This window comes from Mycobacterium sp. PSTR-4-N (assembly GCF_022348085.1).
GTDB lineage: Bacteria > Actinomycetota > Actinomycetes > Mycobacteriales > Mycobacteriaceae > Mycobacterium.
The window spans coordinates 1-57,671 of record NZ_JAKRFN010000029.1 but is presented as its reverse complement, the minus strand read 5'-3'; the positions used below and the strand labels follow the sequence as shown (position 1 = coordinate 57,671).

Below are 57,671 nucleotides of genomic sequence, written 5' to 3'. Positions count from 1 at the left end.
GGCTGCTGCGCCAGTGATGCAGCGCCATCGCCAGCGTCGCGAGCAGCGCGTCGTCGGATCTGCCGTGGAATGCCGCCGGTACGGAAGACAACACGGCGGCGCTGACGTCACGGGATAGCGAGAAGGTATGCGTCGCAACGGTGTCTGCCAGGTCGACCGACGGATCGAGGGGGCGTGCGCCCAGATCAGGGTCCGCCGTCGCCAGCACGTCCGCCCAGTACCGGGCTTGATCGCCGAAACTGGCGCACCTGCTCAGCGCTTCGGACCAGGTGCGGAACGGCGTGGGTTCCGCCTCGAGGCGGGGCTGCGTGCCGGATTCCACCTGCGTCCAGGCCCGACGCAGGTCGTCGGCCAGGATCCGCCACGAGACACCGTCGACGACGAGGTGGTGGATCACGACCAGGAGTTGGCCCGGTCCGTGCGGGGCGTTCCACCAGAGCGACTGCACCATCACGCCGTCGGCGGGGGACAGCCGGGACGCCGCCTCGGCGGTCGCCGCGTCGATCGTGGTCGCGTCTAGTTCGGCGGTTGCCACGGTGAGGATCGCGGCCGGGTCCGGCCCCCGCGCGGGAACGGTCAGCTGCCAGCCGTCGGTGCCGTCGCGGAGCCGTGCGCGCAACATGCCGTGCCCGTCGAGCAGTGCGGCGAGCATGTCGCGCAGACCTGTCGCGGTGAGGGCGGCGGGTGTGCTGAAGACCATCGACTGGTAGAAGTTCGTCAGCGGTGTCTGTGCTGCAGCGGTTTCCGCGAGCATCGGGGTCTGCGCCACATCGCCCGTGGCGGAGAGGTCGAGCCCACCGAGGGGGTCGGCTGTCGTCGGTGCGGCCTCGGCGAGCGCGGCGAGCGCGGCGACGGTGCGGCGCCGGAACACGTCGCGGGGGGTGATGTGCAGCCCCGCCGAACGGGCCCGGCCGCACAGCGCGATGGACGAGATGCTGTCGCCGCCGAGGGCGAAGAAGTCGTCGTCCGGTCCTATCCCGTCGAGATCCAGGACGGCAGAGATGATCTCGAGCAGCTGCGCCTCCCGCTCGCTGCGGGGACCCCTGGTCTGTTGCCGCGTCGGGGCGACGGGCTCCGGTAGAGCCGACACATCCAATTTGCCGTTGACCGTGAGCGGCAGCGCGTCGACCACGCCGTAGCGGGTCGGCACCATGTATGCGGGCAGCGTCGACGAGAGCTGCGCGTGCAACCGGCCCGCCAGCTCGGTGGCGGCAAGCGACCGGTCGACAGGGATCACGTACGCCGCCAGACTTTTCACCGGCGGATCACCGGCCCGGGTGCGGACCACGACCGCGCAGCGCGCGACGTCCGGCAATGTGGCAAGAGCCGCCTCGATCTCGCCCGGTTCGATGCGGTAACCACGGATCTTCACCTGGTCGTCGGCGCGGCCCAGGTAGTCGAGCAGTCCGCTGTCGGGGCGGCGTCGCACGAGGTCGCCGGTGCGGTACATCCGGCCGCCGGCCACGAACGGGTCGGCCGGCATGGTCGCGGCGGTGAGTGCGGCGCGGCGGTAATAGCCGCGCGCCAACCCAGTTCCGGCGATGTAGAGCTCACCGATGGTGCCGTCGGGCACCGGCCGCATCGCCTGGTCCAGGACGTAGGCCCGGGTGTTCCAGATGGGGCTGCCGACCGTCGGGGTCGGGCTGTCGTCGGTTCCGCCGCCGAGGGTGTTGATCGTGTACTCGGTCGGGCCGTAGAGGTTGTAGCCCGCGGTGATCGGATGCTCGCGCAGCACCGACCAGACGTGCTCGCTGACCGCCTCGCCGCCCAGCAGCACCAGCGCCGGGGGGCGGGTGTCCAGCAGCCCGGCATCGATCAGGTGGTGGGCGTAGGTGGGCGTGACGTTGATGACGTCGATGGCGTGTTCGCGGCAGTAGTCGACCAGTGCGGGCGCGTCACGGCGCAAATCCTCGTCGCAGATGTGCACGCGGTGTCCGTCGACGAGCCAGAACAGCTCCTCCCACGACATGTCGAACGAGAACGAGACGGTGTGGGCGACGTCGAGGCGGTCCCGGCCCGCGCGGCCCACGGTGGGCGCGAAGATCGCCTCGCGGTGGTTGAAGTACATGTTCGTCAACCCGGCGTACCCGGTGATGACGCCCTTGGGTGTGCCGGTGGACCCCGAGGTGTAGATCAGGTAGGCCGGATGCTGCAGACGCTCTGCCCCGCCGGCGAACTCGCCGAGCTCGGGGGCGGTCAGCGGGTCTGCGGCTGTGGCGGCGATGTCGGCGCGGGTGGCCGCGTCGTCGAGCACGATGACGTCTGCGCCGTGCTCGGCGCCGCAGTCGGCCAGCTCAGGCTGCGACGAGGTGGTGAGCAGCAGCGTGGGGCGGGCGTCGGCGATGATGGTGCGCAGCCGGCCCAGCGGCAGGTCGAGTTCCAGCGGCAGGTACGCCGCACCGGCGCGCAGCACGGCGAACAACGCGACCACCATGTCGATGGACCGCGGAAGCGCCAGCGCAACAGACCTTTCCGGTAGTGCGCCCTGTCGGCGCAGCACGCGGGCCAACTGGTTGACCCTCTCGTCGAACGCGCGGTAGGTCAGCTCTACATCGCCGAACACGAGCGCGACGTCGTCGGGGCGCCGGCGCGCCTGCTGCGAGAGCAGTTCGGCGATCGTGACCGGCTCGACGGTCCGTGGCTCGGCATGGCGCTGCGGCGCGTTCGCGACCGGCACGGCGCCGAGCATCGTGTTGGGTGCCGACGCGAGTGCATCGAGGACGGCGAGCAGGGTGTCCACCATCTCGCGGGCGCGCTCGTCGCCGACCACGCGGTGCTCGAGCTTCACGGTCAGGCGACGTCCCGGCGTCACCACCCAGGTCAGCGGGAAGTGGGTGGTGTCGTGATAGTCGACATCGACGATGCCGTGCGCGGCATCCAGATCGGTGAAGGTGCCATCGGCGAGGAAGTTCTGCAGCACCACCAGCGAATCGAACAGCGCCGCAACGGATTGCCCGGCGGCCCGCTGGATCTGCCCGAGCCCGAGATGGTCGTGGGCCATCATGGTCAGCCGCTGCTCGGCGATCGCGGCGACCACGTCGGCCAGCGTCATCGCCGGCGCCAACGCGACGCGCACAGGCACCGTGTTGAGGAACAACCCGATCGTCTCGTCGATCCCGGCGAGCTCGCCCGGGCGTCCCGCCACGGTGGTTCCGACGACGGTGTCGGTGGTGCCGGCGTACCACCCGGTCACGACGGCCACGGCAGTGGTGACGACCGCGTTGAGCGTGACGCCGAGCGCCGAAGCGGTGTCGTCGAGCCGCGCGGTGACGGCTTCGTCGACCGCGACGACGATGCGACCGGGTTCGGTGTCGACGGGTGCGTCGGTGGGCCGGTGTCCGCTTGCCGAGGTGGGCTCGTCGAGCCCGGCGAGCAGGTTCGTCCAGGCGGCGAGCGCGTCGGTCTCGCCGGTGCGTTCGAGCCAGCGCAGGTAGTCGGTGACCACCCCGGGACGCGGCGTGATGGCACCGTGTCGGCCACGAGACTCGTAGAGAGCGAAGAGCTCTCGCAGCACCAGTTCACGGGACCAGCCGTCGAACAGCAGGAAGTGGTAGGTGAGCAACATCCGGTCCTGGCCGCCCGGGAGCCGGACCACGGTGAGGCGCAGCAGCGGCGGGGCACCGAGATCGAAGGGCGTGGTGCGGTCCGCGTCGATCACGGAGTGCAGCGCGGTGGCGGCATCGTGCGCCGGATGGTCTGCGAGATCCACCACGCTCACCCACGCCGGCGGTGCGGTCAGCACGACCTGGACGACCGCGCTGGCGTCGGGGGCAGGGTCGGGCTCGGCATGCTCGACACTGCGGAACCCGGTACGCAGCTGGGGGTGGCGGGCCAGCAGGGCGGTGAACGCCGCCTGCAGCGCCGCGACGTCGATACGGCGATCGACGGTGAACACGTTCTGCGCGATGTAGGTGATCGCGGGGGTGTCGCCGAGCGTGCACTGGTAGTACACACCGTGCTGCAGCGGTGAGAGGCCCCAGATGTCGTCGAGCGACTCCGCCGCGGTGAGCTGCTGCAGTGTCGACTGCGACAGCCGGACCGTGCCGAACCGCCGCACGGAATCCTGTTGTGCCGCGGTCACCTCCGCTGCCAGTGCGGCGATCCCGATCGCCGTGCGGCCCCGGAAGACGTCCTCGGCGGTGACCGAGACACCCTGTCGGGCCAGTCTGCTCGTCAGCCGGATCGCTCCGATGCTGTCACCGCCGGCGGCGAAGAAGTCCATGTCCGCTCCGATGGGCTCCGCCACGGCACCGAGTACGGCGGCAATGGTCTCGGCGATCACCTGCTGCCGATGGTCGGCAGGAGCCACATTCGCTGTCGCCTGCTGCGGCCGCACCGCGGCGCGAATCGCCGTGTGGTCACGTTTGCCGTTGGGCAGCAACGGGATCGACGGTACGGCGGTGATCGTCGCCGGAACCAGGTAGGAGGGCAGCTCGCGGCTCAGCGCCGCCCGCAGGTCGTCCGGGCTCGGGCCCTGCGCTGCCGTCACGACCACCGCCGCCACGGTGGCGTCGATGCCGATCACCGCCGCGTCGGTCACACCGGTCTGGCGCAGCAGCGCGGTCTCGATCTCGCCGGGTTCGACGCGGTGGCCGTTGACCGTCAGCTGGTCGTCCGAGCGGCCGGCGAAGACGACGGTGCCGTCGGGCTGCCAGGAGCCCAGGTCGCCGGTGCGGTACATCCGACCGCCACCCGGGACGGCGACGAACCGGGCCGCGGTCTGCGCCGGCCGGTGCAGGTATCCACGCGCCAATTGCGCTCCGCTGACGTAGATCTCGCCGATCGCTCCGGCAGGCAGGTCACCCAGGTGCCGGTCGAGGATGCGGATATGCGCGCCGGGGACCGTCGCGCCGAGGGTGACGGTGGCGTTGTGCTGCTCGCCGGCGAGCACATCGCCGGTCACCTCCGACGATCCATAGGAGTTCACGACGATCGCACCGGTGTCACCGAGCGCGGCGAGGTCGGCCGGGGTCAGCGGCTCACCGCTGACGATCCACCGGCGCACCCCGGCCACGTCGTCGCGGTACTCGTCGGCGAGCGCGGCGGCCAGGGACGGCACGGCGAGCACCTGCTCCACGTCGTGGTCGGCGATCAGGGCCGCGAGGGCACGTCCGTCGCGGGCGGCGCGGTCGTCGGCGAGCACGGTGCAGGCACCGGCGGCCAGCCCTGCCAGCAACTCGGTGGTGCCGTCGATGAACGACAGCGAGCTCTTGGCCAGCCGGCGTTGCGCCGGCCATGCGATCAGCGCCCACCGGAGCCGATTCGCCAGCGCCCGATGGGTGCCGACGACAGCCTTGGGTTCTCCGGTGGACCCCGAGGTGTAGAGCACGGACACCGCATCGTTCGGGCCGACAGGCGCGGGGGTGATGTCCTGTTCGGCTGCACCGATGTTGCCGGCTTCGACCAGCGCGGTCTGTTCGGGCAGCACGGGTACGACGACGTCTCGGCCGGCGTCATCGACGAGCGCGACGCTGGGCCCGGCGTGGCCGAGCATGAACGCGATGCGTGCGGCGGGGTAGCCGAGGTCGACGGGCAGGTAGGCCGCGCCGGTGAGCGTGATCGCCCACAGCCCCGCGACGAGGTCGGCGGATCGGGACATGGCCAGGGCCACGACGTCACCGCGCCGGACGCCGGCATCGAGCAAGTCGGCGGCGATGGCGCCGGCGCGCTCGCGCAGGGCGCCGAAGGTCACTGACGCGTGCGCGGTCTGCAGCGCGATGTCGTCGTGGTGGGCGCGGGCAGCGGCTTCGAGCATCTCCGTGAGGGTGCCGCCGTCGACTTCGGCCGGGAGCTCGGCCTGCCGCGCGATGGGGATGCGGGCACACGGCACGTCGAGATCGGCCGCCATCGCCGCCAGCACGTCGGCGAACACGCCCGCGACGGTGTCGGCGAAGGCATCGGAGATGTGGCTGCGCGCGTTGGTGATCGTGAGCGAGAGCCGATCGCGGACGGTGATCATGACGGTCAGCGCGTAGTGCGGGGCTTCGACGACCCGGATGTCGCCCATCCGGAGATCACCGACGGAAATGTCTGCGGCGCCGAGATTCTCGATGACGACGAGGGAGTCGAAGAGTTCGTCGACGCCGGCGATGCGGTGCGCCTCGGTCAGGGGGAGATGATGGTGTCCCAGAAGCTCCGTCTCGCGCCGGCCGAGTCGCGCGGCGACGGTGCGCGCCGGCTCGTCAGGCGCCCACGGCACCCGGACGGTGACGGTGTTGACCAGCAGTCCCACCATCTGTTCGATCCCGGGTACGTCCCCGTCGCGCCCCGACACCACCGACCCGAAGGTCACGTCGGTGCGCCCGGTCAGCCGCCCGACGGCTAGCGCCCATGCCGTGTGCAGCAGCGTGCTGACGGTCACGCCCGCGGCGGCAGCGGCCGCCGCGGCAGACTGCCGATCACCCAGCGTGCGGTCGCGGCGGCCGAACCCGGCGGCGGTGTCGGCCACGGTGCCGTCGGCCGCGGCGAGTCGGGTCGGAGCGTCGATCCCGGCGAGCTCGGGCGCCCACGCGGCGCGATCGGCGACGGCGTCACGATCACCGAGCCAGGTGACGAAGTCGGCGAAAGACAGTGCAGGCGAATCGAACCCATCGTCGCGATAGGCGGTCAGCAGGTCGTTGAGCACCACGGGCACCGACCAGCCGTCGGCCACCAGGTGGTGCACGGTCTGCACCATCGTGGTGCAATCTCCGTCGCGGCGTACCAGCGTGTACCGGGTCAATGGCGGGCGGGTCAGGTCGAAGCCGTGGTGCCGGTCTTCGGCCGCGCAGCGTTCGACGACAGCGTCGGCCTCGGCGGCGTCGGTGGCGTGGACGACGCGGAAATCGGGTCCGGCAGTGGGTGCGTGGACGGCGACGGGCGAGCCGTCGGCCAGGGTGACGAACGCCGCGGACAGCGCGAGGTGGCGCGCGGTGACGATGTCGGTGGCCCGCTGGAAGCGTTCGACGTCGAGGGGACCGTGGATGTCGACGATCTGCGTCACGATGTAGGGGTCGGCATGCCGGCGGAACGTCGAATGGAAGTAGATGCCCTGCTGCACGGGCGTGAGCGGCAGCACCTCGTGGACACCGGGATAGCGGTGCTCGAGCTCGACGACATCGCGGTCACCGAGGGCGACCTTGTCGAAATCGGAAGCGCTGTGCCCGCGAACGTCGTCGCTGGCCGCGATCAACTCCAGCAGCCGGATCCACCGGTCGGCAAGAGCCTGCACGTCGGCCGTGTCGAGGAGGGCGCCCGGCCAGCTGAAGGTGGCGCGCAACACCGGCCCGCTTCCGGTGTCGGCGGCCTCGGCGTTGATCTCGAGCAGCCGCGGCAACGGCATCGCGGGGTCGCGGCCTTCCAACACCCCGTCGAACGCCCATGGCCGGTCGCCCGCGTCGAAGCGGCCGAGGTAGTTGAACAGCACCTGCGGAGCGGTGGCCAGGTCGGTGGCACCCCGGAGGTGACGCAGCACGCCGTAGCTCAGGCCATGCGAGGGAACGGCGCGCAGCTGGTCCTTGATCGTGCGCACGGCCGCTCCGAGCGCGGGCCCGCCGGCCAGCGCGCTGCGCCAGTCAGTTCCGTTGTCGCGCAGCAGCACCGGGTACAGTGTCGTGAACCAGCCGACGGTGTCGGAGAGGTCGATGTCGCCGATTCGGCCGGTCTCGCGGCCGTGCCCCTCCATCTCGATCGTGAGCGCCTCGGGGTCGTCGACGCCACGGTCGGCGAGCCAGGCGCGCACCGCGAGGTACAGCGCGGCCACCAAGGCGTCGTTGACATGGCCGTGGATGCGTTCGGGTACCGCGGACAGCACCGCCTCGGTGGCCGCAGACGACAGCGCGACCGTGAGGCTCGACTCGGTGGCCACGGTGTCGCGGACCGGATCGAGCGAGGCAGCCGACCACTGTGTCTCGGCGCGTACGGCATCGCGCCAGTACGCGCGATCGTCGTCGAACACCCCTTCGGCCGTGGCGTCGGCGAGGTGTGTGGCCCACGACCGGAACGCGGTACGGGTCGGCGGCAGGGTGGGCTCGTCGCCGGCGGCGAGTTGACGGTGGGCGGCGGCGAAGTCGTCGGCCAGAATGCGCAGCGAGATGCCGTCGACGACGACGTGGTGTGCGACCACGACGAGCCGACCCCGACCAGAGTCGGCGGCGAGCCAGCCGACCGCCACCACGATGCCGGCAGCGGGGTCGAGGCACTCGACCAGGCGGTCACGCATAGCCGGGACGCCATCGGCCAGTGCGCCGGTGAGAAGCGGGGTCTCGGGCGGCCCGCTCGGGATCTCCAGCTCCGCAGCCGGTCCCGGTGTCGAGGCCCACAGCACGGGGTGGCGGGCCACCACCGCGTCGACCAGCCGCCGCACCGTGGGTCCGTCCAGATCGGGCGGTGCGATCAACGACATGCCCTGATAGAAGCCATGCATCGTCGATCCACCGCCGGTCGCGGCCATCTCGTCGAGCCACCTCAGGATCGGCGTTGCCGGCACGGGCCCGGTCGTGTCGATCGGCTTCCGGTCCGCGGGCACCGGTGCGGCGTCGACGAGAAGGGGTGCGAGCGCGGCCACGGTGCGGTGGGCGAACATGTCGCGGGGTCGCAGCGAGAATCCCAGGGCCCGCACCCGCCCGACGACACGGATCGCGACGATGCTGTCACCGCCGAGACCGAAGAAGTCATCGTCGATGCCGATTCCAGCTTCCTCGAGTTCGAGGGCCTCGGCGAACGCCCGGCACAGCACCTCTTCCCGCGTGTTCCGGGGTGCCCGCCCCTGCTGAACGCCCTGGGGTACCGGCGGGGCCGGCAGCGCCGCACGGTCGGTTTTCCCGTTGGCAGTCAGCGGGATCGCATCGAGCGCGACGAAATCGGTGGGCACCATGTACTCGGGGAGCCGGGACAGCGCCCATCGCCGGATGTCGTCGTGCAGCGTCGGGTCGTTCGCCACCCCCGGTGCGGCGAGCAGATATCCGACGAGCCGGTCCGCGGTGCCCTGCCGGTGCACCGTGACGACGGCGCGTCGCACCGCGGGATGGTCGGCGAGGTGGGCCTCGATTTCCTCGAGTTCGATGCGGCGACCGCGGATCTTGACCTGGTTGTCGGCGCGGCCGAGGAATTCGAGAGTGCCGTCCTCGGTCCACCGCGCCAGGTCTCCGGTGCGGTACATGCGTGTCCCGTCGGCATCGAACGGGTTCGCGATGAAGCGGGATGCGGTCATCGCGGATGCGTTGACATAACCGCGGCCCAGCAGGAATCCCGCGGCGTAGAGCTCGCCGCCGACACCGGGCGGGACCGGTCGCAGCGCGTCGTCGAGGACGTAGAGCTGGGTGTGGGGGTTGGGCCGCCCGATCGAGGTCGCGATCCGCTCGGCGGTCTCGCGATAGATCACATGCGAGACACCGATGGTCGCCTCGGCCGGTCCGTACCCGTGATAGAGCGTGGTGTCGAGCTGGCGCCGGAACCGGGCGAACAGACCGGGTGTCAGAACCTCGCCGCCGCACCACACGTGCCGCAGCGATGCCAACGCGCCGGGAGCGCCGTCGGCGATGGCGATCCGGTCGAGTTCGAGCAGCGTGTCCAGCATTGAGGACACCAGGTACACGAACGTGACCCGCTCAGCGGCGATGAGCCCGAGCAGGTACTCCGGATCCTTCTCGGCGTCCGGCGCGGCGATCACGACACGGCCGCCACTGATCAGCGGCAGCAGGATCTCGTTGACCGAAATGTCGAACGACAGAGGGGCTTTGAACAGCGAGGCGTCGTCACGGCCGAAGCCGAGGACATGGTCGCGTTGCCAGAGCAGCCGCTCGGCGATCGCCTCGTGGCGGATCATCGCGCCCTTGGGTGTGCCCGTCGATCCTGACGTGAAGATCACGTAGGCGAGCGCTCCTGGCAGTATCTGCACCTCCGGCACGGTGGCCGGCTCAGTGGCCAGTCGCCACTCGTCGAGATCGACCGCGACGGTGTCGACGTCCCAGTCGCTTGCGTCGGTGGGCGTGATGAGGGCGCACCGCACGCCGGCGTCGGCCAGCACCTGCCGCCGGCGATGTGCCGGCCACGCGGGATCGACGGGGACGAACGCGGTACCGGCCACCATGGCAGCGAGCACGCCGACCACCATCTCCGCTGACCGCGGGAGGCCCACCGCGACAACGTCTTCGGTATTGAAGCCGCGAGTGATCAGCGTGCGCGCCAGCTGAGCGACCCGGGTTTCGAGCTCGCGGTACGTCAGCCGCCGGGTGCCGTCGACGATCGCCACGGCGTCGGGGGTCTGTCCCCACCGCGCCGCGAGCAGCGCGGGCACGGTCGTGCGCCGATCGGGCGTCGAGTGGTTGTTCCACCGGTCGAGCAGATCGACGACGTCCAGCGACTCGGCGGTCACGAGGCAAACCTCTTCTCGGTCGGGGGGTGGGCGGGAAATGGCCGCGGGGCGGGTGGGCGGTCTAGCTGTGCGCGCGCCAGGCGCGCCAGAGCCGGGCGTAGCGACCGTCGTGCTCCAGCAATGCGTCATGGGTGCCGCGTTCGACGATGCGCCCACCGTCCATCACCAAGATCTGGTCGGCGGTGGTGGCTTGGGAAAGACGATGAGCGACAACGAGAGTGGTGCGGCCTTCGGTGGCGGCCAATGCCGCCGCGTCCAGCTCGCCGGCGGCGGCACTGCCCGCTTCGGCGGTGGCCTCGTCGAGAACGACGACGCGCGGGTCGGCGAGGACGAGCCGCGCCAGCGCCAGATGCTGCGCCTGCGCCGCGGTCAGATCGATGCCGTGCTCGCCGACGAGGGTGTCCAAACCGTCGTCCAGGCTCTCAACCCAGTCCCGGGCGCCCACCCGGTCGAGGGCGTCGAGCAACCGTTCACGGGGTGCCTGCGGGTCGGCCAGGCGCAGGTCGTCTCCGATGGTTCCCGAGAACACGTGCACCTCCTGGGTGACCGTGGCCACCCAGTGGCGGAGTCGGTCCTCGGCGATCTCGGCGACGCTCACACCGCCGATCAGGGTCTGCCCTTCATTCGGCACGAACGACCCCGCGATCACCGCGGCCAGGGTGCTCTTACCTGCGCCGGTGGTGCCCACCAGCGCGCACCGGGTCCCGGCCGGGATCGAGAGCGATACGTCCTGCAGGACGATCGGACCGGAGCCGTACCGGAACGACACGTGGCGCACCTCCACGTCGGCCGAGGGGGGCTCGGCCGTCGGTGGCGGCGGCGCATCGGTGGCCATCGGCCGCAGGTCGAGCACGCCGACGAGACGGGCAAGGCATGCGGCACCCGCCTGGATCTCGTCGAAGTTGTACATCATCAGCCCGATCGGGTTGAACAGGCGGTGGAACAATAGCGCCGCGGCGGTGGTCTGTCCCACCGTGACGGCGCCGCTGCGGACCAGGAGAAAGCCGACCACCAAAGTGGCTGCCAGGCCTATGAATTCGGCACGGTTGACCCGCCCGACGAATCGGGTGAACAGACCGAAGACCGTGACCTCGCAGTCGCGGGCCCGCGCTGAGGCGTTCTCGATGCCGCGCAGGTGCTCGGCGTGAACCTCGTAGGCGTCGATGGTGCGGGCGCCTTGGATGGATTCGACGGTGGCCTGGGCGCGTTCGGCGAGCGCGATGCGTTGTTGCGCATACAGCGGCGCGGACCGGGGCAGGTACCACAGCAATCCGGCGACATAGGCCGGAACGCACAGTGCGCCGGCCAGACCCAGCCGCCAGTCGATGCCCGCCATCCCGACCACGGTGACGATGCCGAGGAAGAACGCGTTGAGCATGTCGGGCAGGACCTGGGACACGGCCTTGGCGACGGCCGCGACGTCGGCACCGACCCGCGAGAGCAGATCGCCGCGGCCGCTCTCCTCGATCGTCGTCGCCGGCAGACCCAGGGAATGGCGGAGAACGTCCTCGCGCAGGTCCGCGACGGCCGACTCGCCGAGACGCGCGATCAGGTACGTCGACAGGCCCGTCCCGAGCCCGCCGATCACTGCACTCACCCCGATCACCACGGCCAGCCCGACCAGCCCGGCGGAGCGTCCGTCGTCGATGCGGTCGATCAGTGAGCCCAGCAAGTAGATCGGCACGGTCGACGCCGCCGCAGCGGCCAGCCCGACCACGAGCGCGGTGGCACTTGCGCTCTTGCGGTTGCGCGCTTCGGCGCGCAGCCATCCCCACGTTCGACGCATCGAGGCGACGGGCAGCACCGGGGGCGTCGTTGACGTGCTGATGGTCATCGCTGCACCAGCTCCCGGTATCCGTCGTCGGAGTCGACGAGGATGTCGTGCGTGCCTTCCCCCCGGACCCGGCCGCCGTCGACGACGATCACCCGGTCAGCCGCGGCGAGCAGGGCCGGGCTGGTGGTGAACACGATCGTGGCGCGATTGCGCGCGACCCGCAGGGTGCGAATGCCTTCCGCGATCGCCTGTTCGGTGACGGCGTCGACGGCGGTGGTCGGATCGTGGAGCACCAGCACGTCGGGGTCGGCGGCCAGCGCCCGGGCCAGCGTCAACCGCTGGCGCTGCCCACCCGACAGGCTGGCGCCCCGCTCGATCACGCGGTGGCCGAGCCCGTCGGCATGCTGTTCGACCACGTCGAGGGCACACGAGGCGATCAGTGCCGCGGCGATCGCATCCGCGTCGGCGCCCGACATCGTGAGATTGGATTCCAGTGTGCCGCTGAACAGATCGCCGCGGTGCGCTTCGACGATCAGGATCCGACGGCGTTGCCCGTACGGGATGTCCTGCAGGGTACGGCCTCCGATGCGTACGGTCAGGCCGGCGGCGCGGTCGCGCTCGGCCATCGCGTCGATCAGCGTCACCGCGTCGCGGGGGTCGGCGGCCAGCACCGCCACCATCTCGCCGGGTTGCGCGCAGAAGGTCAGGTGTCCGGACTCGTCGAGGACGTCCAGCACGGGGCCGTCGATTGCGTCCAGAGCCTGCGACGTTGGCTCGGCACGACGACGCGCGGGGGCGGACAGTACGTCGGCGACCCGGTTGGCCGAGGCGCGTGCCTCGGCCACCGAGCTCGGCAGGGTGGCGAGCACGGCGAAGGGCTCGGCCAGGAACTGCGCGAGCCCGATCACGGTGATCAGCTGGCCGAGGGTGAGATCACCGGCGAGAGCGAAGTACGCGGCTGCCACCGCGACCGCCATCGCGCTGAGCGCCCCCGCGGCGGCGGCCGCCCCCGCGTGCGCGCTCTCCATCCGGGACGCGTGCAGCGTCGCGGCCAGGGAGCGCCGGCTCGCGACCCGGTATCGGTCCGCGGCATGGCGCTGCGCACCGATGCCCTGCAGGGGGCGCTGCCCACTGATGAGGTCGGTGGCCAGCGCGGTCGCGCGGCCGATCTGTGACTGCTGCTCCTCGACGCGACGGGCGATGATCGGCGCCGTGAGCTGCAGACCGATCATCACCACCGGCACACCGACGAGGACCATGACACCCAGCGGTGCGTCGATGTGGAGCAAGACGGCGCCGCAGGCGACGGTGGCGACCGCCGCGCCGACCATCCGGGGGACGTAGTCGAGCAGATACGCGGTTTCCTCGGCGTCGGTGGACGAGATCGACAGCAGTTCTCCCGCTTGGTATGTCGTGACCATGCCGCGCGGATCCAGGATTCGCCGGCACAGCTCGACGCGCAGCAGGTGACCCTCCTGGGCGATCGCCGCCATCAACATGCGGGCACCGAAGCGGTAGACGATCGTCAGGACCACGAACAGTGCGGCCAGTGCCGCGATCCAGGTGACGATGGCGGCGACCGAGCCGGTCGCCACGGCGCGGTCGACGATGACGCCGATCAGGATCGGGACGGCGACTTCGCAGAGCTGGTGGGCGGCGATGAGTACGGACCCCGCGGCCAGCCGCGTGCGCTGCCGCGTGACGGCGCGGCGCAGGACCACCGATCCCGACCAGCCGTCCGTCGACGGCGTGCTCACGCCTGCGCGGACCCGGCGCGGTCCATCTGCTCCCGCAACGATTTCGGCCGCATGTCGGTCCAGTTCTCCTCGACGTAGCGCAGCGCGCTGTCCCGATCGGTGCCGTCGGGCCCGCCGAACACGGTGCGCCATCCGGCGGGCACCTCAGCGAACGTCGGCCACAGCGAATACTGCTCTTCGTCGTTGATCAGGACCACGAAGCGGCCGTTCGGATCGTCGAAAGGATTGCTGGACAACGTGTTCTCTCTCTCTGCGAAGATCCCGTGGGCGTCGGTCCCGCGCGGCAGGGTGCGGGGAACGCACCGTCGGGATGCTATCAAAGGTTAGGCTAACCATAGGCACCTACAGTGGGTCGGCCGGGATACGGGAGGTTCGTCGTGCGCGTGGTCATGTTCGGATATCAGACGTGGGGCCATCGCACCCTGCAGGCGCTGCTCAAGTCGCGCCACGACGTCGAACTGGTGGTGACGCATCCGACGAGTGAGCATGCCTACGAATCGATTTGGGCGGACTCCGTGGAGGATCTGGCGCGCAGCGAGGGAATAGACGTACACCTGGCGAAACGTCCCGACGCGGCGTTGATCGATCGGGTGCGCGCCGTCGCCCCCGACGTCATGGTGGCCAACAACTGGCGCACGAAGCTGCCGCGCGAGCTGTTCGCCATCCCGCGGCTGGGGACGGTGAATCTGCACGACTCGCTGTTGCCGCGATTCACCGGCTTCTCGCCGGTCATCTGGTCGCTGATCAGCGGCGCCACGCACACCGGGTTGACCGCGCACCTGATGGACGACGAATTGGACACCGGAGCGGTGCTGGTGCAGCGTGCCGTCGAGATCACGCCGGCGAGCACCGGTACCAGCCTGGTCTACGACACCCTCGATCTGGTGCCCGAGGTTCTCGACGCCGCACTCGACGGGCTGGAGCATCAGAGTGTGGAACCGGTGCCGCAGAACCTCGCGGAGCGCACTTTCTTCCACAAACGCACCGAGCAGGACAGCCTGATCGACTGGCGGTGGCCGGCCGCCGACATCGAACGCTTCGTGCGGGCACTGTCGGACCCATACCCCAACGCCTACACCTTCTTTCGCGGGCAGCGACTGCGTGTGATCTCGTCTCATGTGTCGCAGTGTGTGTACGGCGGCATGCCGGGGCGGGTGTTCATAGAAGAGGACGGCGGCATGGTCGTCGTCGCCGGCGCCGAGGCCTATCGCGGGCGGTCCCGAGGTCTGGTGATCGACGTGGTGCGCACCGACGACGGCGTGAATCATCGCGCGCTGGACTTCTTCGGCCGGGGCGGGGGATACCTCACCGATCGACCGTGAGGTAGGGCGAGGCACGCGGCACGATCAGGGGCGTGCCGGTCTGCGGGTCGTCGATGATCTGACAGGACAACCCGTAGACCTCGGCGATCAGCTCTGCGGTCACCACGATGCGCGGATTCCCGTGATCGACGATGCGACCCGCTTTCATCACGACGATCTCGTCGGCGTACCGGCACGCGTGGTTGAGGTCGTGCAGGACGGCCACCACCGTGTGGCCGTGGGATCGGTTGAGCATCGCGAACAGATCGAGCAGTTCGACCTGGTGGGCGATGTCGAGGTAGGTGGTTGGTTCGTCGAGGAGCAGGACGGGGGTCTGCTGCGCCAGCACCATCGCGACCCAGACCCGTTGCCGCTGCCCCCCGGACAGCTCGTCGACGAGCCGGTCGGCCAGCTCGCTCACTCCGGTCAGCGTCATCGCCTCGTTGACGGCCTTCTCGTCGTCAACCGACCACTGCCGCAACAACTTCTGGTGGGGGAAGCGACCACGGGCCACCAGGTCGGCGACCGTGATGCCCTCCGGTGCGATCGACGTCTGGGGGAGCAGGCCCAGCCGGCGGGCGACCTCCTTGGTGTGCATGCCGGCGATGTCGGAGCCGTCGAGCAGCACCCGGCCGGCAGCCGGGCGCAGCAGCCGCGCCAATCCGCGCAGCAGCGTGGATTTTCCGCACGCGTTCGGACCGACGATCATCGTGATGCGACCGTCGGGGATCGCGAGGGTGAGGTCGGTGACGATCGCGGTGTCGCCGTAGCTCAGCGACACGGTATCGGCCCCCAGCCGGCTGTCAGTCATGGTTCACCGCTTCCGTGCCTGGGTGACGAGGAGGTAGATGAGGTAGCAGCCGCCCAGCGACACGGTGACGACGCCGACGGGCAACTCGTTGTCGGAGAACAGCTGTTGGGCGATGACGTCGCTGACGAGGAGTAGCGCAGCGCCCATGGCCGCCGCGGGGACGAGCGCCACGCCGGGGCTCGCGGTCAGTCGCCGGGCCAACTGGGGTGCGGCGAGCGCGACGAAGGTGATCGGGCCGGCGGCCGCGCACGCGACGGCCACGAGCCCCACGCCGACCACGAGATAGCAGACTCGCGCGCGGTCGGGCCGCAATCCCAACGCACCCGCGGCGTCGTCGCCGAGCTGCAGGACCGGCAATTGGGGACCCAGGGCGAGCAGAGCCGACACCAGCAGCGCCACACAGACACTCATCGGAACCACCTGCGCCCAGCTCAGACCGCTCAATGTGCCCTGCTGCCACACGGCTGCCGTGACCGCAGTGTGGTGGTCGAGTTTGATTACTATCCACTGGTTCACGGAGTTGAGCACCGCCCCGATCGCGATGCCGACCACGATCAGCCGGTAACCTGCCAGCCCGCGCTGGAACGACAGCGCGTAGACCAGCACCGCGGTCACCAGTCCACCGACGAGGGCGCCTGCCGCGACGCCGTAGTAGCCACTTCCGACGGTGGCCAGTACGGTGAGGGCACCGGTGTAGGCGCCGAAGTTGACGCCGACGATCTCCGGACTGCCCAAGGGGTTTCCGGTGATCGCTTGAAAGATGGCCCCCGAGAGGCCGAGCGCCGCCCCGACCAGCAGGGCCATCAGCATGCGCGGGAGCCGCCACTCCAACACCACCACTCGGTCGAACGACGTGTTGGTGCCGGCGAGCACCGACAGCACGTCCAGTGGAGCGACGTGGTACTTGCCGAGGCCCACGGCGAGGACCGCGATCAGCACGACCCCGGCGAGCAGAAGCGTCACCGTGATGACGGCGCGTCGGGACGCGCGGACCGCGACGCCACCGATGGCGAGCGTGTGGTGGCGCCGGCCGGCCGGGCGCGTCGCGGTCGTCATGACCGGTCGGCCCCGCGCTTGCGGATCAACCAGATGAGCACGGGCGCACCGACGAACGCCGTGACGATGCCCGCGGGGAGTTCCGACGGCGCGATCACGACACGGCCGACGATGTCGGCGGCCAGCAGCACCGCCGGCGCGACGACGACGGAGTACGCGAGGATCCACCGCCAGTCGGGCCCCGTGAACCGGCGGACCGCGTGCGGGACCATCAGGCCCACGAAGCCGATCGGTCCCGCCCCGGCGGTGGCGGCTCCGGCCAGTAGTGTCACTGCCACCAGGCTGAGCGCCTGGGTCCGAACGACGTTGCCCCCCAGGCTCGTCGCCAGATCGTCGCCGATGGCGGTGATGTTCAGCGAGCGGGCGACGACCAGGCTGAGGATCGCGCCGAGTGCGATGAACGGGCTGATCGCCAGGGCGACGTCGAGGGGGCGGCCATCGAGCGCGCCGGCGTCCCAGAACCGCATGTTGTCGAACGCCCGCGGGTAGCGCAGCCGTACCGCGAACCCGAGGCCGTCCATCACCGCGCCGATCGCGACACCGGCGAGCAGCACGCGCACCGGGGTGGCCGCGGCGCGGCCGGCCATACCGATCAGGTACACGAGCAGCATCGCGAACAGGGCGCCGGCGAACCCGAACCAGATGTAGGTCCAGATGCCCTGAAGTCCGAGCAGCGCGATCGCTGTGACGATGAACAGCCCCGCACCGGCGTTGATCCCCATTACCTCGGTGTCGCCCAACGGGTTCCGGCCCACCCCCTGGATCAGGGTGCCGGACAGCCCGAGCGCGATACCGACCAACACGGCCAGGACGGTGCGCGGGATGCGCAGGTCACGCACGATCCACTCGTCACCGGTCGTCGACTCGCCGGCCAGCGCCTGCCACACCGTGCTCAGCGGGACGTGCTGGGTCCCGACGGCGAGGCTCAGCACGCACAGCACGGCGAGCAGCGCGCCCGCGACCGCGAGTCCGGCGGTGTTCCTGCGCACCGAGATCCGGTGGGGACGCGACGAAGGCGCGGTGCGCACCGGGGCAGCGACGACCACGCGGCTAGAGCCCGATCCGTTCGCAGACCTCGTCGAACTCCTCGAAGGCGACCTTTTCGTCCTTTCCGGCGGCCAGAGCGCGCTCGTAGACGATCAACGCTTCGTCGCCGGCCTCCTCGAACCGGGCATCCCAGCGCTCGGAGTCCACCCGCCAGTAGCCGGTGATGTCGTAGTCGTCGCGCTGCCACCCCAGCGAGCGCAGGTGCTTGCGCACCGCGCGGGATTCGGCGGCTTCGCCGGCGAACCAGCAGTACCCGCGGCCGGGCGGCAAGGACAGAGCGCGCACGGCGTCGGCCAACGCACTCGGTCCCAGGCCGTTTCCGGTGCCGACGAGCGGTGAGACGGTGACAGTGTCACGTCTGGGCAAGTAGTCGAGATCGCCGATCGTCGGTATCTCGGCGATGACGATGGCCGGTGTGGCGCTGGGCAGTTCCTCGACGATGCGAGCCGCCGCCGGCAGCCCCGAGAGGTCGGTCACTACCAGCTGCCACCGGGCGTCCGCGGGCGGGCGGTACCACGCCCGGGCGTGGTCGAGAATCACCCGGTGCCCCGGCGTGGCGGTCGTCGCCCAGGACGACCCGGGGCCGTCGCGGTGCAGTGCGATGTCGAGCGTGAGCAGCGCACCCTGCTGGTGTCTCACGGAGTAGTTGCGCCCGTCGCCGTCCGGGTGGTCCCGCGGGGAGAAGTAGACCCCGACGGCGGAGTCGGCGCCGGGCCGGACCGCGAGAGCGTCCGGATCGTCGACGTGCAGCACGATGCGCCGCAGCCGGCTGGTCAGTGTGCGGGTGTCGACGACAGAGGCGTAGGAGTGCGACACATAAGTGAGGCTAACCTATGTTCGTCGAGTGGTGCTCGCCCGGTGGGCGTCGGCCGGTATGCTGACCGCTGGGCGCGCAGGACCGCCCGACGTCCGCTCGAAGAGGCTCAGCCTCCCTGCGATACGACTGATCGGCCCCACCTCTTCTCGTGCCCGACCTCGCGGACGCCGGGCCTCTCGAGAGGAGGCTGCCACGGCCAGCGCACTGCCCGACAATCCGTCGTTGCCGCGATTGCGTTCCGACGCCCGCGATCTGCAACGGCGCGCCCGCGCCGGTGACGCGGACGCCGAGGCGTTCCTCCGTGGTCACCATCCCCGGCCAGGCGTGGCGCTGCTGCGTCCCGGCGGCTGTGCCCTCCACGACGCGCAGCTGGCGCTCGCCCGCCGGTACGGATTCCCGGGGTGGCCGGATCTCGTGCATTACCTCGAGGCGGCACGCACCCTCGGTGTCGATCCGAGCGGCATCGACGACGCCGCGCTCGGTACGGCCGACAGGTTCAGCGCCCTCGCGGTGCTGGTGTACACCGGAGACGACGCTCCGCCGCGGTGGGCACAGGCAGCGGACCTCCTCGCGGCCGTGCCTGCCCTGCCGGACGACCACGTGTGGGCCGCGGCAGCCGCCGCCGACGTGGACGCCCTTTCGCGTCACCTGCGCGCCGACGCCGTCGCGGCCCGGCGGTCCGGAGGCCCGTTGCGCTGGACGCCGCTGATGTACCTGTGCTATTCGCGGGTGCCCGTGGATCGGACCGCCGACGAAACCCTCACTGCCGCAACACTGTTGCTGGATGCGGGGGCGGACCCGAACGCCGGTTACCTGTGGCGGGGGATGGCGCCGCCGTTCACGGCGCTCACCGGTGTCTTCGGGGAAGGGGAGCAGGGCCCGAGGCGGCAGCCACGCCACCGCTACGCCACCGAGCTCGCCACGCTGCTGCTGGACCGCGGCGCTCACCCTGCCGATCACCAGGCGTTGTACAACAGGATGTTCCGGTCCGACGACTCCCACCTGGAGGTGCTGTTCGATCACGGCCTGGCCACGGCCGGTGCGAGTCCCTGGGAGCGCCGTCTCGGGGTGGCCATGCCGACGCGTGAGCAGATGTGGCAACAGCAGATGGAGTGGGCGGCCGAGCACGGTTTCATCGAGCGGCTCGCTCTCCTGGGCCGGCACGGCATCGACGTGTCCGGCGTGCACGTCACGGCGCCCGTCTTCCCCGACGACCCGAACAGCCGCGACGACGCCGGGGCCACGCCGCTGCATCACGCCGCCTGGGCGGGCGACCTCCCACTGATCGACCGCCTCCTCGCTGCCGGCGCTGACCCGTCGGCGGTCGACGGCCGCTTCGGGACCACGCCGCAGCAGTGGGCCGAGCACGCCTACCAGCAGGAGGCCGCCGCGCTCCTCAGCCGGCGCTCTCTCCGGTGACGAGCTGCCACTTCCGGGCAGCGATCAGCTCCGGTACCAGGACCTCGGTCAGCAGAGCGACGTCGTCATCGCCATCCCCCGGATAGCGCAGCACGTATCGCGCCCCGGGAACGTCACCGCCGACCCCGACGACGGTGCTGCCCCGCGCGGTGGTCCATTCGGCGAGTTGCGCTTCCCACGGGGAGCCGGCGAACACGAGCAACCGGTAGTCGCTGGTCTTGGTGAGGTAGACATCGACGTGGCTCCAGTCGCCTGTCTCGCACGCCGCGGCGGTCAGGCGCGGTCCCTCGCGCACCATCAGCGCACCCTGCTGGGCAGAACAGAAGCGGTGAGCGGGCGCGGCGAGGTAGGTGCCCGATGGTCCCAGTAGCAGCTCCGAAGCCTCGGGGAGCCAGTCGTTTTCGCTGTCGAGCAGGTGTGCTGTCGCTGCGGCGGCGCTGTCGATGGATGCCGCGAGCGCTGCGGTGTCGGTGCCGAGCAGGTGACATTCGAGAGCCAGCAGCAACGCCAGCGTGTGCTGATAGCTGCGGCAGGCGACGCCGCCGTGCTCGACGTCGGCCTCGAGCGTGACGACCGCATCGCACCGCTCGGTCAGCGGGGACCCGGCCGTGTTGGTCAGGGCGACGGTGACCGCACCGCCGCGGAGACGCGTCAACGCATCCAGCGTTTCGGCGGAACCACCGCTGGCCGACGTCGCGACGACCAGCGTCCGCGGGCCCCAGTCCGGCATCAGCGCCGACGAGGCGAGTTCGGCGGCGGCCAGCACGCCGCGGGACCGCAGCCGTGCGGCGGCGACCGCGCCCGCATACGCCGATGAGCCCATACCGAGCAGCACGACCCGTTCGGTGTCGGCGGGCACGAGCGCCGCCCACGGGTTCGCCTCGGACAGCATCAGGGCCAGACGCGCCAGCACCTCCGGCTTGCGCTGCAGATCGGATACGAACGCATCGGGCTTCACCGTCGCACCTCGTCGTCGAGTAGGGCCGGCAGCGCGGCGTCGGGCACGTACATCCACCGCGGCAGATGCTTCGCGGCGTAGATCATCTCGCGCAGCACTTGGATCAGACGTAGCGCGCGAAGAGGACGTGGGTCGAAGAGATGTCGGTGCCCGGTGGCCCCCAGCCGCGTCGTGTAGGACTCGAGAAAGACCTGACGCGTCGTCGATTCCACTGCGTGAAGCACTGCAGGGTCCAGCTCGGTGTACCGATGGGCGACGATCGCCACGTGCGCCAGCGACTGCACCATCCCGGCGACGTCGACGACCGCGGGGATGGGACACGCCCGCTCCGCGGCGCTCAGCACGGGGTTGCCGTCGAAATCGGTGACGAACAGCTTCTCCCCACTGCGCAGCACCTGCCCGACGTGCAGATCGCCGTGCCCGTCGAGCACCGCCGTGCCCGCCAGCGAGGAGAGGACCGCGAGCTCAGCGGCCACCTCTGCGCGACGTGTCCGCAGCACGAGCGCGCTATCGGATTCTGCCAGCGCGCAGGCTGTTTCGAGTGTGGCGAGCGCCGCGGCGTGCCATCGGCGCGCATCGGCGGCGGTGGCGGTCGACGCGGTGGACGCCAGCGCGGCATGCATGTCGGCGACGAGCACGCCGAGTTCTTGGGCCGTCTCGGCGGTTTCCCCCGCGTCGGCGGCGAGCGCGGCAGCGGTCATCATCTCCACCGCCCAGGTCCACCCGTCGACGGCACCCGGCAGGTAGTCGTCGACGTAGGCCGCCACCGTTTCGACTCCGTCGGGCGGCTGCCAGGTGATCAGCCCCCACGGTTCGGGGATGCCCGCGAAGCCGGCATCGCGCAGCGCGGTGATGCGCCGCGGCGCAGGGTGAGGTCCGTCCTGCAGGTGAACCGCCCACTTCACCACCGCAGCCTCACCGACGATCACCGACTCGTTGGTCTGGTCGACGTCGATCGGTCGCTCGCCGTCGACTGCACGTGCCGTCCACGACTGCACCCGAAAGCGCCCGAGTCGACGCTCCCCGGGTTGAGACGCAAGCATTCTCAGCAATGCGGCCGACGTGCCGTCGCCGGGACGTGCGCGCCGCCGGCCGTCAGCCACCGGAATGGCTGATCGGGTGGACCCGTGCGTGACGATGGCCAGTCGATGCCCGTCCGAGAGGTCCAACCAGTCCAGCGGGTCAGGCAGTGTCGTCACCGGTGACTGCGACCCACTCGTTCGATGACATCGGCACCGATCCGCAGCCCGTCGCGCTGTCTGATCGCAGCGCCGAGGTCGGCCAGGCGTTCACGCAGCGCCGAGTCGGCGAGCAGACGTTCGACCGCGCCGGTGAGCTCGTCATCGCTGAAGTGATAGGTGTCGAGCCGCACACCCCAGCCGAGTTCGTCGATCCGCTGCGCGTTCTCGTACTGATCCCAGAACAGCGGAAGGATGATCAATGGCTTGCCGAAGTGCAATGTCTCGGTGACGGTGTTGTTGCCCCCGTGCGAGATGACCAGGTCGACCAGGGGGATGACCTTGGTCTGTGGCAGCATCTGTTCGCCGACCATGTTGTCGGCCAACGTGATCCGGTCAGCTTGGGGCCCCTTGCTGACGATGAAGCGGTGCCGGGTGGTGCCCAGGACGTCGACCAGCCGCTGCATCAGATCCACGTCGGCTCCGCCGAGAGAGCCCAGCGACAGGTAGATCAGTGCGCTGCCGTCCGGCCGATCGGCAACCTGCGCGGGGAGTGCGTAAGCCTCGTCTGTCTCGCGGACGCTGGAGTCCATTCGCGTCCAGAAGTCGCCGAGCGGGCGGCGGTCACGGTAGTCCGCTTCGGCGGGGTACACGTACAGGTTGGCCGCGTTGTCGCGCGGCATGAACTCGAGGTCCGGCAGCGCCGCGGCCCCCTGATCCCGTACCCAGGCGTCGAACTCGGTCCACATCGGCCGGAGCGTCCGGTCGTACTCCGCGCGGTACGAACTCCATTGCGCCGGATCGTCGCTGGGCAACCCGGAGAACGGCGGCGGCACGTCGGGGCCCGGGATCTCCAGCGGGCTGCAGGACACGATGCGCACGAACGGGACGCCCGCGGTCACCAGCGCCGGGAACAGGACCACGTTGTCCTCGACGATGACGTCGGGTTGGTGCACGGCGATGATGTCGCGCAACCGCGGCTCGCAGTACCGAGCGCCGTCGATCAGCGCTTGAAAGGTCGGCTGGATGAAGGTCGACAGCTGCTCGATCGTGGGTTTGCGGAACTCCGGTGCCGTCTCGGCGATGAACTGGGTCCAGAAGGCGCCTGCGTCTTCCTCGCCCGCATCCGGCGCGGGCTCGGCGAGGTCGACGAGTTCCTCCACGAAACCGAACGGTGCGATCTTCCCGGCCCAGGAACTCTCGGCGGCGAAGACGATCCGGTGCCCGCGGTCGCGCAGGATCGACGCCAGACCGATGCACTGATTGGTCGGTCCGTACGCCGACTCCGGCCAGAACATGATCGTCAGCGGGGTCTGCGATGGGGTCGTCACCGGCACAACCTACCTCTGCCTCGGGTGGTCGGCGGCGCTGATGCGGAGTAGTTTTCCGCTCGTGCCGACTATCACCACCACCGACGGTGTCGAGATCTACTACATGGACTGGGGATCGGGTCAACCGATCGTGTTCAGCCATGGGTGGCCGCTGTCGGCCGACGACTGGGACGCCCAGATGATGTTCTTCCTCGGCCACGGCTACCGGGTCATCGCCCACGATCGGCGCGGGCACGGCCGCTCCGCTCAGGTCGGCGATGGTCACGACATGGACCACTACGCCGACGATCTCGCCGCGGTGGTGGAGCATCTCGACCTCCGCGACGCGGTACATGTCGGGCACTCCACCGGTGGCGGTGAGGTCGTGCGATTCCTGGCCCGCCACGGCGAGCAGCGGGCAGCCAAAGCCGCCTTGATCGCCGCGGTGCCGCCGTTGATGGTCCAGACCGACGCCAATCCCGGGGGGCTACCGAAGTCGGTGTTCGACGACTTCCAGACCCAGGTGGCGACCAACCGATCGGCCTTCTACCGCGCTGTGCCCGGGGGGCCGTTCTACGGCTTCAACCGGGACGGGGTCGAACCGATCGAGGCGGTGATCGCGAACTGGTGGCGACAGGGCATGATGGGCGGCGCCAAAGCCCATTACGACGGCGTGGTCGCCTTCTCCCAGACGGACTTCACCGACGATCTGCGCCGCATCCAACTGCCCGTGTTGGTGATGCACGGCGATGACGACCAGGTGGTGCCCTACGCCGACGCGGGACCGCTGTCGGCTGCCCTGTTGCCCAACGGAACCCTGAAAACCTATCCGGGATATCCACACGGGATGCCGACCACCCACGCCGATGTCATCAACGCCGACCTGCTGGAGTTCATCCGCTCCTGACGCGATCAGCGCCGCCAGAAGTCGAAGGGGTCGCGTCCGGGCCGGAATCCGGCGGCCTCGACAATGTCGACCGCGTGGGCGAAGCGTCGGCCGACATGGGCCGGCTGGTGGGCGTCGCTGCCGAAGGACACCGCATCCCCGCCCTCCTGCCACCACCACCGCACGAGGTCGACCGACGCCAACGGCGACTTCGTGTTGATCTCGAGCGCTCGCCCCGTTCCGGCGAGGGCGCGGAAGACTGTCCGGTACTGCTCTTCGAAATCGCTCTCGCGGTAGGCGCCGACCCGGTTCGCGGGCCAGTAGCGGCGCGGGTAGTCGCAGTGGGCGAGCACGGTGAACACGTCTGACCGCTCGATCAACGTGACCATGTCGGCGAAGTATCGCTGCACCAAGTCATGCGGGTCATGGCGGCCGAACAGCCGCGCATCGATCCCTTCCAGGCGGCCCGCCACCGGGATCCCGTGCAGACTTCCCAGCACCCGGTCGAACGTTCCTGCCGCGAGCACCGCGGCCACACTGCCGGAGAACCAATGTGGTTCGCCCGCTTCGATTCCCGACAGGATGCGCAGTTCGGGGAACATCTCGCGGCATCGCTGGACATCAGCGAGATAGCCGTCGATGTCCAGCGGTGCGACGCGGGGCCGGTCGCCGACGACCATCCCGGCGGCAGCGTCGTCGTCGTCGCCCCACTCGGTGAAATCCACGTGCTCGGTGAACGCCACCGCGGGCAGGCCCAGCTCGACCGCCTGGCGGCAGGTGGCCTCCATCGTCGAGGTGCCGGCGGTGTCCCAGGACCACCGGGTGTGCACGTGGTTGTCGGAGGGCAGCATCAGGGCGTCTGGGTCGCCTCGTGCTGGATACGGTCGAACTGTGCGCCCATCGCGTCGGCCAGCGCGGTGGCTCCCGAAAGCGGTCGCACCATGACCATCAGATCGTCGATGAGTCCGTTCTCGTCGACGTGGAGAAAATCGCAGCCGGTGATCTTCTTGCCGTCGACGGTCGCCTCGAAGATCAGCGCATGGTCCCGGCCGGTGGCATCGCCGATCTCGCGGATGTAGCGGAAGTCGACGAACACGCGCATCACCGCGCGAAGGATCGCCGCGGTGATCGGCTTCCCGGTGTAGGGCTTGAACGCAACCGGGCTGGTGAAGACGACGTCGTCGGCGAGCAGCGCCTCGATGGCGGCGCTGTCGCGCGCCTCGACGGCCTGGCGGAAGGGATGCATACCGAAACGGTAGCCAACGCGCCACACGTGACCACGGTCAGCCGGCCGGACTCGGCCCGTTCTGGCAATGGTCGATACCGATGGCGATCGCGTCCGCGAACGCAGAGAGTGTCTCGTCGTGCTCATGGCGGAAGGCGCGATTGGTCGTCGAATAGAACAGAACCGTCCCCAGTCGGCGGTCGCCGACACAGAGGGACGCGGCGAGCACAGAGCGCACCCCCTGCTGTCGGGCGTGTGTCATCCAGCCCGCCCATGCGGCGCGGGTGACCGAGCTCTGCGTCCGCCGCACGCCCCTGTGCGCCCACGCGCTGGCGCACGGGTTGTGCGGGTGCTGATCGTGGAGTGCGGTGAGGCGCTCGGCGACGTGATCGCTGCCCGCAGAGGTGATCCGTCGTCCGTCGGTGGCCATCAGCGTGATACCGCACCCCGTGGTTTTGGGCAGGAGGCGCGCGCCGTCTCGAGCCACCGCCCGCAACAGCGCCATCATCGGGGACGGCATCGGCGCCACGCTGGGTGCGGGCGTCCGGGAACGCATCAGTCCGGTTCTCATGGTGTCACCTCGGGTCGACGTCATCGACGGAGCCGCTACCCCAGCGGCTGCCACGCAAACGTCCGGCATCGACTGCAGGATTTCGGTTTGGCCCTTCCCACGCGGGTATGTCGTCCGTAGCGCCGGCGCAGCGCCGCCCGCTCGCCGGCCGATGATCTCGTCCAGAACTTCGATGTGGAGTCGACTCAATGTTCCGACATACCGATTACCTGCAATTCGACGTCAAGCCCGAAAAGCCGGATCCCGTGTACGCGCGCAAGCTCCAGGAACTGCTCGGCGGGGCGTTCGGCGAGATGACCGTGACCATGCAGTACCTGATGCAGGGCTGGAACTGCCGGATGAAAGGCAAGTACAAGGACCTGATCATGGACGTGGCGACCGAGGAGATCGGGCACGTCGAGATGATCGCGACGATGTGCGCCCGGCTGCTCGAAGGCGCTCCGGCCACTGATGCCACCGAGAACGCGCTGGGCGATCCGGTGGTGGCGGCGGTGATGGGGGGTATGGACCCCCAGCAGGCCATCATGTCGGGTGGTGCACCGACGCTGTCGGACAGCCAGGGCTCACCCTGGAACGGGAAATTCATTGTGGCGTCAGGGAATCTGCTGGCGGACTTCTATGCCAACGTCGCTGCCGAGGCGCAGGGCCGAGTGCAGACCGCACGACTGTGGCACATGACCGACGATCCCGGTGTGAAGGCCATGTTGAAGTTCAATCTGGCGCGCGACACCTATCACCAGAACATGTGGCTGTCCGCGATCGAGGAGCTGCAGGCCGACGGTTTGGAGGGCGTCGTGGCACCCAACGACCTGTTCGACGAGGAGTTCGACGAGCACGCCTCCACGCTGTGGCACCTCTCTGACGGTGCCGACGCCGACAAGGGCCGGTGGGCGCACGGGCCGCTGCCCGACGGCCGTCACACCGGCAAGTTCCTCGCCGATCCTCAACCACTCGGTGACCTGCAGTCGGGGCCGCCGCCGGACCCGAAGTTGTACTGCACGTACGACGGCGCGATGGGCGAACCGCGCACGCCCGCCTTCGGTACCGAGAAAGGCGTCATGGGAAAGCTCAAGGACGCCATCGACCCGGACAAGACCTAGCGCTGACATGCGTCCTGCCGCCCTGAGGCCCAACCGGTTTCGAGAGTCCGCTTCCCGGCTATGGCTGGGGGACACGACAGCGAGAGGAGATCAGTGGTGAGCACTGACGACGCCACGGAGACCACAGCCAACGACCTGGGCGGCAGTGATGATCTGCTCAGTCCGATGGAGGGCACTGATTCCGACGACGTGCACAACGACGACGGCGACGAGGTCGTCGATCCGCCCGAGGGCTGGAGCGGCGTCGACAAGTACGGGATGTCGGCCGAGGAGCAACGTCAAGGCGAGAGCCTCGACGACAGATTGGCCGAGGAAGTTCCCGATGTCACAGAATCCGACGTCGATCCGCGCGATGCAGCAGACGGTGCCGGCGGTGACGAGGCATTGCTCGGGAGCGACGCTGCGCCTCCTGAGCCCGGCGACCACGAAGGGCAGATCGACGGTGCCCCAGAGGACGGCGACGCGCTGTTCCCGGTAGTCGAGTAGGGATGAGCCGATGACAGACCTGCCGTTTCCGGATTTCGATCAGATGGCGCTCGGCGACGTCCGACATCGCATTCGCGCCTTGGACAAAGACGCATTGGAAGTGCTGCTCACGCACGAAGCGGGCCATGCCGCCCGGGTTCCGGTGCTCGAGATTCTCGAGGCCCGAATGCGAGAACTCGACGCAGGTGCTCAACCATCGTCGGGCGACCCGGGCAACGCGCCGGGCATCGATGCCACGGAAGGTGGCTCGTCGGTCCAGCTGTCGACCGCCGCTGAGCCCGGCACCCCGCTACGCCACGGCGTGGCCAACCAGACGCCGAAGCGCGGCCGGACCTGATCCCACCGGAATAGAGTTCCAGGCCGTGGAATCGGCGAATCCACCGCCATGGCTTCTCACTGGCGGGCGGGGTTCAGCCGAGAAGGAGCCGGTTCACTGCCCTGTTGAGCCGCCGCCGAGGCCAGCCCGTCGCCCCGTCAGCCCGCAACGCCGCCCGAGCGGCGTTGCGACCGCAGATGCCGTGGACCCCTCCGCCGGGCGGGGCGCCGGCGCTGCCGAGAAAGACGTTGTCCAGCGGTGTGGTCGGTCCACCCTGGCCGGGCATCGGCCGAAAAATCAACTGTTGGAACAACTGTGACGTCCCACCGTTGACCGCGCCGGCATGGAGGTTCTGGTCGCTGTGTTCGAGGTCCGAGGGCCGCTGCACGGTCTTGCCGACGACATGGCTTGTGAAGCCGGGCGCGTGCCGTTCCAGGACGGCGTCGACGGCCTCGGCCAGCTGGTCGGCGCTGTGATCGTCGCTGCGCCCGCGCGGCAGGTGGGTGTAGGCCCACGCGCTCTCGGTACCGGCGGGGGAGCGTGTGGGGTCCGCCGTCGTCATCTGGCCGAACAGCATGAACGGCTGAGTCGGCACTGTCGAGGTGTTCAGATCCGCCATCCAGCGGATCAGACCGTCGTGGTCGGCGCCCAGGTGCACCGTGCCCGCCCCGGCGAGGTTGGGTGAGCGCCACGGGATGGGGGCGTCCAGAGCGTAGTTCACCTTCAGGACCGGGGTGTCCCACACGAAGCGGTCCAGGTGCTGTTGCGGCCCCTCCGGAAGGACGTCGCGCGGAAGCAGGCGTCGATAGAGCTGTGGCGCCGAGGTGTTCGCGATGACGGCGCGACGGCAGCGGATGAAACCACCGTCGATAAGGTTCGCCGCGGTCGCGCGATGTCCGCGCACGTCGATGCTGTCGACCTCGCGCCCGCAGTACACGCGCGCTCCGGCTGACTCGGCTCGCCGCACCAGTGCCTCGGTCAGCTGACCCGCACCGCCGACCGGAACGGGGAAGCCCCCGTCCTGAGCCAGCATCAGCAGCAGGTATCCCATCACGCCGCTGGCCGGGGCATCGACGGGCACGTCGGCGTGCATCGCGTTGCCCAGCAACAACAGCTGGGCCGCCTCGCCTTCGAACAGCTGGCGCGCCATCTCGCCTGCGGGTAACAGCAACAGGTGCAGTAACCGAAGCGCGTCGGCGGTGCCGAGCCGCCGCAGCAGCCCCGCAGGTCCGCGAACGGGCGGGAACGGCGCGAACAGAGTCTCCAGTAGCGGACGTTTGATGTGCTGATACTGCTCGAAGGCGGTGATCCAGCGGTCTCCGTCGCCGGGGTGGAAGCGCTCGAATTCTGCTGCGGTGCGGGCGATGTCGCGATGGAGGACCGGTGCGTCGTCGTCGTCTGCGCTGCGGGGATGGCCGACGACGGCCGGTGCGTGACTCCAGCGCAGACCATGGTCTTCCAGGGCGAGGTCGGCCAGCGCCGGCGAGGCGACCGACAGCGGGTAGAACGCGCTGTACAGATCGCTGATGTAACCCGGCGTCAGCTCGGCGCTCTTGACGGCGCCACCCGGCTGGTCCTGCGCCTCCAACACCACGACGTCCCAGCCCGCATCGGCCAGCAGGGCGGCGGCGACCATCCCGTTGTGGCCCGAGCCGATGACGACGGCGTCGGCGGTCTCCGAGCGGGACAGTTCAGCGCTCATCGCGGCCGCGACGCTCGGCCATCGCGGCGAGACGCCATGTGGTCTCCCGGTTGCGGGGGAACGCCGCGGCGAGGGCCACCTGCTTGGGCAGCCAGCTCAGCGGCGGTGACACGGGCACCTCGGCCATCTCGATGCGGCAGCCGCTGCCATCGAGATCGACGAGTCGCAGGGTGATCCGCGCCTTGCCGAACGGCCTGCCGTTGGCGATCAGAACGAGTTCCCGCTCCGGATCGCAGGATTCGACGACCGTGCTGTCGTTGAGCACCAGCGGCCAGATCCCGATCGAGTGGTGGATCGTGCTGCCGACCGCGGGCCACGACGGGTCGACGGCGCGCATCCGGCTGTTGCCCACCACCCATTGCGAATACGTCCAGCCGTCGGCGATCACGGCCCAGACATCGTGGCGCGATGCTGAGGTGTCACGCGCGACGACCGGCGCGCTCTCGATGTCCTCGGGTTCTGTCGTCACCGGGTCGAACTACCCGCGCCCTCGTCTGTCAAACCTGGCCGTCTGGTTGCATGAGGGCCGCAGTCGACGACGGGAGGTGCTGCCATGGTCGCGGTGACCAGCGGTGATCCGCTCTGGCTGGCCGATGTGTTGCGCGTCGAGGGCCTCGATGTGCAGGAGTTGCCCGGCTGGCGCGGCCGTGGCCACGGCGATTTCGCCGATATCCGCGGGGTGATGGTGCACCACACGGGATCAGACAGTGCCACCGCCGAATCCATCGCACGGGGCGGGCCCGAGCTGCCCGGGCCACTGTCCGCGCTGCACATCGCGCGTAGCGGCACCGTGACCGTGGTGGCGGCGGGCGTCTCCTGGCACGCCGGCGCGGGCTCCTACCCCTGGTTGCCGGTCAACGGCGCCAACCGGCACATGATCGGCATCGAGTGCGCCAACAGCGGCACGAGCCCGTCGGCGCCCCATCGCATGCACTGGCCCGACGCCCAGTACCTGGCTCTGGTGCGTAGCTGCGCCGCCATCTGCCGGCGACTCGGTCGATCCGCCGACCGGGTCATCGGGCACAAGGAGTACGCAGGGCGCGCTCAGGGCAAGTGGGATCCGGGGGCGATCGACATGGCCATACTGCGTCGCGATGTCGCCGCCCACCAACGCGTCCTGCCGCTGCCCGTCGACGAGTATGCAGACGTCCTGCTCGAACGGGGGTCTCGCGGCCCTCAGGTCGCTGAACTCCAGCGCCGTCTGAAAGCGGCATATGCCGGCTACGCGGGGAACCTCGACGTCGACGGTGTCTTCGGAACAGTGACCCAAGCGGCGGTGGAGGAATTCCAGCGCCGCACACCAGGTTTGGCGGTGGACGGAGTGGTCGGACCGGGCACGGCGGCGGCTCTACGGCTGCGCCTGGTCAGCGCGCCCGCCTGACCTCGACGGGAATGCCGTTGAGGGCGCCGTTGCCCGAGGGCTCGTCCAGGAAGTCCACGGGCGAGAGGACATTGGTGTTGACACCGGGGGAGCCGTTGGCCACGCCCAGCCGGGTGCCCGGTTTGCCGTGGCCCCAGCCGTGCGGCAACGAGACCACCCCCGGTTTGATCTCCTCGGTGAGTTCGGCGGTCACGTCGATGCTGCCGCCCGCGGATGTGACGGTGACGAGGTCGCCGGCGGCGATACCGCGCCGCTGCGCGTCGTCGCGGTGGATCAGAAGCGTGCAGCGGTCGCGACCCTTCATCAGCGGTCCGACGTTGTGCAGCCAGGAGTTGTTGGAGCGCAGGTGCCGCCGGCTGACCAGGACGAGGTCGTCGGGCGCGCGGTCCAGGCGCCGCGCGAGCCGCGGCAGGTCATCGGTCAGGTAGGGCGGTGCCAGCCGGATCGTACGGTCCGCGGTTCCGAGAACGTCCGGGACGCGGGGCACCATCGGACCGAAATTGATCCCGTCGGGGCGCTCTTTGAGCATCTGCAGAGTCAGCCCCCCGGGGTTCTCGCCGTACCGGTCCCCGAACGGGCCCGTCCGCAGGGTGAGGTCCAGGATGCGCTCGGGCCCACCGTGCTCATAGTGCGCCCGCACCGTTGCGCCGTCGAGCCCCTGCGTGAAGCACAAGTAGTCGAAGAAGCCGTCGTCGATCGCGCTGACGTCGACGTCCTCGGCCGGTGTGCCGGTGCACAAGCCGGTCAGACGGATCAGGATCTCCCACTCGTCAGGGGCCCCGGGATCCGGTTTGGCGAACACGGGTGGGGAGTAGTTGGCGACGCTGTTGATGGCGAAGTGCAGGATGAGATCGTCGTGGTGGGGCTGCTCCAGGGGGGAGGGGCCGGGCAGGATCACATCGGCGTGACGGATTGTCTCGTTGAGCCACAAGTCGATCGAGATCATCGCATCGAGCAGTGGCAGCGCGTCGTCGAGGCGATCGCCCGCGGGGGTGGACAGGACGGGGTTTCCGGCGACGGTGATCAACGCCTTGATCTGGCCGTCGCCCGGTGTGGCGATCTCCTCGGCGAGACACGACACCGGGACTTGACCCAGCACCTCCTTGGCGCCGCGCACCCGCGTGTGGAAGCGGCCGAAGTCGGCGGCCCCGTCCTCGAGGCCGGGGATGGGTTGCACCGTCACCGACCAGGCCGCCGCGGTGGGGAACATGGCCCCACCCGGGGTGTCGAAATGCCCGGTGAGGATGTTGACGACGTCGACGAGCCAGCTCGCCAGGCTGCCGAACTCCTGGTTGCAGGTTCCGATGCGGCCGTAGACCACCGCGCGGGGTGTGGTGCCGAGCTGGCGGGCGAGCTCGCGGATACGGTCGGCGCTGATTCCGGTCACCGCGGAGACCCGCTCGGGGGACCAGTCAGCGGCGATGTCGCGCAGCGAATCCACCCCGACGACATGGGGTTCGAGCGCACCGAGTGTCACCAGATCCTCGGCGAACAACGTGTGCACGACCCCGAGGAGCAGCGCGGCGTCGGTACCCGGGGTGATGGGCAGCCATTCGTCGGCGCGCTGGGCGGTTCGGGTGCGCACCGGGTCGATGACGATCACCGTGCCCCGTCGGCGGACGTCGGCGATGAGTCCCATGACGTCGGGCGCCGCCAGCAGCGAACCCTGTGAGGCAGCAGGGTTGGCGCCCATGACGACCAGGAGGTCGGTGCGCTCGATGTCAGGCACCGGGAAGGTCCACCAGCCGCCGTACATCAGATGGGATGACAGGTTCTTCGGCCATTGATCGACCGTGCCGGGCGAATAGGTCAGGGGCATTCCCGAAAGGCCGAGCAGGACGCCGGCGTAGCGGGCCAGCGAGAACGAATGCGCCAGCGGATTGCCGGTGTAGGCCGTGACGGCTCCGATCCCGTGCTTGTCGATGATGGGGGCCAGCAGCTCGGTGCAGCGGACGAACGCGGTGCGCCAGTCGACTTCGTGCCATTGCCCGTCGATCTTGATCATCGGCGCCCGGACCCTGTCGGGATCGTCGTGCACCGCACCCAGCGACGCACCTTTCGGGCAGATGTGGCCGCGGCTCCACACATCGTCGGGGTTGGGGCGAATGTCACTCACACGCCCCTGCTGGACATGGATCCGCAAGCCGCACATCGCTTCACACAATGGACAGGTGTAGAGGTGGAGTCCGTCCTCGCCGGTGCGTGCGAGTTGTTCCGTGTCCGTCATCGAACCCCCTGTGTCGTGACACACTGTATCGACAACTGGCCTTGGCGAACGGGGTTTTCGTGGACAGATCGGCGTCGAGTGCGCGGCGACACCACGGGTCGCGCCGTGACCCTGCGATCGATGCGTCCGTTCTCGAGGCCGCCCGTGCCCTGTTGGTGACGCGGGGTTACTCGGCGACGACGATCGACTTGATCGCTGCGACCGCCAAGGTGAGCCGACCGGCCATCTACCGTCGCTGGCGCACGAAGGCGCACCTCATCCACGAGGCGGCGTTCCCGGATCTCGGCGCAGAACCCGAGGAGGACGACCTCGCGGCGGAGATCACCCGCCTGTGCCGGGGCGCGCTGGTCATGTACGCCGATCCGGTTGTCCGCGAGGCTGTTCCGGGTCTACTGCAGGACCTGCGGCTGGAGCCGGCGATGCGCCGATTGCTCAACTATCGGCTGGAAGCGGCCGCGCGCCGCAACCTGGCCGGACATCTGGCGCGGTCTGCGCGTGCGCGTGCCGGCGTCGACGCCGACACGGTCATGGACGTCATCGCCGGGGCTGCGTGGTACGCCGTATGTGTTCGTAAGGTGACCGATGTCGATGATGCGGCCGCGAAGTTGGCGGATGTGGTGCTGGGCGGGGTGCTCGCCCGCCCTCAGAGCCGGCCGACCTGACGCAGTCCCGCGGCGGTGTCGGCGATCGTGTCGGCCGGATCGCGCCAGTGCAACCCGAAATCGCGGGTGCTCGGTGCGTCGTCCGAGGCCGGCATCTGCGTGTAGTACTGCATGGCCGCGGAGTTGATCGGCGTCTCGAACGGCAGAAACGGGCCCACGACGTCGAAGACGCGGCCGGCGCTGCGCAGCGCCACATCGGGCACGGGGACCACCGCGAGCGTGCGGTCCGTTGCGCGGCCGATCATCTTCGCGAGTTGGTCGACCGACACCCGCTGACCGCCGGCCATGTAGCGGCGCGGCCCGCGACCGGGCTCGAGGAGCGCGACATGCAGGTCGGCCAGATCGCGTACGTCGATGACGATCCAACCGGCACCGCGGCCGGGCACCGCGTGCATCTTGGCCGACGCTTCCACACCTTCGGCCGCCTCGCCGAACTGGTCGCCGGCCGGCGGCCCCAGCACCATGCCCGGATAGGTGATGTTGACGGGCGCACCTGCATCTTGCAGGCCGCGAGCGTACGCCTCGACGGCGGCCTTGGACCGGCCGTAGCCGTCACTGCCCCCGACCACTGGCAGGTCGGCGTGCAGCACCTCGAGGCCGGGCCGGAACAGCGCGGTGAAGCTCGAGACGTGCACGATCGGGTCGATCCCGGCGGCCGCGGCACCGCCGAGAATGTTGCGCGCCCCCTCCAGGTTGGTGTGCAGCATCTCATCGGCCCGGCTGGGGTCGGTCGAGACCATTGCCGCGCAGTGGATCACCGCGTCGCATCCCTCGAGGGCCGCGGCCGTGCTCTCGCCGTCCGCGATGTCGCCGAGCACGTGGTCCTCGATGTCGACGCCGATCTTGCCCGCGCTGGTGGCGAGTCTGCCGGCGTTGCGCACCAGGAAACGCACGCGATGGCCGGCATCCTGTGCCGCCTTTGCGGTCCACGCGCCGACGAAGCCGGTGCCGCCGGTGATCAGTACTCTCATGTGCCCTCCGGTTCCACGACGCGCCCTATACCCGTTTTCCGCACGCACGCCCCACCGGGGAGCGCCTGATCATGATCACGTTGTCGCTTTCGTCCGTCCAGCAGTTGACGGCCGTCAATTGGTTTGTCGGATGTGCCCGTCGCGGTGACCCTCCTGCTATACGTTGGCCGGGTGTCGACGCTGCCACCGCTCCTGGAAAGCCCCGCCGATCTGACCGTCGAATGGCTCAGCGCCACACTCGACCGTGACGTCTCGAGCTTCTCGGTCACCCGCATCGGCACCGGTCAGATGAGTGAGTGCTACCGGGTGCAGGTGAGCTATGCCGACGGCGCCGACGGGCCTGAGTCGGTGGTCCTGAAGGTCGCTGCCGCCGATCCGAGCAGCCGCCAGACCGGGCTGGCGATGGGGCTCTACGAACGCGAGGTCCGCTTCTACACCGATGTGGCACCGGGCCTGGCCGGTCCGGTGGCGCCCTGTCATCATGCGGCGTACGACAGCGCGACGGGCGCGTTCGATCTGCTGCTCGACGACGCCGCTCCGGCGACTGTGGGCGACGAGATCGGCGGCGCGACCCCGGATCAAGCGGAACTCGCGATGCGCCAACTCGGTCTGGTGCACGGTCCGCTTCTGGGTGACCAGGCGCTCGCCGACGCGGCCTGGCTCAACAGGGAGTCGCCGGTCGATCAGGGGTTGATCAGCGCCCTGTATGCCGGGTTCATCGATCGCTACGCCGACCAGGTGGCGCCGGAGCATCGCGCGGTCTGCGAGCAGTTCGTGGGCGCGTTCGACGCGTACATGGCCGCCGAGGGCGGGAGCGGTCGGCAAGGCCTGGTGCACGGCGACTTCCGGCTGGACAACATGCTGTTCGGCCAACCGGGTGCCGACCGGCCGCTGACCGTGGTCGACTGGCAGACGGTGACGTGGGGACCGGCATTCACCGACGTCGCCTACTTCCTCGGGTGCGCGTTGCCCGTCGAGGAGCGTCGCGCCCGGTACGACGAGCTGCTCGCTGCCTATCACCGTGCACTCGGTGGAACCTCCGGCGTCTCCCTGGACGAGGTGCGCGAGGGGGTGCGGCGGCAGAGTTTCTTCGGGGTGCTGATGGCCATCGTGTCGCCGATGCTGGTGGAGCGGACCGCCCGGGGCGATGAGATGTTCATGGCGATGATCGCCCGGCACTGCCAGCATGTGATCGACACCGGCGCGCTCTCGCTGCTGCCCCCGCCGTCGACGCCGGAACCGTTGCAGCCGAACGCATCCGACGAGGGCAGGCACACCCCGACCGACGAGCCGCTGTGGAGTGAGAGCTGGTATTTCGACTTCGTCGAGCCGGGCCAGCAGGTGGGCGGTTGGTTCCGGCTCGGACTCATCCCCAACCAGGGTCACGCCTGGGTCAACGGCCTGCTGTGCGGGCCCGGCCGCCCGACCGTCGCGGTGCTGGACTTCGAGGCGCCCCTGCCCGTCGACCAAGAGGTGGTGGTGACCGACGAGGCGGAGCTCCGGCTGGACGTCGCTGAACCGCTTGTCCGCTATCGCGTGGCGCTGCTGGGCCGGGGGCAGGCTCACGACGATCCGACCGCACTGTTGCGCGGCGAGGCGGGCAGGCCGGTCGAGGTGAGCGTGGACCTGGAGTGGACGAGCGTGGGAGTGCCTTATCAGTACCGGGTGTCGCCGCGCTACGAGATCCCATGCCGGGTGTCGGGCACGGTCACGGCCGACGGACACTCCTTCACCCTCACCGGCGTTGCCGGACAACGCGACCACTCGTGGGCGTCGCGGGACTGGTGGGGGATGGACTGGGTGTGGAGCGCCGTACACCTGGACGACGGAACCCACCTGCACGGCGTCGACATTCGTATCCCCGGTGCACCCGCGTTATCGGTGGGCTACTCGCAGCGCAGTGGGGAGCCGCTGATCGAGCTCGTCAAAGTCGAAGCGCGCGAGACGGTTTGGGATGGTGAACTCCCGGCCTCGGCGGTGGTGGGTTATGACGGACTGACCGCCACGATCACGCCGACGGCCCATGCGCCGGTGCTACTGACCTCTCCCGACGGTCGGCTCAGTCGCTTCCCGCGCTCGTGGGGCACGGTCACCACCGACGACGGCCGCAGCGGGGTCGGCTGGATCGAATGGAACCGCAGCCACGGCTGACGACAGGTCAGCCGGGTCGGGTCATCTCGAATCGAGCGTCGGGCGGTACGTCGAAGTAGGCCGCAGGTCCGCCGGCGCGCAGGATGGGTTGGGCGGCGGCGGTGTCGTAGACGCCGTCGACGAGATACTGCCGGTCGATGTGGACAGCGACGACCTGGCCGAGTACCAGCCATGTGTCCACGGGCGTACCGGCGATGTCGTGCAGTTGGATCAGTTGAGTCAGGCGACATTCGAAATTGACAGGACTCTCCAGCACCCGCGGCGGTGTGACATCGACGGAGTCCACGGGGGTGAGCCTGCCGAGGGTGAACTCGTCGACGTCAGGCGCTGCGCTGGCGGCGGTCTCGTTCATCGCGGCCGCGATCGGGCGGCAGGCCAGGTTCCACACGAACTCCCCGGTGGCCTCGATGTTGGCGACGCTGTCTTTCCATCCGATCGAGGCGAAGCCGATCACCGGCGGGTGATAGTTGAAGCCGTTGAAGAAGCTGTAGGGGGCTAGGTTTCGGGTGCCCTCAGCGCTCACGGTGGACATCCATCCGATCGGCCGTGGCCCGATGATGGCGTTGAACGGATCGTGGGGCAGCCCGGTACCGTCCGCGGGCCGATAGAAGTGCGCGTCAGACGTCGCCATCGCAGCAGTCAACCACAGGGTCGGTGTCGCGATGGCGCTGCCTGGCACGAGTCGTCCCACCCGCGGGTCGCGACGCAGCAATGGCGGCGAACACCGTCAGACGTCGAGACGGGTCACTACACCGCGGTCGCCGTCGACGCGCACCCGGTCGCCCGTCTTCAACAACTTGGTGGCGACCAGGGTGTTGACCACACAGGGCAGGCCGTATTCGCGCGCCACCACGGCGCCGTGCGACACCGAACTGCCGATGTCGGTGACCAGTGCGCCGATGACCGTGAAGTACGGCGTCCACCCGACATCGGTGACGGGCGCCACCAGGATCTCACCACGTTGGACATCTCGGGCGTCGTTGATGGATTTCGCAACGCGCACAACGCCTTCGACCGATCCGCGGCTGGCGGGGCGACCGACGATCTGGCCGTCGGTGCACATGGTGCGGCGGGCTGCGATCACCGGGGTAGGGCGGCCGACCGAGACGTCGTCGAATTCCAGTGCTTCCTGGAACGGTAGGGCGTCGCGGCGGGCTTGTGCACGCTTCACCAGCTCGGTGATGTCGTCGTCGCCGACCACCCGCGGCAATTCGCTGCGGTCGAAGAAGAACACAAGATCGGGGTCGGGGAGTCGGCCGGACCGGGCGAGCACCTCGCCGAGGTGGCGGTACCCCTGCTTGAGGGTGTGCGCCATCAGGGCCATCTTCGATTTCGTCTCCTCCCGTCCGCGGGCGCCGGCCTGGGCCATCCGGGCGAGCATCCTGACCGCGCGCGACGGCGGCTCCTGGTCGGCCCCCACCGGCGGTGCCGAGCGTCGTCCCGCATCGAGTGCCGCGCGCAGCATGACCTGCATCATCGAACCGAGACCGCCGGGGTCATCGGCCCAGGACGGGTCCCGCATGCAGAGTTCGCGGTAGCCGCGGTGGCCGTGCCGAGTCAGGAACTGCCGCAGCGCGTCACCGCTGTGGCCGGCGCCGCGGAGTTCGGCCACGGCATGGGCGGGCTCTGCCGCGAGGAACCGTTCGGCAGCCGCCGCATCGGCCGCCAGGACACCGACCACCGAGTTCAGCTGGTCGACCATCATGGCGCTTTCGACATTCGACGCCCCGGCCATCCAGCGCATGGCCTCGGCCTGACCGTCCTGCGCGCTTCGGCCGCGCTTCACCGCCTGCTTGATGCAGTGACTCTCGAGGATGTTCGCCGCCACTGCGGCGCGCGACGAGGACCGGACATGGGTGAGCGTGACATGGCGGTACCGATCGACACCGGACTCGAGTTGTCGGAGAACGACTCTCGGATCGTCGCTGGTGGGAATCGGTGACGCGGCGATCTGGCGGCCGAGTCGTCGGATCGCCGGCCCGGCAGAGAGCGCGTGGGTGGTCAACAGAACAGTGTTGACGACGCGACGGTGAAAGGGCTGCGGCGGCTTGGGTTTCAGTTCGTCGACGACACGACCACAGACAGACATCGAGAACTGTTCGAGGGAGTTGCCGAGAATGCCCGAGCTCAGTGCCGTACCTTCGGTGAGATTCAGGAACATGTGGCCGTAGAAGTATCCGACCTGCAGCCAGGGTCTTTCGTAGCGGGGCTGGGCGCGCGCCACCACCTGCGTCATCTGCATGGCGTGATCGATGGCGTACCCGGACACCGATGCGGTGAGCGGGCAGAAGGCGCCGGGCATCATCTCGCCGATGTTGCACCGCGTGTAGACATGGTCGGGGCCGGCCACCGGTGAATCCATCTCGTTGAGGTCGCCGGGCAGGGTCGTGATCGGGCGGGCCTGGAGCCACCACAAGGCACCTGAGGCATCGATCGCCCATTCGAGATCCATCGGCCTGTCCCAATGCTGAGCTGCCCGCCTCGCACCCGACCGGATGGCGTCGATGTCCTCGGGCGACAGCACCGGGTCAGCTGCGAGTTCGAGCACAGCGACGCTGCCGTCGGCGTCGAGCACGATGTGGTCGGGGGAGGCCGAACCGTCCACCAGCGACTCGCCGAGCCCTGCCACCGCGTCGATCACCATCAGGTCGCGGCGGCCGCTGGCAGGGTCCGCGGTGAACACGACTCCGGCGGCACGTGCATCGACCATCTGCTGGACGACCACGTGCATCACGGCGGTGGCCGGCGTACCGTCGTCCGATTGCCTGCTGTACGCCGTCGCCCGATCCGACTGCACCGACTGGGCGCAGCGGCGCACGGCGGTGGTGAACTCCTCGACCGACCGCACATCGAGCACGGTGTCGTACTGCCCGGCGAACGACTGGTCGTCGCCGTCCTCGCCGGCCGCCGAGGAGCGCACCGCGACGGCGGCGTTCAGTTGGCGGAACCGGTCGCCCGCTGCGGCGAGGGACCCCTCGGTGGACGCGTCGGCGACGACGAAACCCGCCGGAACCGGGAGTCCCAGCCGGCGCAGTTCGGCGAGGCCGGCGGCTTTGCCACCGAAGCAGTCGTCGGTGACGTCGTCGAATTCGATCACTGTCGGCGCCATCTCGTCAGCCCAGCGCGTCGACGATCTCGGCCAGCGCGGTGATCTCGATGGGGCCCGGCTGGTACAGGCAGATCCGGTCCGAGACGCCTGCCACCCTGTCGCGGATGTGGTCGGCGATCTCGGCAGGCGCTCCGCAGGCGGCGATGGTGTGCAGCATCTCATCGTCGATCAACGTCGCCATCTCCTGCCACCGGCCCTGCTTGGACATCGCGTTGAGTTCGGGCTGGAGATCGCCCCAGCCATGAACATCGAGCACCGGCTTGTACGCCGGCGTCGAACCGTAGAACGCCAACAACATCCGGGTCGAGGTGTGGTCCTCTCCGACCGAGACGATGATCTCCGGCACGACGGCGAAATCCTCCTCGCGGCGTCCGGCCGATGACAACCCTTCGCGCACCGCGGGAATCGTCACCTCGTGCAGGAACCGCTTCGACCCGAAGGGCATCACCAGCAGCCCGTCGGCCACCTGGGCAGTGGCGCGGGTCAGGCGCGGCCCGAGCGCTCCGAGGTAGATCGGCGGCGGACCGTACGGGTTCGGCCCCGGCACGAACGTCGGCGTCATCAGGGTGTGGCGGTAGTACTCGCCGCGGTAATCGAGTCGCTCGCCGTGATCCCACGTCGCGAAGATGGCGCGCAACGCCCCCACCATTTCTTTCATCCGCTCCACCGGATGGTCGAACGCCACGCCGTACCGCTTCTCGATCTGTGCGCGCACCTGAGTTCCCAGCCCGAGGATGAAACGTCCCTCGGTGAGGAGCTGCAGATCGTTGGCCTGGTGTGCGAGCTGAATCGGGTTGCGGGGGAGAGCGATCGCGACATTGGACATCACGTCGAGCCCCTTCACCGACGAGGCAAGGACCAGGGGAGTGAACACATCGTGAGGGCCTTCGAACGTGAAAACGCCGGACGCGCCAGCCTCCCGCAGCAGGGCGGCGCGTTCGACCGCGTCGGTCGGGCCGAAGAGAGCCGTCATGACCTTCATCAGTGCTGTCCTGCCACATCGGTCCAATCGGAGAATCCGGAGGGGTGATGTGGTCCGATCACCGCATGTTCGAACAGGCCGGCGCCATGTCGAGTGGTGCCATCGGGTTCGGTGCACACGGCGTGCCCGACATGGTCGATGAGGCTGAACGGCGCCCTGGCCATCACTGCGGGATCGGTGAGGTCGAAGGTGACCCGCTCGGTGAACGGACCACCCTTCCAGGTGCCGTGGGCCCACGAGGAGTCGCCGCAATGGGAGCGAACAGTTTCGAGTCGACGTCGAGTGACATGTGGTCACCGGCCCGGTTCATGAACTCGACGTGCGCGCCGTGCGGAATTCGGGTGCCGGGGTTGTAGGGGTACTCGTCGAGCGGGCCGAGGCTCATGGACTCTCCAATAAATACGATGCGTGTCGCATCGGAAGTAGACTGCCAACATGACAGCAGATCAGGGCAGCGATGGCAAGGAGGCCACCCGGCCCCCGCCGGGCCGGCCCCGTGACGGCAAGATCGACGCCGCAGTGATCGCGGCGACGCGCGAGCTGATCGTCGACACGGGCTACTCAGCGCTGTCGTTGTCCGCGATCGCGGCGCGGGCGGGTACGACGACGGCGGCCATCTACCGCCGCTGGTCGGGCAAAGTGCACCTCGTGCACGAGGCAGTGCTCGCGGACGAACCCATTACCGTGTCAGGTGCTTCCGGCGACATCCGCACAGACATCCGCGCAATGGTCGAAACGATCCGTCGGATCTTCGACAGGCCCGAAGTCCGCGTCGCCCTGCCTGGACTCATCGCCGACACGGTCGCCGACCCCGACCTGCACGCCCTGATGATCGCCCGGCTCACCGGCAACCTCAGTGCGTTCGAATCTCGCTTCGGGCAGGAACGGCGCGGCGGTGACGATCTTCCTCTGCTTGCCGAAGTGGTGGCCGGTGCTGCCATCTTTCGTATCGTGATCCGCCGCGACGCCTTGCTCGATGACGCGTGGGTCGACGCCATGACCACGATGCTCGTCGAGCAGTGGGGAGCGAGAGGGTGAAGCGCCGAAAGGTGCACCGGTAGCGGCAGGCTCGCCGTACCGATGCCCGCCTTTACAGTCCGCTCAGGACGCCCGAGCGCTCCACTCGGGTGTCCGCTCAGGAGATGCCTCGGCCAGAGCCTTCACGGTCTTCTCGACATCGAAATCCTTGCCGTACACCGGGGTTCCGGGTTGCTGACGCCACGAGTCGGAGATCGGGCCGGCGTGGACCGGGTCGAAGCCCAACTGCTCGACGAGGTCGTGCACGAGGTCACGGCCAGGACCGTCGTCGCCGGCGATCGGGAGTGCGATCCGGTTGGGCGCGCCTGCAGGCTTTCCGCTACCGAGCAGATGCTTCCACCAGATGCCGTTGAACACTTTGAAGACGGGTGCGCCGATTTGTTCTGCCACCCAAGCGCTTTCAACCTGACCGTCTTCGATGGCGGCAATCTCGCCGTCGCGCTGCTGCGGGTAATAGTTGTTGGTCTCGATCACGGGGGCGCCCGGATTGCGCGCGTCGACGATCCCGTCCGCGAGGTCCGGAACGTTCTTCTGAGGAATGCTGACGATCACGAGATCAGCGTCGGTCGCGGCGTCACGGGCCCACACCGCGGTAGCACCCGTTTCCGCCGCGAGGTCCGCGAGTGTCTCCGGTGATCGTGAGTTGGCCACGCTCACCTCATGGCCGAGTTCGCGGAGACGGCGAGTCAGCGTTCCGCCGATGAGGCCTGCTCCGATGATTCCGATGCGCACAGTTCGACTCCTCGGTGATGTCGTGACGACCTTCGTCGCGCAACGTCGAGTCCGCGAGGACTATTCCGAACCCGCAGTTGCGGGAATCGACCGCCTCGACGACGGGTTGTCGAGTGTGACCGCTGCAGCTTCGGGAGAGGAGCCACCATGAGACTGGACGCCGACGCGCGCGCCATCATCGGCGACGGGGCCGATGCCACACTCGTCACCCTGAACACCGACGGCAGCCCGCAGGTGTCGGTTGTGTGGATGGCGCTGCAGTCGACGCCCGACGGAGACGAGCTGGTCACTGCTCATCTGGCCGAGTACCAGAAGACCCGCAACATTCGCCGGGATCCGCGCGTGGCGGTGACGATCTTGTCGAGGCAACCCCATCCGGGAGTTCCGACGCCCTATCTGACGGTGGCCGGCGAGGCGCGTGTCGTCGAGGGTGGTGCCCCCGAACTGCTGACCGATCTGGCCGAGGTCATGCTCGGGTCCAGTGACCATTTTCCGCCGCCGGACGCACCGCCGGGACTGCTGACGAGAATCCGCATCACCAAGGCGCGCATCATCTGAGACGCGCGGAGATCTCGCGCTGCAGCGGCCCCGGTGCGCTGGCATGATCGCCGGATGCATCACGTGCTGCGGGCCACCCCGGCGACAGTGCACTGGGGGTACTTCGACCCCGCGCTGACTCCGGTGCTCATTGTCGACTCGGGTGATCTGGTAGCCGTAGAGACTTTCACCCATCACGCAGGTGACGCTCCAGATCTGTTGATGGACGACGATATTCGTGCCGTGTTCGAGCAGGTCGCCGATCGTGGACCGGGGCCGCATCTGCTGACCGGGCCGATCGCGGTGACCGGAGCCCGCCCGGGTGACGTGCTGCAGGTCGACATCTTAGAGGCCACGCCGCGTCTCAAGTACGGCTCGAATCTGGCCGCGCATTGGGGTTATCTGTATGATCTCACCGCCTCCGAGCGGGTCACGGTCTATGAATTGGATGTTTTCGCGCTGCGCGGGCGGGCGCTCTTCGGCTACGACTGGACCACCACGCCGCTCGCCGACCAGGCAGGAACCGTCGTCGAACCGGCGAGCGTCACCCGCGAACCTGCGTTGCCTGGTGTCACCGTCCCGCTGCGCCCGCACTTCGGCACGATGGGTGTCGCACCGGCCGACCCCGGACGGTTGTCCTCGGTGCCGCCCGGCGATCACGGCGGGAACATCGACAACTGGCGGATCGGCATGGGCGGCACGATGTATTACCCCGTGCAGACTGCCGGCGCCTTACTGTCGATCGGTGACCCACATGTTTCCCAGGGCGACGGGGAGATCAGCGGTACGGCGCTGGAGGCGTCGTTGAACGGGCTGCTGCGTCTCACGGTGCGCCGCGATCTGCCGTTCACCGTGCCGGTGCTGGAGACGGCGACCGAGCTCCTGGTCCACGGCTTCGGCGATGATTTGGACAGCGCGATGCGGGCGGCGGCGGTACGCGCACTCGATTTGTTGCAGCGGCTCTACGGGCTGTCGTGCGCCGACGCCTACTCGTTCATGTCGGTGGCTGTTGACTTCACCGTCACCCAAGTCGTCGATCAACGTCAGGGTGTGCACGCCCGGATCGACAAGCGCTGCTTTCCCAGTGAATGGGGGAGAGCGGCGTGAGTGCGTCAGGAGGCATCCGACCTTTCACGTTTACGCCTGCCGATGGGGTGCCGCCGTCAGTGGCCCCGTTCGTGCACGCCACCGCGGCCGGCGAGACGCTGTATGTGACCGGTCAGATGCCCACCGACACAACAGGATCGGTGGTGAGCGACGAGATTGCGGCCCAGACCGACCAGGTGCTCTCCAATCTGGTGCGGGTCACCGGACTGTGCGGCGGCGGTCTGGCCGACGTAGTATCGGTGCGCGCCTATCTCACCGACTGGACTGAGTACGAGGCCTTCAACACGGCGTACGCCGCGTGGTTTCCCAACCGGTTGCCGTCGCGAACCTGCGTCGGCGTTACCGGGCTGGCGGTCGGCGCACGCGTCGAGATCGACTGGGTGTGCTGGCGGCGCGGCGGTTGGGGTTCGCCTGAGTAGGGATTGACCGAGCTACGCCGGTTGCTGTGCGCTCTCGATGACGCTCACATCGGCGGCCTCGACCCGGCGTTGCGGCCCCGGGCGCTCTGACAGAGCTGTAGTGATTTCCCGGCGTGTTAACTGCGCATTGCCGGGTTCTGCCGCTTGGCAACAGGGACGTATTCCGCTCATAACCACCGCGCAATAGACAGGCTCTGTAATTGTTGCAGGTCGACGTCGATCGACCAACGGGGCTCGGCCGGGCAACACGATCCGCCAGCACGTCTAGCAAGAAATATGGAGTCCTCCATGGCATTTGACGCATCCATCGCCGAGAACATCGCCACCTCGCTCGCCGAGATCCCGCATCCGTCGCTACCCAAGGGCAGCAACATCTACGGCGGCACCAAGATCTTCCCCGATTACCAGGCCGAAGAGGGCGAGAGCTACTTCACCCTGGTGCACGGTATCGCCCACGAGTCGTCGGTCAGCTTCGTAGCCGTCCTGCAGGCGACTCGCGCCTTGCGCAAAGGATTCGAGTCCGCCATCTACTTCTACGGCCCCGGCGCCATCAATTGCCTCGCCACCCGCGGTTTTCCCACCACCGGTGACTCCGGCTTCCCAGGTGAGCAGAACATCAACGATGCGCTGGCCACCTTCATCAAGGAGGGTGGCACGGTGTTCGCCTGTCGCTTCGGGCTCGCGCTGCACGGCGGCCGTGAGGAGGACCTGATCGAGGGCGTCATCCCCGCGCATCCGCTGGACGTCCAGGACGCCCTCATCTATTACGCCCGCAAGGGTGCAATCATCAACTCCACGTACATGGTGTGACAGCGAAATGACCACTCTTGCAGCGGTTTCTGCCAACTTCACCAGGGATCTCGACCAGAACTACGCTCTGATCGCATCGCTGGCCGAGGAGGCACGCGCAGGCGGCGTCGACTTCCTGGCATTGCCGGAAGCGGCGATCGGCGGCTACCTGTCGTCGCTGGGCAATCACGGGGACACCATCAAGACCACAACCCGATCACTGCCGCCGGCCATCCGGGTCGACGGACCCGAGATCAAACGAGTGCAACAACTGGCCGGGGACCTGGTGGTCGCCATCGGTTTCTGCGAACTCGCCGACGACGGCGAAACCCGTTACAACGCAGCAGCACTGCTGGACGGCGGGAATGTCTACGGCGTCTATCGCAAGGTGCACCAGCCGCTGGGGGAGAGCATGTCGTACTCGGCGGGCACCCGCTACGACGTGTACGACACCCCGGCCGGGCGTATCGGACTGCAGATCTGCTACGACAAGGCCTTCCCCGAGGCCGCCCGCGTGATGGCTCTGGACGGCGCGCAGATCATCGCCAGCCTGTCGGCATGGCCGGCGGCTCGCACCGCCACGGCGGAGAACTTGCAGGACGACCGCTGGACCTACCGGTTCAACCAGTTCGACATCGCCCGCGCTCTCGACAACCAGGTGTTCTGGGTGGCCTCCAACCAGAGCGGCACTTTCGGGTCGCTGCGCTACGTCGGCAACTCCAAAGTGGTGGACCCGGGCGGCAACATCCTCGCGACCACCCTGCTGGGAAGCGGGATGGCAGTCGCCGACGTGGACATCGACGAGACCTTCCGAACCATGCGGGCAGGCATGTTCCACCTGCGTGACCGCCGGCCGGACGTGTACGGCCCGCTGACCGACGCCGACGCCACGAAGTGGGCGGAGCTGGCGCATGCCTGAGATGACATTCGACATCCGCTGGCCCGACGGTTCCATCCAGTCCTGCTACTCACCGAGTCTGGTGATGCACGACTTCTTGACCACGGGACGGCGCTACACCGTCGGCGACCTGGTGGACCGTGCCGGCGCCGCACTCGAGCAGGCCAGCGACAGGGTGCGCGCCAAGTACGGCTTTGCCTGTACGTCGGCAGCCGCCACAAATGATCAGATCATGGAGTCCGCGAGACGTTTTGCCATCGACGCGGAGGTCACCGTCATCGCCATGCAACCCTCGCTGGAGCAATCATGACAGGCGCGCATGTACCGGTGGCGATCATCGGCGGCGGGCAGGCCGGGCTCTCGGTCAGCTGGTATCTGAGCCGCGCCGGCATCGAGCACGTGGTACTTGAAGCGCACACACCGGTGCACGCCTGGGCCGACAGCCGCTGGGACAACTTCACCCTGGTCACCCCCAATTGGCACTGCAAGCTGCCCGGCTACGCCTATGACGGCGCAGACCCCGACGGCTTCATGACCCGTGACGAAGTGGTCGCCTGGCTGGACGGCTGGCTGAAGACCTTCGACGCTCCGCTGCGCACCCACACCCGCGTCACCACGCTGACCCGACGCCCCGAAGGCGGCTTCGCTCTCACACTCCAAACCCCCTCGGGAATCGAAGAACTCACCTGTGAGAACGCCGTGATCGCGACCGGCGGGTATCCGCTGCCCGTCATTCCCGCCTACGCAGGTTCGCTGGATGCCGCCATCACCCAGATCCACTCCGAGCAGTACCGCAACGCCGAGCAGCTGCCCGACGGCGCGGTGCTGGTGGTGGGCACCGGGCAGTCCGGCGCCCAGATCGCCGAGGACCTGCACCTCGCCGGCCGCCGCGTGCACCTGGCGGTGGGCAACGCTCCACGGGTGGCCCGCTTCTACCGGGGCCGCGACTGCATGACCTGGCTGTCGGACATGGGTCTGTATGACCGCGCAGCAGCGCAGTATCCGGGTGGAAAGGCCGCAATCGAGAAGACCAACCACTATGTCACCGGCCGCGACGGTGGCCGCGATGTGGACCTGCGGCAGTTCGCCGTCGAGGGCATGAAGCTCTATGGCGCTCTGGCCGGCGGCAAGGACACCACGCTGTCGTTCGAGCCCACCCTGCGTGCCGCCCTCGACCATGCCGACGCGGTCTACAACTCGATCTGCTCGGACATCGACGCCCACATCGAACGCGAGAGCATCACCGCGCCGCCGGCCACCCGCTATGAGCCGGTGTGGGTGCCCGAGACAGAGCCCACGACACTGGATCTGGCCGCCGAGAACGTCACCAGCATCGTGTGGGCCATCGGATACCGGCCGGACTATCGATGGATCGAAGCCAGCGCGTTCGACGGTGCTGGCCGGCCGATGCAGACGCGTGGTGTCACCTCGGTGCCGGGGCTGAGCTTTGTGGGGCTGCCGTGGATGCACACGTGGGGATCGGGTCGGTTCCTCGGGATCGACCGCGACGCCTCGCACATCGCCGCCACCATCATCAGTGGCTACCACGAGTCGGTGCTACGACTCGCCGTCGGGAGCTGACGTCATGGCACCCGCACTCACGGCACATCGACGTGCCTTCCGCGCACCCGAACCCCCCACAGCGTAGGAGGCATCGCATGTCTGTATCCACACGAGTCGATCTGGCGCTGTTGGGTTTCCGGGGTTCGCCACCGGTGAGCCGGACCGCGGGCGCCGGTCCGAGCGCCGACGGTCACCTGGTCATCGACGGGCTCAATGCCGCCATCCCACGTAACCCGAACAGTCCCTTCGTCTTCGACGGCACGCGAGTGATTCTCGACGGCGAGGACACCGGCCTCGATGTCGAGGTGGTGACCCGGCCTCGGTTCTACGACCTGTGCACGGTCGACGGCGTGCCCTACGAGAAGCTGGCCCGCCTGCACGGCCGTGACGTGTTGGCCACGACCGTCGTTCAAACCTGCATTCGATACGTCGAAGACCAGCGGTGCCGATTCTGCACGATCGAAGAGTCGCTGCGTTCCGGTGCCACCACCGCGGTGAAACGACCCTCTGAGTTGGCCGAGGTGGCCGCCGCGGCCGTGCGTCTGGATGGCGTCACCCAGATGGTGATGACCACCGGCACGTCGGCGGGCAGCGACCGCGGTGCCCGGCACCTGGCCCGCTGCGTGCGGGCGGTCAAGGGTGCGGTGCCGTCGCTGCCCATCCAGGTGCAGTGCGAACCGCCTGCGGACCTCGAGGTGTTGACCGAACTGCGCGAGGCCGGCGCCGACGCCATCGGTATTCACATCGAATCGCTCGACGACGAGGTCCGGAAGCGGTGGATGCCCGGCAAAGCCCAAGTCAGTATCGAGCGCTATCGGCAGGCCTGGCGTGAGGCGGTACGGGTCTTCGGGCGTAACCAGGTGTCGACCTACCTGCTGGTCGGACTCGGGGAAGATCCCCAGGAGTTGATCAGTGGCGCAGCAGAACTCATCGACATGGGCGTGTACCCGTTCGTCGTCCCGTTCCGTCCGCAGCCTGGATCGCTTGCCGTCGACGTCGACGGTGCGTGTGCTCCCGAGGCATCGGTGGTGGAGAAGGTCAGCCGCGAAGTCGCCCTGATGCTGCAGTCAGCAGGCATGACGGGAGTCGATCAGCGGGCGGGGTGCGCCGCATGCGGAGCGTGCAGCGTCCTGCAGAACTTGGGGGCGTGATGATCCCGTTCGCAGCCAGCGCGCAGGGTCCTGTCGGACTGTCGATCCTGTCCGGCACGCCACGCCCTGCGGCCCCATTCCTGATCGCCCCGGCGGCCAGCTCGTCCGAAATCACCGCCTACCGGCACCTGCGCCACGAGGAGTTCGTCTCCGCGCAAGGGCTGTTCGCGGGCACCGACCGCGACGACATCGACGACGATCCGCGCACCGTCGTCCTGGTGGCCACCACCCCAGATGGGCAGGTGCTCGGGGGAGTGCGGCTGGCCCCGGCCATCGAGCCTGACATCGGTTGGTGGACAGGCAGCCGGCTGGTGGTCCACCCCAGCGTCAGGTCTGACGGTGTGGGGCCCGCGCTGGTGCGGGCGGCCTGCGCCCATGCCGAGTCGGCCGGCGTGCTGCGATTCGAGGCCACCGTGCAACGGCGGTACTCCCGATTGTTCGAGACCCTGGGATGGAATCTCGTCGGCGAGCGGATGGTCGCCGGCCGGCGGCACGCATGGATGCGATGGCCGATCACCTCGATCCAACGCGTGGCCACCGCCACCAAATCCTTCCTCGGCGATGCGTTGGCGCCCTTACGAAGTGTGCCCGGGGCACTCGGGCCGGCGGGTTTCGTCGGTGATGACGGTGTACCGGTGCCGGGAAGCGACCTGATCGCCGCGTGCGACGCGATCATCCCGTCCATGGTGGAACGCGACCCGGAATGGGCCGGCTGGTGTTCGGTTCTGGTCAACGTCAACGACCTGGCCGCCATGGGAGCGCACCCCATCGGTCTTCTCGACGCCGTCGGTGCTCCCAACAGAGCACTTCTGGACAGGGTCATCTCCGGTGTCGCTAGAGCATCCGCGGCCTGGCAGATCCCGGTGCTCGGCGGACACACGCAGCTCGGTGTGCCGGCGGCCCTGTCCGTCACGGCGCTGGGACGCAGCAGCGCTCTGGTGCGAGCAGGGGGAGCCGCGGTGGGGGACACGGTGCGGTTGACCGCAGACACCTCCGGGCAATGGCGGCCGGGATATCACGGGCGGCAGTGGGATTCGACCAGTCGACGCAGCAGCGCCGACCTGGTTGCCATGACGGGTCTGGTGGCGCAGTCGATGCCGGCATCCGCCAAAGACGTGAGCATGGCCGGGATCGCCGGCACCCTCGGCATGATGGCCGAAGCGTGCGGTACCGGGGCCGAGATCGACGTTGCGGCGGTCCCGCGGCCCACTGATGCGGCGATGGGCGACTGGCTGACCTGCTTCCCGGGATTCGGAATGCTCACCGCGGGACCGCAATTGGTGCACGCCCTGCCCGCCGGCGTCGACAGCGCAGAATGCGCCGTGCTGACAGCCGAGCCCGGAGTACGGCTGCGGTGGCCCGATGGAGTCGTGACAAGCGCTCTCGCGCCCGCGGTGACGGGGCTGGGGCCGTCGTAGGCTACAGCCGATGACATCGGTGACCCTGGCTGCGGTGGCCGCGCACTTCGGGCGCGACCTCCCTCGATGTGTCGAGAAGGTCGTCGGCATCATCGCATCCGCCCGGCAGGACGGCGTCGATCTGCTGGTGCTGCCGGATGCGTGCCTGGGTGGGTACATCGGCGACTTCCGTGCCCCCGACCCGGCTGATCCGCCACCTGCGCTCGATCCCGACGGTCCCGAGATCGCCGACGTCATCGCCGCGGCCGGGCCGATGACCGTCTGCTTGGGGTATGCGGAGGCAGTTGCCGGTGGCGGCCGGTACAACGCTGCCATCTGCGTCACCGGTGACGGCGTCCTGGGCACCTATCGCAAAGTGCATCAACCGGCGGGCGAGTCATTGACCTACCTTGCCGGTGATGGTTTCTCAGCGTTCGACACCCCCGTGGGAAAACTCGGCATGCTGATCGACTACGACAAGACCTTCCCGGAAGCGGCGCGCACGCTGGCGGCCGACGGCGCGCACGTCATCGCCGCGCTGTCGGCGTGGCCGGCCAGCATCACCGACCGCGCCTCCCGGCTGCCCGCCGATCGTCAGTCGCGCCTGTTCGACCTGTACGACTGCGCTCGCGCCGCCGAGAATCAGGTGGTGCTGGTGTCGTCCAATCAAACTGGCGTGATGGGCAATCTGCGCTTCCTCGGGCAGGCCAAAGTGGTGGGGCCGGGCGGGGACATTCTCGCGACCACCCGCGCCAAAGGGGGGCTCGCCAAGGCGGAGATCGACGTGGAGGCCGATATAAGCCGTGCCCGTAAGGTGCTCAACCACCTTGCGGAACTGCGCCCGGACACCTACCGGAGCGGGTCGTGACGATGCGTGTAGCCCTGCTGACGTATTCGACCAAACCGCGCGGCGGTGTGGTGCACACGCTGAACCTGGCCGAAGCGCTGGCACACCGCGGGGTCGATGTCACGGTGTGGTCGCTGGCCCGTGCCGGTGATCAGGGATTCTTCCGCGCCGTCGATCCTGCCGTGACCGTGAAGCTTGTCGAGTTCACCGATCTGCCCGGCGATACCGTCACGGACCGCATCGTGCGTTCGATCGCGACACTGCGAGACGCGTTTTCAGCTGACGATTTCGACATCGTCCACGCGCAGGACTGCATCAGCGCCAACGCGGTCGGCCGGTGTATCCGCACGATTCACCATCTGGACCATTTCACGACCCCCGTCCTCGCGGAATGCCACGAGCGCGCGATCGTCGAGCCGTACGCCCGGATCTGTGTCTCACAGGCGGTGGCCGACGAAGTGCGCGTCGGCTGGGGTCTGTCGCCGACGGTGATACCCAATGGTGTTCAAGCGCAACGATTCACCGATGCATCACGCGATAGAGCAGCTCAGGATCGGTGGCGCGCAGAGCTGGGTCGGTATGTCCTGGCGGTCGGGGGCATCGAACCACGTAAAGGGACGGTGGATCTGATCGACGCCATAGCCATGCTCCGGCAGTATGAACCGGGAGTCTCGCTCGTGATAGCGGGCGGTGAAACGCTCTTCGACTATCGCGACTATCGCGCCGCATTCGACGAGCGTTGCGCTGAACTGGGCGTCGCACCAGAGATCCTGGGTACCGTCGAGAACGACGCTCTGCCGAGTCTGGTGGCCGCATGCGAGGTTTTCGCCTTCCCGTCCACCAAGGAAGGGTTCGGCCTGGCCGCCATGGAGGCATTGGCCGCGGGCAGGCCCGTGGTGGCGCGCGACCTTCCGGTCCTGCGTGAAGTGTTCGGCGATAGCGTCGCGTACGCCTCCACGCCGGCGGATTTCGCAGCCCGGCTGCAGGAAGCGATCGCAACGCCACCCGAGCCGGTGTGGGGTCGCGCGTTGGCGTCGAGCATGACCTGGGACGCAGCGGCGGCCGCACATATCGACTTTTATCGACGCGTCACGTCATGAAGGGAACAACCATGAGACTCAACGCCGACGGCGCTCCCCAGGTGTCGGTCGTGTGGATGGTGCTGCAGTCAGACCAGAATCCGTATCACCAAAGCGCACATCATCTGAGCTCGTATCCCGTTCGTTGACGAGCGGGCGCGCGCAATGGCTGAAGTCCTTTGATGACAGGAGGCAATCTGTGGGGCGGGCTCGGCAACGTCATCACCTACCGCTTCGGCTCCCCGCGGGTGAAGATTTGCGGGTTCAGGAACGTAATGCGAATGGGCTGACCGGACGCGATCGGCGTTGTGCCCCTGGTGCCATGATTGTCAGGTGACCGAAGAGGCTGCTGGAAGCGCGCCGGGCCAGGCGAGCGCCATCGCACCGCTCGATATCGCCGGCTCGGGTGTATTGCCGCCGGTCGAGCCCAGGGTGCGCCAGGCGTTCCGGTGGCTGGAACGGCTGGCGCCCTGGGTGGGGTCGCGCTGGGCAGTCGAGCTGTGGTGCACACCGCCGGTGTTGGAATCAGCTCTGCGTATGCCACCTGGCGTAGGTCCGGGTGAGCCCGTCGACGCCTACTGGGGGAACAGGCATCGGGTAGTCGGCGAGCAGTGGGGCGAGGGGCCGCCGGTGTACTTGGTGCACGGCTGGGGCGGGCAGCGCGCGCACCTTGCGGTATTCGTCAAGCCGTTGGTGGAGAGGGGTTTTCGGGCCATTGCCTTCGATCTTCCCAGTCACAACGCATCCGAGCCGGGGGAGCTGGCGCCGGGACGCACGACCGCCACTGAGTGCGCCGATGCGATTGCGGCGATGATCCGGACACATGGTGCTGCCCACGCGGTGGTGGCACATTCTCTGGGAGCCAATGCGACTACACTTGCTGCGGCAGGCGGCGCATCCGTTGGGCGACTGGTGTTACTGGCGCCTATGGGCGACTTCCCCTTGTATTTGGATCTTTTCGCCGCGCGACACGACTTCGGTCGTCGAATCCGTGCCGGTTTGCACCGTCGTCTGGAGAAGCGGATCGGCATGCGGTTGGAAGAGACGAACATGTCGCGTCTCGGTCGCCGCGCCAACTATCCGCCGCTGCTGCTCATCCACGACCCAGACGACCCCGACAGCCCGTACGCCGCTACGGCGCGGCTGTCGACACTGTGGCCGGGTGCTCAGCTGATGAGCACACGTGGGCTCGGCCGGTTGGCCCACTACCGCATCTTGCGTCACCGTCCGGCTATCAATGCGGGGATGGAAATGGTCGGCTCGCCCGGCTAGGCCGCAGAGAATTGTCATCGGACCTTCTCGCGGGGCTAACGTGGAAAGATGTCGTCACTCAAAGTGATCCTGCCGGATCAGACCATCGCCGAGGAACTCGAGTCGGACATCCTGTCGACCGTGTACCAGGAACTTCAGCGCTACAACTACGAGGCAGTCGCGGCGGGCGATGCGACGGGTGAGTACACCCCGTTGGATCCCCGCGGGCGCGTCCACCTCGAATCGACACAGAACACGCGCGTCGTACGGGTAAGCGGTACTGACATCGATACGCACGATCTCTACACCGCTGTGCTGGCGGATCTGGAGCAGCGCCGCGTGGGACTGACTGGCGAGATCGACTAGGAGCGCTGCGCGCGACGCAGCGGTGGCGAGGTGTCGCGTGACATAAAGCCGGAAATGATGGGCAGTCATACACAATGGGCGAGATGAACGGCGGTACTGAGACGGGCTTGGATGGGCCGGATCCGTACATTCGTGTCTACGCGTCCCGGGTACACAACCTGAAAACCGTAGACGTCGCCGCGCCGCGGGACTCGTTCGTCGCGTTCACCGGAGTGTCCGGTTCGGGCAAATCGTCGTTGGCATTCGGCACCATCTACGCCGAGGCCCAGCGCCGCTACTTCGAGTCGGTGGCACCCTATGCACGCCGACTCCTACTCCCTCAGGATGCACCGAAGGTCGACGACATCACAGGACTGCCGCCTGCGGTCGCCCTGCAGCAGCGACGCGGATCGGCGACCTCCCGCTCGACCGTCGGCACCATCACCACGCTGTCGAATCTGCTGCGCATGTTGTACTCCCGCGCAGGGAGCTACCCGCCGGGAGCCACTGAGCGGCTCGACTCCGATGCGTTCTCTCCGAACACCACGATCGGCGCGTGCCCGACATGCCACGGTCTCGGCCGCATCTACGAGGTCACCGAACAGACACTGGTGCCCGACCCGTCGCTGACCGTCCGGGAAGGCGCGGTGGCGGCGTGGCCCGGAGCGTGGCAGGGACAGAATCTGCGCGACATCCTCATCACGCTCGGCTACGACATCGACAAACCGTGGCGCAAACTTCCCAAGCGCCAACGGGAATGGATCTTGTTCACCGAGGAGCAACCCACCGTCGAGATCGATCCGAGCCAGCATCCGGTCACCGCGGACTATTACTACAACGCGACATTCTCCAGCGCGGAGCGTCACGTCCGTCACACGCTTGCCAACTCGCAGAGCGCGGCGATGCGACGGCGGGTTCTGCACTTCGTGCACAGCACTGATTGCCCAGTCTGCGGCGGCTCCGGGCTGCGACCCGAAGCGCTCGCGGTGACGTTCGCCGGCCGCACCATCGCCGAGCTCGCGGCCCTGCCGCTCACGAAGCTCACCGACGTTCTCTCGCCGGCGGCGATCAGGACGGAGTTCGCCGCGGCCTACGAATCGACCGAATCGGGTGAATTCACCGAAGTGGCGACCATGATCGCGGCTGATCTGGTGGCGCGCATATCCGTACTCGTCGACCTGGGGCTCGGTTACCTGAGCCTCAACCGTCGCACACCTACCGTGTCACCCGGTGAACTGCAGCGCTTGCGCCTGGCTACCCAACTACGGGCCGGATTGTTCGGTGTCCTGTACGTCCTCGACGAGCCGTCGGCGGGGCTGCATCCCGCCGACGCCGAGCCTCTTCTCGACGTGCTGGACCGGCTCCGCCGCGCAGGCAACTCGTTGTTCGTGGTCGAGCACGATATGGATGTGGTGCGGCGCGCCGACTGGATCGCCGATGTCGGACCTGGCGCCGGCGAACTAGGCGGCGAGGTGCTGTACAGCGGACCGGTGGCCGGCCTCGCCGAGGTCGCCCCGTCGGTCACCCGGCGTTTTTTGTTCCGTGACGGCCAGGTCGCCCGGCGACCCACGCGCGCACCGGTCGGTGTGATGCGGTTGCGCAACATCACATTTCACAACCTACGGGGTATCGACGTCGATATTCCCCTGGGTGTGTTCGTCGCGGTCACCGGTGTGTCAGGATCGGGCAAGTCGACACTGGTCTGCAAAGTACTCGGCGACGTGATGGCCAGGCAGCTGGGTAGGCAGATCGAACTCGTCGACGACGCCGATGACAGCGATGCCGAGCTCCTCGATATCGACATCGATTCGAGTGTGGGCGTGTCCGTCGAAGGTGCCGAGGTGCTCGGCCGGCTCGTCACCGTGGATCAGCGACCCATCGGCCGCACCCCTCGTTCGAACCTCGCGACGTATACCGGCCTCTTCGACGCGGTCCGCAAGGCATTCGCCGATACCCCCGAAGCGCGGCGACGCGGGTGGAGCGCGGGCCGGTTCTCGTTCAACGTCGCCGAAGGCCGCTGCGACACCTGTCGCGGCGAAGGGTTTGTCGCGGTGGAACTGTTGTTCTTGCCCGGCACTTACGCGAGGTGTCCGGCGTGTGGGGGAGCGCGCTATTCCGACGAGACCCTCGAGATCACCTATCGAGGCAAAACCATTGCCGACGTGCTCGCTCAGACCGTTGACGAGGCCGCCGAGTTCCTGGCTGACTTGCCCTCTGCGTCAAGGAGTTTGGCAGCGTTGTGCGATGTGGGTCTGGGATACTTGCGACTCGGACAACCGGCCACAGAACTCTCCGGTGGCGAGGCGCAACGCATCAAACTCGCATCGGAGTTGCAACGGGCCAAGAGGGGTCACACGCTCTACGTGCTCGACGAGCCCACGACGGGGCTACATCCTGCCGACGTCGAGTTGTTGGAACGTCAGCTGCACGGCCTCGTCGACGCCGGCAACACCGTCGTGGTGGCCGAGCACGACATGTCCGTCGTAGCAAACGCGGATCACGTCATAGACCTCGGACCCGGTGGCGGCGAGGACGGAGGAAGCGTCGTCGTGGCCGGTGCGCCGGCGGTGGTCGCCGCCGATACGGTGAGCCGGACCGCGCCGTACCTTGCCCCGTTCGTGGGAGACGGGTCAGAGCCGTGACGCTGATCGAATCTCAAAGGATGCGCGGGTAGTTAGGTCGTGGTCGACACCGCGTGAGTAGGTCCGTCGACCTGGTTTCGGTGGTTTTCCTCGGCCTGACGGGTCCAAAGGAGCGGGCCAGATTGCACCTGCTGGTCCGGTTCACTCCCACCGGGATGAGTGCGAATGTAGAACCTCGGCACGCTTTCGCAGCGTGAAGATAGCGTCCCGTGGAGTGGTGGACTTCGGATCTGGCGTGGTTCACGCGTTGTGATCAACGAGTCATGTTGAACGCTAGGTGATTTGGTGTTGTTTGGCAAGTGCTGCCGCAGCGTGTTTGGCGGCA

At 68.5% G+C, this 57,671-nt stretch carries 45 protein-coding genes and 2 pseudogenes (1 of these 47 running past the window's edge); 24 read left to right on the top strand and 23 right to left on the bottom strand.

Going from position 1 to position 57,671, the window contains the following annotated elements; translation table 11 throughout:
- From MHN84_RS26985 to MHN84_RS26970, 4 genes and pseudogenes are all read right to left on the bottom strand, one after another.
- Positions 1–10,324: pseudogene (locus tag MHN84_RS26985) on the bottom strand (amino acid adenylation domain-containing protein) (its annotated part extends 10,520 nt beyond the left edge of the window); the annotation flags it as partial.
- A 91-nt stretch (positions 10,325–10,415) separates the two neighbouring features.
- Positions 10,416–12,188, bottom strand: coding sequence for an ABC transporter ATP-binding protein (locus MHN84_RS26980; RefSeq protein WP_241207547.1), 1,773 nt, complete (start codon positions 12,186–12,188; stop codon positions 10,416–10,418).
- Complete coding sequence (locus MHN84_RS26975; protein ID WP_241207546.1) at positions 12,185–13,885, bottom strand: ABC transporter ATP-binding protein; 1,701 nt, start codon at positions 13,883–13,885, stop codon at positions 12,185–12,187. The genes MHN84_RS26980 and MHN84_RS26975 overlap by 4 nt, the downstream gene beginning before the upstream one ends.
- Positions 13,882–14,121: an MbtH family NRPS accessory protein gene (locus MHN84_RS26970; RefSeq protein ID WP_241207545.1), complete on the bottom strand. Its 240-nt coding sequence runs from the start codon at positions 14,119–14,121 to the stop codon at positions 13,882–13,884. Before MHN84_RS26970 ends, MHN84_RS26975 begins: the two co-directional genes overlap by 4 nt.
- A gap of 141 nt (positions 14,122–14,262) precedes the next feature.
- Here MHN84_RS26970 and MHN84_RS26965 point away from each other — a divergent pair, with 141 nt between their 5' ends.
- On the top strand, positions 14,263–15,207 hold the full coding sequence (locus MHN84_RS26965) for a methionyl-tRNA formyltransferase (protein WP_241207544.1): 945 nt from the start codon (positions 14,263–14,265) through the stop codon (positions 15,205–15,207).
- Here MHN84_RS26965 and MHN84_RS26960 read toward each other — a convergent pair.
- The 4 genes from MHN84_RS26960 to MHN84_RS26945 are packed head-to-tail and all read right to left on the bottom strand — an operon-like array spanning position 15,191 to position 18,916.
- A complete protein-coding gene (locus tag MHN84_RS26960) occupies positions 15,191–15,997 on the bottom strand; it encodes an ABC transporter ATP-binding protein (RefSeq protein ID WP_241207543.1) in 807 nt (268 codons plus the stop codon). The two genes, MHN84_RS26965 and MHN84_RS26960, sit on opposite strands and share 17 nt — an antisense overlap.
- A 3-nt stretch (positions 15,998–16,000) precedes the next feature.
- Positions 16,001–17,053 (bottom strand): iron chelate uptake ABC transporter family permease subunit, encoded by a 1,053-nt coding sequence (locus tag MHN84_RS26955; protein WP_241207542.1) that lies wholly within the window; start codon positions 17,051–17,053, stop codon positions 16,001–16,003.
- A complete protein-coding gene (locus MHN84_RS26950; protein WP_374238435.1) occupies positions 17,050–18,081 on the bottom strand; it encodes a FecCD family ABC transporter permease in 1,032 nt (343 codons plus the stop codon). Before MHN84_RS26950 ends, MHN84_RS26955 begins: the two co-directional genes overlap by 4 nt.
- A gap of 22 nt (positions 18,082–18,103) precedes the next feature.
- Positions 18,104–18,916, bottom strand: coding sequence for a siderophore-interacting protein (locus MHN84_RS26945; protein WP_241207540.1), 813 nt, complete (start codon positions 18,914–18,916; stop codon positions 18,104–18,106).
- Between the two features lie 223 nt (positions 18,917–19,139).
- On the opposite strand from MHN84_RS26945, the gene MHN84_RS26940 reads away from it, so the two are divergent.
- Complete coding sequence (locus MHN84_RS26940) at positions 19,140–20,336, top strand: ankyrin repeat domain-containing protein (RefSeq protein WP_241207539.1); 1,197 nt, start codon at positions 19,140–19,142, stop codon at positions 20,334–20,336.
- Here MHN84_RS26940 and MHN84_RS26935 read toward each other — a convergent pair.
- Genes MHN84_RS26935 through MHN84_RS26925 form a run of 3 tightly spaced genes read right to left on the bottom strand, consistent with a single transcriptional unit; the run spans position 20,314 to position 23,803 of the window.
- Complete coding sequence (locus tag MHN84_RS26935) at positions 20,314–21,294, bottom strand: SIS domain-containing protein (protein WP_241207538.1); 981 nt, start codon at positions 21,292–21,294, stop codon at positions 20,314–20,316. The genes MHN84_RS26940 and MHN84_RS26935 overlap by 23 nt on opposite strands.
- Positions 21,291–22,493, bottom strand: a complete 1,203-nt coding sequence (locus MHN84_RS26930; RefSeq protein WP_241207537.1) for a glucosamine kinase — start codon at positions 22,491–22,493, stop codon at positions 21,291–21,293. The genes MHN84_RS26935 and MHN84_RS26930 overlap by 4 nt, the downstream gene beginning before the upstream one ends.
- Complete coding sequence (locus tag MHN84_RS26925) at positions 22,490–23,803, bottom strand: glycosyltransferase (RefSeq protein WP_241207536.1); 1,314 nt, start codon at positions 23,801–23,803, stop codon at positions 22,490–22,492. The genes MHN84_RS26930 and MHN84_RS26925 overlap by 4 nt, the downstream gene beginning before the upstream one ends.
- Before the next feature lie 61 nt (positions 23,804–23,864).
- Between MHN84_RS26925 and MHN84_RS26920 the strand changes: the two genes are divergently transcribed.
- Positions 23,865–24,689 carry an alpha/beta fold hydrolase gene (locus MHN84_RS26920; RefSeq protein WP_241207535.1) on the top strand — a complete coding sequence of 275 codons (825 nt, stop codon included), beginning with the start codon at positions 23,865–23,867 and terminating at the stop codon, positions 24,687–24,689.
- A 5-nt stretch (positions 24,690–24,694) separates the two neighbouring features.
- Here MHN84_RS26920 and MHN84_RS26915 read toward each other — a convergent pair whose 3' ends face one another.
- From MHN84_RS26915 to MHN84_RS26905, 3 genes are read right to left on the bottom strand one after another with little or no spacing between them, the layout of a single operon-like run.
- Positions 24,695–25,519 carry a PHP domain-containing protein gene (locus tag MHN84_RS26915; RefSeq protein ID WP_241207534.1) on the bottom strand — a complete coding sequence of 275 codons (825 nt, stop codon included), beginning with the start codon at positions 25,517–25,519 and terminating at the stop codon, positions 24,695–24,697.
- A complete protein-coding gene (locus MHN84_RS26910) occupies positions 25,519–25,914 on the bottom strand; it encodes a nuclear transport factor 2 family protein (protein ID WP_241207533.1) in 396 nt (131 codons plus the stop codon). The genes MHN84_RS26915 and MHN84_RS26910 overlap by 1 nt, the downstream gene beginning before the upstream one ends.
- 37 nt (positions 25,915–25,951) lie before the next feature.
- Positions 25,952–26,464 (bottom strand): GAF domain-containing protein, encoded by a 513-nt coding sequence (locus MHN84_RS26905; protein WP_241207532.1) that lies wholly within the window; start codon positions 26,462–26,464, stop codon positions 25,952–25,954.
- 188 nt (positions 26,465–26,652) lie between these two features.
- Between MHN84_RS26905 and MHN84_RS26900 the strand changes: the two genes are divergently transcribed.
- The 3 genes from MHN84_RS26900 to MHN84_RS26890 all read left to right on the top strand — a co-directional run bounded on the left by MHN84_RS26900 (position 26,653) and on the right by MHN84_RS26890 (position 28,387).
- A complete protein-coding gene (locus tag MHN84_RS26900) occupies positions 26,653–27,564 on the top strand; it encodes a manganese catalase family protein (protein ID WP_241207531.1) in 912 nt (303 codons plus the stop codon).
- 165 nt (positions 27,565–27,729) lie between these two features.
- The gene (locus tag MHN84_RS26895; RefSeq protein ID WP_241207551.1) at positions 27,730–28,050 is read left to right on the top strand and encodes a hypothetical protein; all 321 of its coding nucleotides are present in this window, start codon (positions 27,730–27,732) and stop codon (positions 28,048–28,050) included.
- A 10-nt stretch (positions 28,051–28,060) separates the two neighbouring features.
- Entirely contained in the window at positions 28,061–28,387 is a 327-nt protein-coding gene (locus MHN84_RS26890) for a hypothetical protein (RefSeq protein ID WP_241207530.1), read from the top strand.
- A gap of 73 nt (positions 28,388–28,460) precedes the next feature.
- On the opposite strand, the gene MHN84_RS26885 is transcribed toward MHN84_RS26890, so the two are convergent.
- Together MHN84_RS26885 and MHN84_RS26880 are read right to left on the bottom strand one after the other, a co-directional pair.
- Entirely contained in the window at positions 28,461–30,068 is a 1,608-nt protein-coding gene (locus MHN84_RS26885; RefSeq protein WP_241207529.1) for an NAD(P)/FAD-dependent oxidoreductase, read from the bottom strand.
- Positions 30,058–30,537, bottom strand: coding sequence for an SRPBCC family protein (locus MHN84_RS26880; protein WP_241207528.1), 480 nt, complete (start codon positions 30,535–30,537; stop codon positions 30,058–30,060). Before MHN84_RS26880 ends, MHN84_RS26885 begins: the two co-directional genes overlap by 11 nt.
- Before the next feature lie 84 nt (positions 30,538–30,621).
- Here MHN84_RS26880 and MHN84_RS26875 point away from each other — a divergent pair, with 84 nt between their 5' ends.
- Positions 30,622–31,449: an N-acetylmuramoyl-L-alanine amidase gene (locus MHN84_RS26875; protein WP_241207527.1), complete on the top strand. Its 828-nt coding sequence runs from the start codon at positions 30,622–30,624 to the stop codon at positions 31,447–31,449.
- Here MHN84_RS26875 and MHN84_RS26870 read toward each other — a convergent pair.
- Positions 31,433–33,676 (bottom strand): molybdopterin-dependent oxidoreductase, encoded by a 2,244-nt coding sequence (locus tag MHN84_RS26870; RefSeq protein ID WP_241207526.1) that lies wholly within the window; start codon positions 33,674–33,676, stop codon positions 31,433–31,435. The genes MHN84_RS26875 and MHN84_RS26870 overlap by 17 nt on opposite strands.
- A 59-nt stretch (positions 33,677–33,735) precedes the next feature.
- Between MHN84_RS26870 and MHN84_RS26865 the strand changes: the two genes are divergently transcribed.
- A complete protein-coding gene (locus tag MHN84_RS26865) occupies positions 33,736–34,338 on the top strand; it encodes a TetR/AcrR family transcriptional regulator (RefSeq protein WP_241207525.1) in 603 nt (200 codons plus the stop codon).
- On the opposite strand, the gene MHN84_RS26860 is transcribed toward MHN84_RS26865, so the two are convergent.
- A complete protein-coding gene (locus MHN84_RS26860; protein ID WP_241207524.1) occupies positions 34,320–35,309 on the bottom strand; it encodes an NAD-dependent epimerase/dehydratase family protein in 990 nt (329 codons plus the stop codon). The two genes, MHN84_RS26865 and MHN84_RS26860, sit on opposite strands and share 19 nt — an antisense overlap.
- Before the next feature lie 171 nt (positions 35,310–35,480).
- Between MHN84_RS26860 and MHN84_RS26855 the strand changes: the two genes are divergently transcribed.
- Positions 35,481–37,460, top strand: a complete 1,980-nt coding sequence (locus tag MHN84_RS26855) for an ecdysteroid 22-kinase family protein (RefSeq protein ID WP_241207523.1) — start codon at positions 35,481–35,483, stop codon at positions 37,458–37,460.
- 7 nt (positions 37,461–37,467) lie between these two features.
- On the opposite strand, the gene MHN84_RS26850 is transcribed toward MHN84_RS26855, so the two are convergent.
- From MHN84_RS26850 to MHN84_RS26835, 4 genes and pseudogenes are all read right to left on the bottom strand, one after another.
- Positions 37,468–38,091: a flavin reductase family protein gene (locus MHN84_RS26850; RefSeq protein WP_241207522.1), complete on the bottom strand. Its 624-nt coding sequence runs from the start codon at positions 38,089–38,091 to the stop codon at positions 37,468–37,470.
- Positions 38,092–38,187: 96 nt separating this feature from the next.
- Positions 38,188–40,569 (bottom strand): PEP/pyruvate-binding domain-containing protein, encoded by a 2,382-nt coding sequence (locus MHN84_RS26845; protein ID WP_241207521.1) that lies wholly within the window; start codon positions 40,567–40,569, stop codon positions 38,188–38,190.
- Between the two features lie 4 nt (positions 40,570–40,573).
- The gene (locus MHN84_RS26840; RefSeq protein WP_241207520.1) at positions 40,574–41,551 is read right to left on the bottom strand and encodes a TIGR03617 family F420-dependent LLM class oxidoreductase; all 978 of its coding nucleotides are present in this window, start codon (positions 41,549–41,551) and stop codon (positions 40,574–40,576) included.
- Positions 41,551–41,906: pseudogene (locus MHN84_RS26835) on the bottom strand (hypothetical protein); the annotation flags it as partial. The gene MHN84_RS26840 and the pseudogene MHN84_RS26835, both read right to left, overlap by 1 nt.
- A gap of 80 nt (positions 41,907–41,986) precedes the next feature.
- Here MHN84_RS26835 and MHN84_RS26830 point away from each other — a divergent pair.
- Positions 41,987–42,589 carry a TetR-like C-terminal domain-containing protein gene (locus MHN84_RS26830; protein WP_241207519.1) on the top strand — a complete coding sequence of 201 codons (603 nt, stop codon included), beginning with the start codon at positions 41,987–41,989 and terminating at the stop codon, positions 42,587–42,589.
- Positions 42,590–42,652: 63 nt separating this feature from the next.
- Here MHN84_RS26830 and MHN84_RS26825 read toward each other — a convergent pair whose 3' ends face one another.
- Complete coding sequence (locus MHN84_RS26825; protein ID WP_241207518.1) at positions 42,653–43,321, bottom strand: NAD(P)-binding domain-containing protein; 669 nt, start codon at positions 43,319–43,321, stop codon at positions 42,653–42,655.
- Positions 43,322–43,468: 147 nt separating this feature from the next.
- Between MHN84_RS26825 and MHN84_RS26820 the strand changes: the two genes are divergently transcribed.
- The 14 genes from MHN84_RS26820 to MHN84_RS26755 all read left to right on the top strand — a co-directional run bounded on the left by MHN84_RS26820 (position 43,469) and on the right by MHN84_RS26755 (position 57,346).
- Positions 43,469–43,879: a TIGR03618 family F420-dependent PPOX class oxidoreductase gene (locus MHN84_RS26820; protein WP_241207517.1), complete on the top strand. Its 411-nt coding sequence runs from the start codon at positions 43,469–43,471 to the stop codon at positions 43,877–43,879.
- Positions 43,880–43,933: 54 nt separating this feature from the next.
- Positions 43,934–44,965 carry an acetamidase/formamidase family protein gene (locus tag MHN84_RS26815; protein WP_241207516.1) on the top strand — a complete coding sequence of 344 codons (1,032 nt, stop codon included), beginning with the start codon at positions 43,934–43,936 and terminating at the stop codon, positions 44,963–44,965.
- The gene (locus MHN84_RS26810; RefSeq protein WP_241207515.1) at positions 44,962–45,384 is read left to right on the top strand and encodes a RidA family protein; all 423 of its coding nucleotides are present in this window, start codon (positions 44,962–44,964) and stop codon (positions 45,382–45,384) included. The genes MHN84_RS26815 and MHN84_RS26810 overlap by 4 nt, the downstream gene beginning before the upstream one ends.
- A gap of 288 nt (positions 45,385–45,672) precedes the next feature.
- Positions 45,673–46,194 (top strand): MSMEG_0572/Sll0783 family nitrogen starvation response protein, encoded by a 522-nt coding sequence (locus MHN84_RS26805; RefSeq protein WP_241207514.1) that lies wholly within the window; start codon positions 45,673–45,675, stop codon positions 46,192–46,194.
- Between the two features lie 7 nt (positions 46,195–46,201).
- Entirely contained in the window at positions 46,202–47,092 is an 891-nt protein-coding gene (locus MHN84_RS26800; protein WP_241207513.1) for a carbon-nitrogen hydrolase family protein, read from the top strand.
- Entirely contained in the window at positions 47,085–47,381 is a 297-nt protein-coding gene (locus MHN84_RS26795) for an MSMEG_0570 family nitrogen starvation response protein (RefSeq protein WP_241207512.1), read from the top strand. The genes MHN84_RS26800 and MHN84_RS26795 overlap by 8 nt, the downstream gene beginning before the upstream one ends.
- On the top strand, positions 47,378–48,652 hold the full coding sequence (locus MHN84_RS26790) for an MSMEG_0569 family flavin-dependent oxidoreductase (RefSeq protein WP_241207511.1): 1,275 nt from the start codon (positions 47,378–47,380) through the stop codon (positions 48,650–48,652). The genes MHN84_RS26795 and MHN84_RS26790 overlap by 4 nt, the downstream gene beginning before the upstream one ends.
- 77 nt (positions 48,653–48,729) lie before the next feature.
- Entirely contained in the window at positions 48,730–49,785 is a 1,056-nt protein-coding gene (locus MHN84_RS26785) for an MSMEG_0568 family radical SAM protein (protein WP_241207510.1), read from the top strand.
- On the top strand, positions 49,785–51,203 hold the full coding sequence (locus MHN84_RS26780) for an MSMEG_0567/sll0787 family protein (protein ID WP_241207550.1): 1,419 nt from the start codon (positions 49,785–49,787) through the stop codon (positions 51,201–51,203). Before MHN84_RS26785 ends, MHN84_RS26780 begins: the two co-directional genes overlap by 1 nt.
- A 10-nt stretch (positions 51,204–51,213) precedes the next feature.
- The gene (locus tag MHN84_RS26775) at positions 51,214–52,050 is read left to right on the top strand and encodes a carbon-nitrogen hydrolase family protein (protein WP_241207509.1); all 837 of its coding nucleotides are present in this window, start codon (positions 51,214–51,216) and stop codon (positions 52,048–52,050) included.
- A 2-nt stretch (positions 52,051–52,052) separates the two neighbouring features.
- The gene (locus tag MHN84_RS26770) at positions 52,053–53,129 is read left to right on the top strand and encodes an MSMEG_0565 family glycosyltransferase (protein WP_241207549.1); all 1,077 of its coding nucleotides are present in this window, start codon (positions 52,053–52,055) and stop codon (positions 53,127–53,129) included.
- 312 nt (positions 53,130–53,441) lie between these two features.
- The gene (locus MHN84_RS26765) at positions 53,442–54,380 is read left to right on the top strand and encodes an alpha/beta fold hydrolase (RefSeq protein ID WP_241207508.1); all 939 of its coding nucleotides are present in this window, start codon (positions 53,442–53,444) and stop codon (positions 54,378–54,380) included.
- Positions 54,381–54,428: 48 nt separating this feature from the next.
- Positions 54,429–54,725 (top strand): hypothetical protein, encoded by a 297-nt coding sequence (locus MHN84_RS26760; protein WP_241207507.1) that lies wholly within the window; start codon positions 54,429–54,431, stop codon positions 54,723–54,725.
- 83 nt (positions 54,726–54,808) lie between these two features.
- Entirely contained in the window at positions 54,809–57,346 is a 2,538-nt protein-coding gene (locus MHN84_RS26755; protein WP_241207506.1) for an excinuclease ABC subunit UvrA, read from the top strand.
- The last annotated feature ends 325 nt before the right edge of the window (positions 57,347–57,671 follow it).

Bases quoted from the DNA above. Each gene is read 5' to 3' on its own strand.
- MHN84_RS26875 (WP_241207527.1), top strand. From the start codon at position 30,622: ATGGTCGCGGTGACCAGCGGTGATCCGCTCTGGCTGGCCGATGTGTTG.
- MHN84_RS26870 (WP_241207526.1), bottom strand. From the start codon at position 33,676: ATGACGGACACGGAACAACTCGCACGCACCGGCGAGGACGGACTCCAC.
- MHN84_RS26800 (WP_241207513.1), top strand. From the start codon at position 46,202: ATGACCACTCTTGCAGCGGTTTCTGCCAACTTCACCAGGGATCTCGAC.
- MHN84_RS26780 (WP_241207550.1), top strand. From the start codon at position 49,785: ATGATCCCGTTCGCAGCCAGCGCGCAGGGTCCTGTCGGACTGTCGATC.
- MHN84_RS26820 (WP_241207517.1), top strand. From the start codon at position 43,469: ATGAGACTGGACGCCGACGCGCGCGCCATCATCGGCGACGGGGCCGAT.
- MHN84_RS26805 (WP_241207514.1), top strand. From the start codon at position 45,673: ATGGCATTTGACGCATCCATCGCCGAGAACATCGCCACCTCGCTCGCC.
- MHN84_RS26915 (WP_241207534.1), bottom strand. From the start codon at position 25,519: ATGCTGCCCTCCGACAACCACGTGCACACCCGGTGGTCCTGGGACACC.
- MHN84_RS26845 (WP_241207521.1), bottom strand. From the start codon at position 40,569: ATGGCGCCGACAGTGATCGAATTCGACGACGTCACCGACGACTGCTTC.
- MHN84_RS26890 (WP_241207530.1), top strand. From the start codon at position 28,061: ATGACAGACCTGCCGTTTCCGGATTTCGATCAGATGGCGCTCGGCGAC.
- MHN84_RS26770 (WP_241207549.1), top strand. From the start codon at position 52,053: ATGCGTGTAGCCCTGCTGACGTATTCGACCAAACCGCGCGGCGGTGTG.
- MHN84_RS26840 (WP_241207520.1), bottom strand. From the start codon at position 41,551: ATGAAGGTCATGACGGCTCTCTTCGGCCCGACCGACGCGGTCGAACGC.
- MHN84_RS26755 (WP_241207506.1), top strand. From the start codon at position 54,809: ATGAACGGCGGTACTGAGACGGGCTTGGATGGGCCGGATCCGTACATT.
- MHN84_RS26905 (WP_241207532.1), bottom strand. From the start codon at position 26,464: ATGAGAACCGGACTGATGCGTTCCCGGACGCCCGCACCCAGCGTGGCG.
- MHN84_RS26795 (WP_241207512.1), top strand. From the start codon at position 47,085: ATGCCTGAGATGACATTCGACATCCGCTGGCCCGACGGTTCCATCCAG.
- MHN84_RS26960 (WP_241207543.1), bottom strand. From the start codon at position 15,997: ATGACTGACAGCCGGCTGGGGGCCGATACCGTGTCGCTGAGCTACGGC.
- MHN84_RS26900 (WP_241207531.1), top strand. From the start codon at position 26,653: ATGTTCCGACATACCGATTACCTGCAATTCGACGTCAAGCCCGAAAAG.
- MHN84_RS26760 (WP_241207507.1), top strand. From the start codon at position 54,429: ATGTCGTCACTCAAAGTGATCCTGCCGGATCAGACCATCGCCGAGGAA.
- MHN84_RS26980 (WP_241207547.1), bottom strand. From the start codon at position 12,188: ATGACCATCAGCACGTCAACGACGCCCCCGGTGCTGCCCGTCGCCTCG.
- MHN84_RS26790 (WP_241207511.1), top strand. From the start codon at position 47,378: ATGACAGGCGCGCATGTACCGGTGGCGATCATCGGCGGCGGGCAGGCC.
- MHN84_RS26955 (WP_241207542.1), bottom strand. From the start codon at position 17,053: ATGACGACCGCGACGCGCCCGGCCGGCCGGCGCCACCACACGCTCGCC.
- MHN84_RS26850 (WP_241207522.1), bottom strand. From the start codon at position 38,091: ATGGCGACGTCTGACGCGCACTTCTATCGGCCCGCGGACGGTACCGGG.
- MHN84_RS26895 (WP_241207551.1), top strand. From the start codon at position 27,730: ATGGAGGGCACTGATTCCGACGACGTGCACAACGACGACGGCGACGAG.
- MHN84_RS26830 (WP_241207519.1), top strand. From the start codon at position 41,987: ATGACAGCAGATCAGGGCAGCGATGGCAAGGAGGCCACCCGGCCCCCG.
- MHN84_RS26910 (WP_241207533.1), bottom strand. From the start codon at position 25,914: ATGCATCCCTTCCGCCAGGCCGTCGAGGCGCGCGACAGCGCCGCCATC.
- MHN84_RS26775 (WP_241207509.1), top strand. From the start codon at position 51,214: ATGACATCGGTGACCCTGGCTGCGGTGGCCGCGCACTTCGGGCGCGAC.
- MHN84_RS26885 (WP_241207529.1), bottom strand. From the start codon at position 30,068: ATGAGCGCTGAACTGTCCCGCTCGGAGACCGCCGACGCCGTCGTCATC.
- MHN84_RS26785 (WP_241207510.1), top strand. From the start codon at position 48,730: ATGTCTGTATCCACACGAGTCGATCTGGCGCTGTTGGGTTTCCGGGGT.
- MHN84_RS26860 (WP_241207524.1), bottom strand. From the start codon at position 35,309: ATGAGAGTACTGATCACCGGCGGCACCGGCTTCGTCGGCGCGTGGACC.
- MHN84_RS26815 (WP_241207516.1), top strand. From the start codon at position 43,934: ATGCATCACGTGCTGCGGGCCACCCCGGCGACAGTGCACTGGGGGTAC.